The organism is Pseudomonas sp. NFPP07, from assembly GCF_900115645.1.
Lineage (GTDB): Bacteria > Pseudomonadota > Gammaproteobacteria > Pseudomonadales > Pseudomonadaceae > Aquipseudomonas > Aquipseudomonas chlororaphis.
On record NZ_FOXG01000001.1, the window covers coordinates 172073 to 229743 of the forward strand.

The window sequence follows — 57671 nt, forward strand, 5'->3', positions numbered from 1 at the left end:
GCGGTAAGCAGGCTTTCCGTACCCAGTACATTGACTCGGTAGTAGGACAGCGCATCACTGGCAGTCACATGTGCCAAGGCAGCCAAGTGGATGACATGAGTCGGTTGAACCTGCTTGATCCAATCGCACAACCGATCAGTCTCATTAAGGTCAGCTTCCAAGTGATCAAACTCACAAGGTAGTCGCTGCCCTCCCAGGCCGGCAACCTGCCAGCCAGCCTGGGTCAGAGTCTCGGCCAGGTGCCTCCCGGTAAAACCGGAGAGGCCCGTGATCAAGACCCTGCGGTCATTAGTGTGAGACGCCATTACGAGCCCTTCTCAAGTCCGCTTCTACCATCAATTGGCAAAGTTGCTCCAGCGTCGTTTCAGGCTTCCAGCCCAGGCGCTCCTTGGCGAAAGAGGGATCACCGATCAACAATTCCACTTCTGCAGGTCGGTAGAAACGCGGGTTAACTTTGACTCGAGTCACACCTGTCCTACGGTCGACACCAAACTCGCTCTCCCCACTTTCACGCCAGTCAATATCAACACCGACAGCCTTGAAACTCATGGAGACAAAGTCACGAACGGTTTCAGTGCGATTTGTAGCCAGTACAAAAGTTTCCGGAGTATCGATCTGCAACATGCGGTGCATGCCATCTACGTACTCTTTGGCAAAACCCCAATCACGCTTGGCATCCATATTGCCGAGTTCCAGAACTTGCTGAGTACCTATTTCAATATTAGCTACCGCGTCGGTAATTTTTCGAGTAACGAACTCTTTACCTCTCAGTGGGGATTCATGATTAAACAAAATACCGCTGGTAGCGAAGATACCATAAGACTCACGATAGTTTATCGTAGTCCAATGAGCGAACAACTTCGCCACTCCATAAGGGCTCCGAGGATAAAACGGGGTACTTTCGGATTGGGGAACAGCTTGAACCAATCCAAACATCTCAGAAGTCGATGCCTGATAATAACGTATCTTGGGGTTCACGATCCGAATTGCTTCAAGCAAATTAAGCGCACCAACACCAGTAATCTGAGCCGTAGTGATAGGCTGATCAAAAGAAACACCAACAAAACTTTGGGCTGCGAGGTTATACACCTCATCCGGCTTGCAGTTTTCAATCAAACGAATAGTCCCAGCCAGATCGGTCAAGTCAAACTCGACAAGATGCAGGCGATCATGGTTCAGGACACCTAACTCTTCCATCCGCCAGAAGTTTACAGAACTTGTACGCCGATATGCTCCGTATACCTCATAACCTTTTGATAATAGCAACTCAACAAGGTAAGCCCCATCCTGACCAGTAACCCCGGTGACCAGCGCATTCTTCCGCATTTGTACAGCCCCCATTTAAATCTTATACACGACCGTAAGTATCATCAAATCGAACAATATCATCCTCACCCAAGTAACTTCCGGACTGAACCTCGATGATTTCAAGAGGTATCGTGCCCGGATTGGAAAGACGATGAACATGCCCAACAGGAATATAAGTACTCTGGTTTTCGTTCAACTGAAAAACCCGATCCTCACAGGTAACTTCTGCTGTACCAGAAACCACAATCCAGTGCTCTGCGCGATGATAATGTTTCTGCAAGCTCAGCGTTGCCTTTGGCTTGACCAATATCCGCTTCACTTGAAAGCGCGAGCCGGAATCAATGCTGTCGTACCAACCCCAAGGCCGGTGAACGCGACGATGCAGTTTGGTCTCACTCCGCGAGCAGACATTCAATGCTTCGACAATCGCCTTCACGCCCTGACTGCGCTCCTTGTTGGCAACCAAAACAGCATCAGGCGTCTCGACGATCACGATATTGTCGAGACCAACAGCGGTCACCAGACGGTGAGAAGCGTAAACCAGCGTATTGGCGCTGGATTCGACAATCACGTCACCATGAGTTGCATTGTGGCGATCATCCTTCTCGCTTGAGCGCCAAACAGCATCCCATGCCCCAAGATCAGACCAGCCTGCATCCATCGCCAGCATCTTGAGTTGCAACTCAGGGTGTTTCGCACAATGCTCAATCACCGCGTAATCTATCGATTCCGACGGGACAAGAGAGAAGGCATCGGCCTGAGGCCGAATAAATCCATTATCCTGAGTTCTCTCGGCCCAGGCTTTCTCAGTGGCCAGGAAAATATCTTCCCTGAAAATTTTAAGCGCCTTCAACCATACGGATGCTCGCAGAACGAAAATACCACTGTTCCAGAAATAACTACCTTCATCCAGATACTTCTGTGCAGTTTGCAGTCCCGGTTTTTCAACAAAGGCGTCGACTCGCTTAACTTCAGCGGCATCTGTTGAATGAATATAGCCATAGCCTGTTTCAGGGCGATCAGGTTTTATACCCAATATGACAATATCGCCGTCCGCTGCAACTTCAACAGCCTTGCTGATTGACTGGGTGAACATCTGCACATCGAGAATCATTTGATCAGCAGGTGCCACAACCAGAATTGGATCGACTTGTGACAGCTCATCCCGCGCATAGAGAGCAGCCAGTGTGAGTGCGGGTGCCGTATTACGCCCTATAGGCTCGAGAATGATGGAGCTCTTGCTCAGTTTCATCTCCCGAATCTGGTCCAGACACAGGAAACGGTGCTCATCATTGGCGACGATACAAGGTGGCAGCAAATCCGAGCCTGGCGCAGCTATCCCTATCAACCTAGCGATGGCTTGCTGAAATAAGGTTTCGCGACCTGATATAGCTAGAAACTGCTTAGGATAGAGCGTTCTGCTAAGGGGCCACAGGCGCGTCCCGGCGCCTCCGGACATGATTACCGGAAGAATCTTCATACAAACCAGATCCCGCGAGTATCAACTATCTGACGCCCCTCCAGCGCCGACGCTGGGACAGCCTTGAACTGTTTGTGATCTACCAGAAGCAAAAGAACATCCGCCCGACTGAAGGCCTCTTCTATCGCACACAGTTCCACGCCAGGCAATGCCAGGGCTGCCGGCAAAGACTCGATATTGGGTTCGACTGCCAGGACTTTGCCGGAGTGAGAGCCCGCAATATGCTTGGTAATTTCCAACGATGGACTCTCTCGCAGGTCATCGATATCAGGCTTGAATGCCAGACCAAAACAGGCAATAACAACATCTTTCTCGGACTTTTCAGGATTGTGCGAAAGATGCTCAGCCACCGCGGCATCAACTTTTTCAACAACCCAAGATGGTTTGGAATCATTGACCTCACGAGCAGTTTTGATCAGTTTCGCCTGACCTTCGGCCTGACTGACGATGAACCAGGGGTCGACGGCAATACAATGCCCCCCCACGCCGGGACCTGGCTGCAGGATATTAACTCGAGGATGTCGGTTAGCCAGCTTGATGAGTTCCCACACATCTACACCGAACTTATCGCAGATCATAGAAAGCTCATTGGCAAACGCGATATTGACATCACGAAAGCTATTCTCGGTCAACTTGCACATTTCCGCTGTGCGCGCATTGGTAAGAATGCACTCACCTTCTACAAACAGCTTGTAAAGACGGGTAGCGACCTCAGAACACTTAGGTGTCATACCACCAATAACCCGATCATTTTGCACCAACTCACGCAGCACATGGCCAGGCAATACGCGTTCCGGGCAATGAGCAACTCGAATATCCGATGCCTCGCCATGAGTCTGAGGGAAGGTCAGGTCCGGACGCACCTCGGCCAGCCACTGCGCCATCTGCTCGGTTGCCCCTACAGGCGAAGTGGATTCGAGAATAACTAGGTCACCCTTTTTTAGAACAGGCGCAATCGACTTGCTTGCAGACTCGATATAAGAAAGATCTGGAGCATGATCACCCTTGAAGGGAGTAGGTACCGCAATCAAAAAAGCATCTGCAGGTTCTGCACGAGTGCTTGCACGCAAATACCCTTCGGTTACGGCAGCATGAACTACGATATCAAGATCAGGCTCTACGATATGGATCTGCCCACAGTTGATGGTATCTACGGCTTTCTGGTTAACATCAACACCAATAACTTTTATCTTTCGCGAAGCAAACACTGCAGCAGTGGGTAAGCCGATATACCCTAGGCCAATCACGGAAATAGTGGAAAAGCTCATAACGAAACCTTACTTTTTAAAAGTGGCAAGAGTATTAATAATCCGGGCACAGGCATTACCATCACCATAAGGATTATGAGCAAAGCTCATTTCCTGATAAGCATCGCTATCAAGCAAAAGCTCGCGCAGATTGCTGGTAATCTTTTCCTTCTCAGTTCCGACCAATCTGACGGTACCGGCTTCGACGGCCTCCGGGCGCTCAGTAGTATCACGCATAACTAGCACTGGCTTACCCAGGGACGGAGCTTCCTCCTGCACACCGCCGGAGTCCGTCAGAATCAAGTAGGAACGGTTCATCAAATAGACGAAAGGAAGATAATCCAATGGTTCGATGAGATGAATATTATCGATACCAGACAGTAAACGATTAACAGGTTCGCGCACATTAGGATTCAAGTGCACAGGATAAACAATTTCAACATCATCAAACTCACGAGCAATAGAAGCCAGCGACATACAGATTCTTTCAAACCCGTCACCAAAGCTTTCGCGGCGATGCCCCGTCACAAGAATCAAGCGCCGTTCTGTTGAAAGAAACTTGAACTGCTCCGAAAACTGCTGATTCAGCCTAGTGTTAGATCCGAGCTTTTCAACAACATTGAGCAAGGCATCAATAACAGTATTGCCAGTTACATAAACCGACTCCGGAGACACCCCTTCCTGCAACAAATTCTGTTCGGATTTTTGGGTAGGCGCGAAGTGAAGGCGCGCCAAAGCCCCTGTCAACTTCCGATTAGCCTCTTCCGGCCACGGCGAATAAAGATTGCCTGTACGCAGCCCTGCCTCGATATGCGCTACAGGGATTTGATGATAATAAGCTGCGAGGGTTGTTGCGAAAGTAGTTGCTGTATCACCATGCACCAGAATTATATCCGGCTTATAAGTGGCAAATACGCCCTTCATTCCCTGTAGAATACATGTAGTTACATCGGTAAGATCTTGGCCTGGCTTCATGATATTTAGATCGAAGTCCGGCTCAAGCTCGAATAACTCCAGCACTTGATCGAGCATTTCGCGATGCTGACCCGTGACACAGATTTTTGCGTCAAAACGCTCATCCGCACGCAATGCCAAAGCCAGTGGCGCCATTTTTATGGCTTCCGGCCGCGTCCCGAAAACACTCAAGATCTTTAAAGTCATTAGATTACCAATGATTCCATATCATTATTTATTCAGCAGTTCAGCCTGAAGCTTTATTACCGCCACATCATTGCCTGACCTATCGAACCACATAAGATGGGACGATTCCGCACCAATCGCAGACATATCACCGGGCATAATACATTATTCGGATACGCCCAGTGAACGATGCCTCACAAGCAGAGCTTTTCGCAGATACCGACAGAAAGCGCCCAGCGGCTACTATTTAGCCACTACCGATTACCTAATAGCGCCACAAATGCATTCAACACGGAATTTGAAGCGAGCAACCGTCAGCCAAGCCATCCTCCAGCTTCATAATGACCATTATGCCTGAACTGACCGAGCAATTCTGGGCGCCAAGCCAAGTTTTTTATGGTGCTAGAAGCGCCAAAGTGAGGCCTCGAACCGGGCAAATCACTACCGACCTGCCCGTAAAAGAAGAAAATGCCTGAGCCGATAGCCACTGGAAGCCTTTCCGCAAGGCAGCATCGATGCATGAACCGAACTCACGCCAAAGAAACGTCAAGCCCGTCAAGCAAAAAACCTGAGGCAGCCTCAGTAGCCGCTGAACACAGACATCACAGTCGAAAACACAGCCAACTCAGTGACCCACACGCGCCAAAGCTGAAACAATCTTTCTCAGGAGGATACAGCAGACCGACCTCTAGCTATCAAATAAACAACAAGCACCAGCCCGCTACTCCCGACCAAGCCAATCAGCAACCCCAATGCAAGAATCATGGATTTCACCGGCTTTACCGGCGTGTCATATCGAGCAATACCGCCATCCATTCGATAGACAGACACATCTCCAACTTTGACCTCAACCCCTTTATAAAAGTCATACTTACCTTGCAACTCACGCAAACGACTAATAAAGGGGTCATCGGATTTACGCAACTCCATATTTTCAATCTCAGCCTTCAAAGCCTTGGCCCCGCGCATATAAACAGGTTGACCCGCTATATTACCAGCAACCTCGATGGCCGAGTTTCCTGTTATGATCAACGGCTTTTCAAGCCCCAATGCTTCTGCAACTTGTAACGCCTCCTGAAGCCTAACAATAGAGTCCTCCCGCTCTTTCTGGCTAACATTACGCAATGCTGCAATCTGCTGCTCGACGTTTCGCGCCCCCACCTCAGCCTCACGCCTTACGTTGGCCAATAGCTCCTGCTTTGCCAGATCACTGGCACGAGCTACATATTGGTGAACCCACTCTACAGATTGAGCAGGACTTTCACTGCGCACAGTAATGGAATAACGATCAGGAAAATCCTTGCCTGGCAGAGTAATGCTCAACCTTTTGGAAAAGCCTGAATACAATCCATCTTGCGCCCCTTGGCGCTCCTCCTCACTCAAAGAAGGCAGATAGACGTTGTTAAAAAAATCTTGCCGGAGCGACTCAGCCTGAAAATAGGAAATAAATACACCATATACATCTTTAATAGTATAAGGGGTTAACTGAGAATCCTTAGTTCTACCATAGTTAAAATTTTCTATATCTTTCTGAGTTGGAGGCACCACATATCCTTTGGCTTCATACTCAGGTTTACTCAAAAAGGCAAAGGCGGCGGCAAATAGCACCGATAGTAACGTAAAAATCAGTATCCAAGCCTTTTTACCCCAAAGAACCCGAACAAGCTCCTGCAGATCCACCTCTTCATCTTTCTTGCTCACCATCAAGTCGCCCTGCATGCAAATCAACCTTTTAATTAAACACCCCGACTCAAAAATGCACCAACAACCCCATACCAGACACCCAAGAAAATCCCCTCATGCTAGACAGTCTTTGGCACCATAGCCGCACTACAGGCAACTACTATTTTTTTTGCCCACCCTTGAGCACAGCCCTCAACAATGGACCAAAAATCATACCAACCAACAATGAAAATATAATGTAGATAGAAACAGGAAATGCAGAAATAGAGCGCCCCAGAAAGCTCAATACAACAGCCTCCTGGTTCTCCAACACAAAAATGAGAATCGACAAGGCAAAAGCAAAAAAAACAATCGCGAGCAGCACACGCCTCAAAGTACGCATATGATCCCTCCCGCTAAAAACATCACACCTCCTCCTCTTCCTCATTCACCCGATCCCGAAGCTCTTTGCCCGGTTTGAAATGCGGAACGAATTTACCATCCAAACTGACAGACTGGCCTGTCTTCGGATTGCGACCTACGCGCGGTGCACGATAGTGCAGGGAGAAGCTACCAAAGCCCCGAATCTCAATGCGATCTCCGGTTGCCAGGCATTGGGACATTTGCTCAAGCATGGTCTTGATGGCCAGCTCCACATCCTTGGATGAGAGCAGCCCTTGATGGGTGACAATTCGTTCGATCAACTCCGACTTCGTCATATTTTTCCCTTCTTTTTCAAGCAGCTAGATAAGCGCTTCAAAGGTTTTAGCACGGCCGGGCGATTTTGAACAGCCTAAGCATTGACTTATCTTCCCCCTTGCGAAAACACCATAAACGAAGGCATTCAACAGCGCCTAAAACAAAAACTCCGCAGCAATTTGACCTCCCACCACGCCATCCTACTAGCGGCATATGACAAGCATGGTCCGCGTGAGGTAACCCGCAGGATTCCAGCCAAAGGGATAGTCACCCTCCTCGTCCTTGGCATCACTGGACCTGGCGATGACCTTATAGCCACCCCCCTTGCATTCACGCTCGGCACGCTTGTAGCACTTGCCCCATCCACCCCCAAGACCGGAGCAGTCGATCTCGATGCCGCTGACACCACGGACCGCATGAACCTTAGCATTGGTCGTACAGCCCACCAAAACTAGAACCGCAAAAATCACGATGAGATTTTTCATCTACTTCCTTATACGGGCAATCGCCCACCATCACTCAGCTCAAATAAGCCTAGCCCTGAATAGGTTATTGATCCGCTTAAGAAAATAGACACCCGAATGACTCTATTGGTTTCCCTTCCTTGACAGATGCAAGCCAGAACCCAAATCGCAGGCACAAAAAAGGGCGACCGAAGTCGCCCTTTTTCTATGGTCTGACAGAACTTAGTTCTGCTTTTCCATCTGTGCACGCAGCAGGTCGCCCAGAGTGGTAGGACCAGCAGCGATATCCGAAGCAGCTGGCTTGTCGCGCAGGCTCTGGATAGCTTCTTTCTCGTCTTCAACGTCTTTCGACTTGATCGAGAGCTGGATTACACGGCTCTTACGGTCAACGCTGATGATCTTGGCTTCAACTTCTTCGCCTTCTTTCAGGACGTTACGAGCATCTTCGATGCGATCACGGCTGATTTCGGAGGCTTTCAGAGTAGCTTCGATATCGTTGGCCAGGGTGATGATGGCGCCTTTGGCGTCAACTTCTTTTACAACACCCTTAACGATTGCACCCTTGTCGTTCTCTTGAACGTACTCGGAGAATGGATCGCTTTCCAGTTGCTTGATGCCCAGGGAGATGCGCTCACGCTCTGGGTCAACCGACAGGATAACGGTGTCCAGCTCGTCGCCCTTCTTGAAGCGGCGTACGGCTTCTTCGCCCACTTCGTTCCAGGAGATGTCGGACAGGTGAACCAGACCGTCGATGCCACCGTCCAGACCAATGAAGATACCGAAATCGGTGATCGACTTAATGGTGCCGGAGATTTTATCGCCCTTGTTGAACTGGCCAGAGAAATCTTCCCATGGGTTAGATTTGCACTGCTTGATGCCCAGGGAGATACGACGACGCTCTTCGTCGATGTCCAGAACCATAACTTCCACTTCGTCGCCGACTTGTACGACTTTCGAAGGATGGATGTTCTTGTTGGTCCAGTCCATTTCCGAAACGTGCACCAGACCTTCAACGCCTTCTTCCAGCTCAGCGAAGCAGCCGTAGTCGGTCAGGTTGGTTACACGAGCGGTAACGCGAGTGCTTTCTGGGTAACGGGCTTTGATAGCAACCCATGGATCTTCGCCCAGCTGCTTCAGGCCCAGGGAAACACGATTGCGCTCGCGATCGTACTTCAGAACCTTGACATCGATCTCGTCGCCAACGTTGACGATTTCGGAAGGATGCTTGATGCGCTTCCAAGCCATGTCGGTAATGTGCAGCAGGCCATCGACGCCACCCAGATCGACGAATGCGCCGTAATCGGTGAGGTTTTTGACGATACCTTTGACTTGCTGACCTTCCTGCAGGGATTCCAGCAGAGCTTCACGCTCAGCGGAGTTCTCGGCTTCGAGGACGCTACGGCGGGAAACGACAACGTTGTTGCGCTTCTGGTCGAGTTTGATGACTTTAAACTCGAGCTCTTTGCCTTCCAGGTGCGTAGTGTCGCGCACTGGACGGACGTCAACCAGAGAACCTGGCAGGAACGCACGGATGCCGTTAACGTCGACAGTGAAGCCGCCTTTAACCTTACCGTTGATAACGCCCTTGACCACTTCTTCGGCTGCGAAGGCTGCTTCCAGAACGATCCAGCATTCAGCGCGCTTGGCTTTTTCACGGGACAGCTTGGTTTCACCAAAGCCGTCTTCAACCGAATCCAGAGCAACGTGAACTTCATCACCAACATTGATGGACAGTTCGCCAGCATCGTTGTAGAACTGCTCAAGCGGGATCAGCGCTTCAGACTTCAGACCAGCGTGAACGGTTACCCAACGCGCTTGGTAGTCGATGTCGACGATAACACCGGTGATGATGGAGCCTGCCTGAAGGTTCAGGGTTTTTAGGCTTTCTTCAAAGAGTTCCGCAAAGCTTTCGCTCATTTTAATTCCTGTTGATAAGGGCGAAGAATACGCCCATCTGCCACATCCCAGACAATGTGGGTTACGTTCATATAAAAGAAGGACCGCAGGACTATGACTGGTCCCCTGCGCCCCTCCTTGGTCACCCGGTGATATCGCGAATGGCGATTTCGCTCAAGATGCGTTCCAGCACCTGCTCGATGGACAACTCCGTGGAATCCAGCTGTATAGCGTCAACCGCCGGCTTGAGCGGGGCGACTGCTCGCTGGGTGTCGCGCTCATCGCGCGCACGAATCTCATCTAGCAGACTCGACAGACTAACACCATCGACTTTTCCCTTCAACTGCAAGTAGCGACGGCGCGCGCGCTCCTCGGCACTTGCGGTGAGGAATATCTTCAGAGGCGCATCGGGAAATACCACTGTCCCCATGTCGCGCCCATCGGCCACCAGTCCCGGCGGCTCCTGAAAAGCCCGCTGACGCTGCAACAGCGCATCGCGCACGGCCGGCAGCGCCGCAACCTGGGAGGCCCAAGCACCCACCTGCTCGTTGCGCAAATCGTCGGTGACGTCATCACCTTCCAGAATGATGCGTTGCGGATGACCTTCGGTCGCTCCGACGAATTGCACATCCAGATGAGCCGCCAACAGCTTCAGCGACTCCTCATTGGTCAGGTCGACACCATGATTGCGCGCGGCAAAAGCCAGCAAGCGGTACAAGGCACCGGAATCCAGCAGACACCAGCCCAGGCGCTTGGCCAGAATCCCGGCAATGGTGCCCTTGCCCGAGCCGCTTGGCCCATCGATGGTGATGACTGGCGCCTTGATGTTCACGACTGGGCCTCTTGCGCAACACGAATGCCGACTTGTGCACATAGCGCAAGGAAGTTCGGGAAGGACGTGGCAACGTTGGCGCAGTCATGGATGCGGATTGGCGCATTGGCACGCAATGAAGCCACGCTGAAAGCCATGGCGATACGGTGATCGCCATGCCCGTGCACTTCGCCGCCGCCAATCTGGCTGCCATCGATGATGATACCGTCCGGCGTCGGCTCGCACTTGACACCCAGGGCCAGCAAACCATCGGCCATCACCTGGATGCGGTCGGACTCCTTGACCCGCAGCTCTTCGGCGCCACGCAGCACGGTACGCCCTTCGGCACAGGCTGCGGCAACGAACAGCACCGGGAACTCGTCGATCGCCAGCGGGACCAGCTCTTCCGGAATCTCGATCCCCTTGAGCTTCGCCGCGCGAACCCGCAGGTCCGCCACAGGTTCGCCGCCGACCTCACGTTGGTTTTCCAGGCTGATATCAGCCCCCATCAGGCGCAGGATATCGATTACCCCGGTGCGAGTCGGGTTGATACCAACATGCTCGAGCACCAGCTCGGAACCTTCGGCGATGGACGCAGCCACCAGGAAGAAGGCCGCCGAGGAGATATCCGCAGGCACTTCGATATGGGTCGCCTGCAGCTTGCCGCCGGACTCGACCGAGGCCGTGGCGCCGTCGACCACCACCGGGTAACCGAAACCGCGCAGCATGCGCTCGGTGTGATCGCGGGTTGGCGCAGGCTCAGTCACAGTGGTCTTGCCTTCGGCGTACAGGCCAGCCAACAGCAGGCAAGACTTAACCTGGGCACTGGCCATTGGCATGGTGTAAGTCAGCCCCTTGAGCTTGTGGCCACCACGGATGGTCATCGGCGGACGCCCTTCCGCTGCGGTTTCAATGACCGCTCCCATCTCGCGCAGCGGATTGGCTACGCGATTCATCGGACGCTTGGATAGCGACGCGTCGCCTGTCAGCACACTATCGAAACTCTGCGCGGCCAGCAGACCGGACAGCAGGCGCATCGAGGTGCCGGAGTTGCCCAGGTAGATTGGGCCCGGAGCCGGCTTCAAGCCATGCAGGCCGACGCCATGGATGGTCACGCGACCATGGTGCGGACCTTCGATCACCACACCCATGTCACGGAAAGCCTGCAGCGTCGCCAGGGCGTCCTCGCCCTCGAGGAAGCCTTCGACTTCGGTAGTACCTTCAGCCAGGGAGCCGAGCATGATCGAACGGTGAGAAATCGACTTGTCGCCTGGTACACGAATCCGCCCAGTCAGGCGGCCACCAGGATTTGCCAGGAAAATCAGGTTATTGGAGTTCATAGCGTCCACATAGGCCCGACGGGCCAGGATTTTACTGAAATGCTCGCGAGCAACCCGGGCGCGAGTGAATACGCCCAACAACTGGTGCCCATCCCCTGCATCGACCGCGTCGCGCAAGGCGTCGAGGTCATTGCGAAATGTATCGAGTGTGCGCAGGACAGCTTCGCGATTGGCGAGGAAGATGTCGTGCCACATGACCGGATCACTACCGGCGATTCTCGTGAAATCACGGAAACCGCCCGCAGCGTAGCGGAAGATGTCCAGATTTTCACTGCGCTTGGCCAACGAATCGACCAGACCAAACGCCAGCAAGTGCGGCAGATGACTGGTCGCGGCCAGCACCTCATCGTGGCGCTCGACCTGCATATGCTCGACATCCGCCCCCAGTTCCCGCCAGAGTTTATCGACCACCGCCAGCGCTGCCGGGTCGGTCTGATCCAGCGGCGTCAGGATCACTTTGTGGCGGCGGAACAACTGGCCATTGGCGGCTTCCACCCCGCTCTGTTCGGAACCGGCGATCGGATGCCCCGGGACGAAGCGCGGCGGCATGCCACCAAAGGCCTCGGTCGCCGCCCGCACCACATTGCCCTTGGCGCTGCCGACATCGGTCAGGATCGCCTGCCCCAGATCCATGCCAGCCAGAATCGCCAGCAGTTTTTCCATGGCCAGAATCGGCACCGCCAGCTGGATCACGTCAGCGCCCTGGCACGCCAGCGCCAGGTCTTCTTCACAGCGGTCCACCACGCCCAACTCAACGGCCAGCTTGCGCGATTGCGGATCGAGATCGACACCGACCACTTCGCGACATACGCCACTTTCACGCAGGCCCTTGGCAAAGGAACCGCCGATCAGTCCCAGACCGACCACCACCAGGCGACCGATCATGGGCTCCGCAGGTTGCACTGGAATGACATCAACCACGAGCCAGAACCTTGGCCAAAGCCTCGAGGAAACGGGTGTTTTCAGCCGGCAGACCAATGGTCACGCGCAGATGATTCGGCATGCCGTAGTTGGCCACCGGACGCACGATCACCCCTTCACGCAACAAACCCTGGAACACCGGCGCGGCAACCCGCCCGACATCCACCGCGATGAAGTTGCCCCGGGAAGCGATCCAGCTCAGGCCCAGCTCCCGGAAGCCGGCTTCCAGCTGCTGCATGCCCGCCTCGTTCAAGCGACGGCTCTCGGCCAGGTAATCGGTATCCTCCAGCGCCGCACACGCCGCCGCCAGGGCCAGGCTATTGACGTTGAAGGGCTGGCGAACGCGATTGAGCACATCGGCAACGGTCGGAGTCGACAAGCCATAACCCACGCGCAACGCAGCCAGGCCGTAGGCCTTGGAGAAGGTTCGCGAAACCAGCAGGTTCGGATAGGCGGCCAGGAAATCCAGGCCATCCGGCAGGTCGCTGCCTTCGGCGTATTCGATATAAGCCTCGTCCAGCACCACCAGCACATGCGCCGGTACGTCCTGGAGGAAATCGTCCAGCGCCTCGGCGCTGAACCAGGTGCCGGTCGGATTGTTCGGGTTGGCGATAAAGACCACTCGGGTATCGGCATCGATAGCCTGCAGCATGGCCGGCAAGTCATGACCCCAGTCCTTGGCCGGAATCACTCGAGCTTCGGCCCCCACGGCCTGGGTAACGATCGGATAGACCGCAAAGGCGTGTTCGCTGAACACCGCATTCAGGCCAGGCGCCAGATAGGCGCGGGCGACCAGCTCCAGGATGTCGTTGGAACCATTGCCCAGGGTGACCTGCGCCAGCTCGACGCCACAGCGCTCGGCCAACAGGGTCTTGAGCGCAAAACCATTGCCATCCGGATAGCGGGTCAGCTCGGCCAGCTCTTCGCGAATCGCCGCCAGCGCCTTGGGACTGGCGCCCAGCGGGTTTTCGTTACTCGCCAGCTTGACGATTTTCGCCGGATCGATATCCAGCTCGCGTGCCAGTTCGTCCACGGGCTTGCCCGGAACGTAAGGCGAAAGTTGTTGCACGCCCGGCTGTGCCAGAGCGAGGAAGTCGCCACTCATTGTTAAAGCCTCAGAGAACCGCTTTCGGGTAGGAACCCAGCACCTTGAGTGCCACTGCTTCCTGACTGATCTTTTCCAGCACACCCTTGATCAATGGATCGCGATGGTGGCCGACGAAGTCGATAAAGAACACATAGGTCCACTTGCCGCTGCGCGAAGGCCGGGTTTCGATACGCGTCAGATCGATACCGTTGTCATGGAACGGCACCAGCAGCTCATGCAGAGCGCCGGGCTTGTTGCTCATGGAAACGATGATCGAGGTCTTGTCGTCGCCGGTCGGCGGCACTTCCTGGTTGCCGATCATCAGGAAGCGCGTGGAATTGTCCGGGCGATCCTCGATTTTCTCGGCCAGACGGGTCAAGCCATACAGGCTCGCTGCCATATCGCCGGCGATGGCCGCCGAGTTCCACTCGCCCTTGACCCGCTTGGCCGCCTCGGCGTTGCTGGAAACCGCCACCCGCTCGACATTCGGATAATGGGCATCCAGCCACTTGCGGCACTGCGCCAGGGACTGGGCATGGGAGTAGATGCGGCTGATGCTGTCGGTCTTGGTGTTTTCACCGACCAGCAGATGATGGTGGATACGCAGCTCGACCTCGCCGCAGATCACCATGTCGTGCTCCAGGAAACTGTCGAGTGTGTGGTTGACCGCACCCTCGGTGGAGTTTTCCACAGGCACCACGCCAAAGTTCACCGCTCCCGCCGCCACCTCACGGAACACTTCGTCGATCGCCGCCATTGGCTTGCTGATCACCGCGTGACCGAAGTGCTTCATGGCCGCGGCCTGGGTGAAGGTCCCTTCCGGACCGAGGTAAGCCACTTTCAGCGGCTGCTCGAGCGCCAGGCAGGACGACATGATTTCACGGAACAGCCGCGCCATCTCTTCGTTGCCCAACGGCCCCTGATTGCGCTCCATCACCCGCTTGAGCACCTGAGCTTCACGCTCAGGACGATAGAACACCGGCACTTCGCCTTCGGCCAGCGAGGCCATCTTTACTCGCGCGACTTCCTGGGCGCAGCGCGCGCGCTCACTGATCAGCTCCAGGACTTTCTCGTCCAGAGCATCGATGCGCAGGCGAAGCGCCTTGAGTTCTTGCTCAGACATTAGCCGTGTTCCTTCTCGAACTCTGCCATGTAGGCCACCAGCGCATTGACCGCATTGATGTCGACGGCGTTGTAGATGGATGCGCGCATGCCGCCTACCGAACGGTGCCCCTTGAGGTTCAGCAGGCCACGCGCGTCGGCGCCGGCCAGGAACGGCTTGTCCAGACGGTCATCGGCCAGGCGGAACGGCACGTTCATCCACGAACGGTCCGACTTATTGATCGGGTTGCTGTACAGGCCGCTGGCGTCGATGAAGTCGTACAGGGTGCGCTGTTTGACGTCATTGAGCTTGGCGATGGCTTCCACCCCCCCCTGCTCCTTGAGCCACTCGAACACCAGGCCGGACAGGTACCAAGCCAGAGTCGGCGGAGTGTTGTACATCGAGCCGTTATCCGCCGCGACCTTGTAGTCGAGCATGGTCGGGCACAGCGAACGCGCGCGACCCAGCAGGTCCTCGCGAACGATATTGACCAGGATGCCGCTCGGGCCGATGTTTTTCTGCGCGCCGGCATAGATCATGCCGAAACGGGAGATATCCACAGGGCGCGAGAGGATGTCGGAAGACATGTCGGCCACCAGCGGAACGTCGCCGGTTTCCGGGATCCACTGGAACTCCAGGCCGCCGATGGTTTCGTTCGGCGCGTAGTGCACGTAGGCCGCATCTTTCGACAGCTGCCATTCGTTCTGGCCAGGGATGGCGAAGTAATCGTAAGGCTTGGCGGTGGCAGCCACATTGACATGGCCGTAGCGCGAGGCTTCTTCAATGGCTTTCTGCGACCAGATACCGGTGTCGATATAGTCGGCCGTGCCATTTTCCGGCAACAGGTTCAGCGGGATCTGAGCAAATTGCTGGCTGGCGCCGCCTTGCAGAAACAGCACTTTATAGTTCGAGGGGATATTCAGCAGATCACGCAGATCCTGCTCGGCCTTGGTGGCAATGGAGACGAACTCATCGCTGCGATGGCTCATCTCCATGACCGACAGGCCCTTGCCATGCCAATCCAGCAATTCGGCCTGGGCACGCAACAGGACAGCTTCAGGTAGCGCAGCGGGACCTGCGCAGAAGTTATAGGCTCGTTTGCTCACATCCACTCTCGCTATGCATTCACGGTAGCGGACAGAGCAAACACTCTGCCCTGCTACGATTTATTTAGTCTTGCGACTCTTCTTCGCCCGCGGCGTCAGCCTGCTGGCCTTCGACGGCATCATCCGAGTCGGTCGCCGCATCCAGCACGACGCCCTCGAGCACCTCGCCATCCTCGTCTTCCAATTCGTCGCCTTCGACTTCGGACGGCTCCTGAACCCGTTCCAGGCCTACCAGCGTTTCGTCGCTGGCCAGCTTGATCAAGGTCACGCCCTGGGTGTTACGGCCCAGGCTGGACACTTCATCGACCCGGGTGCGCACCAGGGTGCCCTGGTCGGAAATCAGCATGATTTCCTCGCCGTCGAGCACCTGGACCGCGCCAACCAGGCGGCCGTTACGCTCGTTGCTGACCATGGCGATAACGCCTTGACCGCCACGCTTGTACTCAGGGAACTCGGTGATCGCCGTGCGCTTGCCATAACCACGCGCCGAAGCGGTGAGGATCTGGCTGCCTTCTTCCGGGATCAGCATGGAGATCAGCTTCTGCCCTTCCGGCAGACGCATGCCGCGCACACCACGGGCAGTACGGCCCATGGCACGAACGTCGGACTCCTTGAAGCGAGTCACCTTGCCGCCATCGGAGAACAGCATGACTTCGCGTTCGCCATCGGTGATCGCGGCGGAAATCAGCACATCGCCCTCGTCCAGTTCCAGCGCGATCAGACCAACGCTGCGCTGACGGCTGAAGGATTCCAGCGGGGTCTTCTTCACGGTGCCGTTAGCGGTCGCCATGAAGATGTAGTGACCCTCGGTGTATTCCTCGACCGGCAGCATGGTGGTGATGTATTCACCGTCATCCAGCGGCAGCAGGTTGACCAGCGGACGACCGCGGGCGGCACGGGACGCCTCGGGGATTTCATAGGTTTTCAGCCAGTAGACCTTGCCCTTGCTGGAGAACAGCAACAGCGTGGTGTGACTGTTGGCCACCAGCAGGTGAGCGATGTAGTCCTCATCCTTGACGCCGGTTGCCGACTTGCCTTTGCCGCCACGACGCTGGGCCTGGTACGCGGCCAGCGGCTGGGTCTTGGCATAGCCGCCGTGGGAAATGGTCACGACACGCTCTTCTTCCGGGATCATGTCGCCCAGGGTCAGGTCGAGACGGGCATCGAGGATCTCGGTGCGACGCACATCGCCGTATTCGGCGCGAATCACTTCCAGCTCTTCGCGGATCACTTCCATCAGGCGCGTGGCGCTGTTGAGGATGCGGATCAGCTCGCCGATCTGGTTGAGGATCTCCTGGTACTCGGCCAGCAGTTTTTCATGCTCGAGGCCGGTCAGGCGGTGCAGACGCAATTCCAGAATGGCTTGTGCCTGCTCTGGCGACAGGAAGTACTTGCCGTCGCGCAGACCGTATTGCGGATCGAGGTTCTCCGGACGGCAGGAATCCGCGCCGGCACGCTCGACCATGGTCATCACCGCGCTGGACTCCCAAGGCGTGCTGATCAGCGCTTCCTTGGCTTCCGACGGGGTCGGCGAGGCCTTGATCAGGGCGATGACCGGGTCGATGTTCGACAGGGCAACGGCCTGGCCTTCGAGAATGTGACCACGTTCACGAGCCTTGCGCAGTTCGAATACGGTACGGCGGGTCACCACTTCACGGCGGTGACGCACGAAGGCTTCCAGCAGGTCCTTCAGGTTGAGGATCCGCGGACGACCGTCGATCAGCGCAACGATGTTGATACCGAACACGCTCTGCAGCTGGGTCTGGGCGTAGAGGTTGTTGAGGATCACCTCCGGCACTTCGCCACGGCGCAGCTCGATCACCACGCGCATACCGTCCTTGTCGGACTCGTCGCGCAGCTCGGTGATGCCTTCGAGCTTCTTCTCCTTGACCAGCTCGGCGATCTTCTCGATCAGACGCGCCTTGTTCAGCTGGTAAGGCAGCTCGGTGATGACGATCTGCTGGCGGCCGCCGACCTTGTCGATGTCCTCGATGATCGAGCGGGCACGCATGTAAATGCGCCCGCGACCGGTACGGTAGGCTTCGATGATGCCTTCACGACCGTTGATGATCGCCGCGGTCGGGAAGTCCGGGCCCGGGATGTGCTGCATCAGCTCATCGACGGTCAGCTCCGGGTTGTCGATCAGGGCCAGGCAACCGTCGATGACTTCGCCGAGGTTGTGCGGCGGAATGTTGGTCGCCATGCCCACGGCAATACCGCTGGAACCGTTGACCAGCAGGTTGGGGATCTTGGTCGGCATGACCGCGGGGATCAGTTCGGTGCCGTCGTAGTTCGGCACCCAGTCCACGGTTTCCTTGTGCAGGTCGGCCAGCAGCTCGTGCGCCAGCTTGGTCATGCGCACTTCGGTGTATCGCATGGCCGCCGCGTTGTCGCCGTCGACCGAACCGAAGTTACCCTGGCCGTCTACCAGCAGGTAGCGCAGGGAGAATGGCTGGGCCATACGAACGATGGTGTCGTACACCGCGGTATCACCGTGCGGGTGATACTTACCGATCACGTCACCGACAACACGGGCAGATTTCTTGTACGGCTTGTTCCAGTCGTTACCGAGCTCGCTCATCGCGTACAGCACACGCCGGTGCACGGGCTTCAAGCCATCGCGCGCATCAGGCAGTGCCCGCCCGACGATTACGCTCATCGCGTAGTCGAGATAGGACTGTTTCAGCTCGTCTTCGATATTGACCGGGAGGATTTCTTTGGCCAGTTCGCCCATGAGAAGCCTGATTCCTTTTTCTGGTGAAACTTCGTCACATCCATATGGGACGAACGAAGCTCGCCGCTGCAGGCCTAGTGCCATGCACCGACTTACGACAAATCAACAAGTTATGCCATGGATTTGCGCAGTGAAGGCGGTCACTTCGGACCACCTTGGAAACCGCCGGATGTTATCACAATCGCCGCCACGCACCTATCCCCCTGATGCGCATGGAGCATAGTTAGTTGACCGGTGACAGGCTGATAAGAGACGAGAGAAGCTCAGAGGCTGAATTCGCGCGTAAATGCGGATTTTTTCCCGGACTGACGACCACCCCACGGCAGCCGTCAGCGAAACCTTTTGCAAAACGATCTCAGTGCAAGCGCTTGCGGCACATCAATTGGGCCATTTTCGCGGTGTCGGGACGCTCGACTATGCCTTTCTCGGTGACGATGGCGTCGATCAGGTCCGCCGGGGTGACGTCGAATACCGGGTTGTAGGCCTCCACATCCGCCCCTACCCGCTTACCGCCGACCTCGAGCAGCTCCTTGCCATCACGCTCCTCGATCGGAATGTCTTCGCCACTGGCCAGGGCCATGTCGATGGTCGAACTCGGTGCGACCACCATGAAACGCACGCCGTGGTGCATTGCATTGACCGCCAGCTGATAGGTGCCGATCTTGTTCGCCACATCGCCATTGGCGGTAATGCGGTCGGCGCCAACGATCACCCAGGTCACGCCCTTGGTTTTCATGATGTGCGCGGCAGCGGAGTCGGCATTCAGGGTCACCGGGATGCCTTCGTTGGCCAGCTCCCAGGCAGTCAGCCGCGAGCCTTGCAGCCAGGGACGGGTTTCATTGGCATACACCCGCTCGACCATACCTTCGATAAAGGCCCCGCGAATCACCCCCAGGGCCGTTCCGAAGCCGCCAGTCGCCAGGGCGCCGGTGTTGCAGTGGGTCAGGATGGCCTGGGCATTGCCCTGATGCCGGCGAATCAGGTCGACACCCAGCTGGGCCATGGTCAGGTTGGCTTCGCGGTCGCTTTCATGAATGGCCAGGGCTTCCGCCTCCAGCACCGCCAGCGGGTCGACGTGGCCCTTGAGGCGCTCCAGGCGTTCACGCATGCGGTTCAGCGCCCAGAACAGATTGACCGCGGTCGGGCGCGAATCGGCGAGCAGAGCGAAGTCTTCTTCCATCGCCGCCTGCCAGTCACCGCCGGCGGCAAAACGCGCGCGCGCCGCCAGGACCACGCCATACGCGGCACTGATACCGATCGCCGGCGCGCCACGCACTACCATTTCGCGAATGGCCTGTGCGACGCCGGCTGCACTGGTGTAGGCGATCCAGTTTTCTTCGAAGGGCAAAATACGCTGATCGAGCAGATACAGGGCGTCATCCCGCCAATCGATGGCCTTCACCTTCTCCGCTGCCAACAGTCGATCGCGCATCCCTCACCCCGCACTCATGAACAAAAGCGGCCGATTATAGCGAGCCCCCGGCGAAGACGCTCGGGTATACTTCGCCATCCTCCACAAACGCCCTGGAACCGATCTTCGATGCCGAACCCTGTCGTTGCGCTCGACCTACTCCTGTTGCCGACCTGGCTGGTGCCTGTTGAACCGGCCGGCGTGGTGCTCAAGGAGCACGGCCTGGGTATCCGCGACGGCCGCATCGTGTTCATCGGCCCGCGCACCGCGGCCTTGAAGCTGCAGGCGGCCGAGGTCCGCGAGTTGCCGGGCATGCTGCTCAGCCCTGGCCTGATCAACGCCCACGGCCACGCGGCGATGACCCTGTTCCGCGGCCTGGCCGACGATCTGCCATTGATGACCTGGCTGGAGAACCACATCTGGCCCGCCGAAGCCAAATGGGTCGATGAAGCCTTCGTCCGCGACGGTACCGACCTGGCCATCGCCGAACAGCTCAAAGGCGGCATCAGCTGCTTTTCCGACATGTACTTCTTTCCGAAGGTTGCCAGCGAGCGCGTGCACAACAGCGGCATTCGGGCGCAGATCGCCATTCCGGTCCTCGACTTTCCGATTCCGGGCGCCCACAGCGCCGACGAGGCCATCCGCCAGGGCGTCGAGCTGTTCAGCGATCTCAAGCATCATCCGCGCATCAAGATCACCTTCGGCCCCCACGCGCCCTACACGGTCGGCGACGAAAACCTGGAGAAGATCCGGATCATTGCCGAAGAACTCGATGCCTCCATTCATATGCATGTCCATGAAACCGCCTTCGAGGTGGAACAGGCCGTCGCCCGGCACGGCGAGCGGCCCCTGGCCCGCCTGGCGCGACTGGGACTGCTCGGGCCGCGCTTCCAGGCCGTACACATGACCCAAATCAGCGATGACGACCTGGCTTTGCTGGTAGAAACCAATAGCAATGTCATTCATTGCCCGGAGTCGAACCTGAAACTGGCCAGCGGCTTCTGCCCGGTGGAACGGCTGTGGCAGGCTGGCGTCAATGTCGCGGTAGGCACCGACGGGGCCGCCAGCAACAACGACCTGGACCTGCTCGGCGAAATCCGCACCGCCGCACTGCTGGCCAAGGCCGTGGCAGGCTCGGCCACCGCCCTGAATGCCCACCAGGCGCTGCGCATGGCCACCCTCAACGGCGCGCGGGCCCTGGGCCTGGAGAGCGAGATCGGCTCGCTGGAACTCGGCAAGGCCGCGGACCTGGTGGCCTTCGACCTGTCCGGCCTGGCGCAGCAACCGATCTATGACCCGGTTTCGCAGCTTATATATGCCACCGGCCGCGATTGCGTGAAACACCTTTGGGTCGCCGGCAAGCAATTGCTCGACGACCGGCGCCTGACGCGCCTGGACGAACAACAGCTGCACGCCACGGCGACAGCCTGGGGCCGGCGTATCAGCGGCCATACCGAATAGCAGGAACCCTCGAGCCCTGGCTCGAGACCGACAGCCAGAATTTTCCAGATTCAGAGGATTACCCATGAGTAACGTCGACCACGCCGAAATCGCCAAATTCGAAGCCCTCGCCCATCGCTGGTGGGACCGCGAGAGCGAATTCAAACCGCTGCACGATATCAACCCACTGCGGGTCAATTGGATTGACGAACGCGTCAACCTGGCCGGCAAGAAAGTCCTCGACGTCGGTTGCGGCGGCGGCATCCTCAGCGAAGCCATGGCCCAGCGCGGCGCCACGGTAACCGGCATCGACATGGGCGAGGCCCCGCTGGCAGTGGCACAGCTGCATCAACTGGAGTCAGGGGTGAACGTCGAATACCGGCAGATCACCGCCGAAGCCCTGGCCGAGGAAATGCCCGAGCAGTTCGACGTCGTCACCTGCCTGGAAATGCTCGAGCACGTACCAGACCCGTCCTCGGTGATCCGAGCGTGCTTTCGCATGGTCAAGCCCGGCGGCCAGGTGTTCTTCTCCACCATCAATCGCAATCCGAAGGCCTATCTGTTCGCCATCATCGGCGCCGAATACATCATGAAGCTGCTGCCGCGCGGCACCCATGACTTCAAGAAATTCATCCGGCCTTCCGAACTGGGCGCCTGGAGCCGTGACGCCGGCCTGACCGTCAAGGACATCATCGGCCTGACCTACAACCCGCTGACCAAGCACTACAAGCTGGCCGCCGACGTCGACGTCAACTACATGATCCAGACCCTGCGGGAGGAATAAGCCCATGCGTATCAGAGCAGTTCTCTTCGACATGGACGGCACCCTGCTCGACACTGCGCCGGACTTCATCGCCATCTGCCAGGCCATGCGCGCCGACCGAGGCCTGGCGCCAATCGCGGACAAACATATCCGTGACGAAATCTCCGGTGGCGCCCGGGCGATGGTGGCCGTGACCTTCTCGATGGACCCGGAATCTCCGGGTTTCGAGGAGCTGCGCCTGGAGTTTCTGGAGCGCTACCTCAAGCATTGCGCAGTGCACAGCAAGCTGTTCGAGGGTATGGCCGAGCTGCTGGCCGATATCGAGAAGGCCAATCTGCTCTGGGGCGTGGTCACCAACAAGCCGGTGCGCTTTGCCGAGCCAATCATGCAGCAGTTGGGCCTGGCGGAACGTTCCGCCCTGCTGATCTGCCCGGATCACGTAAAGAACAGCAAACCCGATCCGGAACCATTGATCCTGGCGTGCAAGATGCTCGACCTCGACCCGGCCAGCGTACTGTTCGTCGGCGACGACCTGCGCGACATCGAATCGGGCCGCGATGCAGGCACCAGGACCGCCGCCGTGACCTACGGTTACATCCATCCGGACGACAATCCCAAGCACTGGGGCGCCGACGTGGTGGTCGACCATCCGCTGGAACTGCGCCAGGTCCTGGACCAGGCGCTGTGCAGCTGCTGACCGGCCCAGGCTTTCGCTTCTGATTTCCCGAGGTTTTTATGTTTGATTATTCCGCCCGCCCCGAACTGCTCAAGGATCGGGTCATTCTGGTTACCGGCGCCGGCCGCGGCATCGGCGCCGCTGCCGCCAAGACCTTCGCCGCCCACGGCGCCACCGTATTGCTGCTGGGCAAGACCGAAGCCAACCTGACCCAGGTTTATGACGAGATCGAAGCCGCCGGCCATCCTCAGCCGGTGGTGATTCCGTTCAACCTGGAAACCGCCCTGCCGCACCAGTACGACGAGCTGGCCGCCATGGTCGAAGCCGAGTTCGGTCACCTCGATGGCCTGCTGCACAATGCCTCGATCATTGGTCCGCGCACGCCGCTGGAACAGCTGTCGGGCGAGAACTTCATGCGGGTGATGCAAGTCAACGTCAACGCCATGTTCATGCTGACCAGTACCCTGCTGCCGCTGCTCAAGCTGTCCCAGGACGCCTCGGTGGTGTTCACCTCCAGCAGCGTTGGCCGCAAGGGCCGTGCCTACTGGGGTGCCTATGGCGTTTCGAAGTTCGCCACCGAAGGCCTGATGCAAACCCTGGCCGACGAAGTCGACGGTGTCGCACCGGTGCGCGCCAACAGTGTCAATCCGGGCGCCACCCGCACCAGCATGCGCGCCCAGGCCTATCCAGGGGAAAACCCGAGCAACAACCCGGCCCCCGAGGAGATCATGCCGGTCTACCTGTACCTCATGGGTCCGGACAGTACCGGGATCAACGGCCAGGCATTCGACGCCCAGTAATCCGTTCTTTGGCCGCGGCGGAATACCGTCGTGGCACTCCTTTCCTGGCAGTCTTCCACCCTGTCATCGCCAGACAAATGCCACCCTGCGCCACACCAAGCCTTGGCACTGTCAGCCAACCCGCTGAATTCAAAAGCATTTTACTCGGATGAAGCGAATGGCATGACTTTCGCTCTCATCTCCCTCAAATAGGCAGTGTATTGGCGAAACTCAGCGACGATCGAGTCGGGGCTTATAACGGCCCGTAAAGCGGATTAGACTGTGATCGCTTGTCCTACGGGACTGATGGAACAGTATGACGTGCAGCCATGAGCCGCTCTCACCCAGCCAGCAAGACTGCATTACGTGCCCAGGGGCTCACGCCATATGAAAATACCGACCCAGACCAACGCAATTGACTTCGATAGCGCCAAATTGCAACGCCTGGGCTTTGGCCAGCAGTCACCACTCCTGCAACGCCCGGTCAGCCTTATCCAGTTGCGCCAGCAACTGAGCCTGCAATTACAGACCAGCCTGGAACCGCAACGCATTCTCGGCCTGTTCTTCCGCGAAACCCAACGCCTTGTGCCCCTGGATGCCCTGGTTTACCAGCACAAGCCCAGCGACCTGCGCCTGGAATTCGGCCAGCGCGGCCACCACTCCATCAGCTACAGCCTGAGCCATGAAGGCGAGACCATGGGCGAGCTGGTATTTCGGCGCAATCAGCGTTTCAGCGACCAGGAACAGGGCCATCTGGAGTCCCTGCTGTCCACCCTGCTTTATCCGATGCGCAACGCCCTGCTCTATCGGGCCGCGACCCGTAGCGCCCTGCGCGACCCTTTGACCGATACCGGCAACCGGATCGCCATGGACCAGACGCTGCAACGGGAAATCGAAATGGCCCGCCGCCACCTGCACCCACTGTCGCTGCTGATGCTGGATATCGATCACTTCAAGAGAATCAACGACAGCCACGGCCACAGCGCCGGCGATGAAGTGCTCAAGGCTGTTGCCGCGGCCATCAAGGCGCAGTTGCGCAACGTCGACATGGTGTTTCGTTTTGGCGGTGAGGAGTTCCTGATCCTGCTGTCCAATACCGGCCGCGATGCCGCCGCCATGGTGGGAGAACGGCTGCGCCAGGCGGCCCAGGCCAAGGACTACTGGGCGGATGGCAAGTTGATCGAGCTGACGGTCAGCCTGGGTTGCTCGACCCTGCTGCCGGGGGAATCAGCCGAGAGCCTGCTGCGCCGTGCGGACAGCGCGTTGTATGTGGCCAAGCGCGAAGGCCGCAACCGCCTGGCAATGGCCGGCTGAGAGAATGGCTGGGGCCCCGCCTCCATCGGAGGCCGCCATTCAACCTTCGACCAGCGCCATCCGCTCACGGGCCGCCGGGGTCTTTTCCTGTTGCATGCAACGCTCCAGGAACAGGTACATGTAGTCATAACTCTTGCAGATCGCCTGGCGCAGCTCGCCCTGCAAGGCTTTGCTCGGCTTCATGCCAGCCAGGGTACAGATGATTTCCAGCGCCTCCCAAGGATGCGCATCGTCGTACTGGGCATGCATTTTCAGCCACTTCATCGCCCGCTTGCGCTCTTCTTCGGGAAAGGCCGCCGCATACACGCCGGAGGAGCAGACCAGCGCCGACCACTCCCCCGTGGCCCCCTCGATTGCATAGTTGGTCGCAGCGATCGCCACGATCAATGAGTCGGCGGAGCTGGTGTGCCAACACCAATGACTCAGGGCGTGCAGCTCCGGTGGGACTTGCTGCGCCTGCAGATCTTCCAGGCTCACGCCATGGGCGCGGCTCCAGTTCACCCAGTAATCGGCATGATTGAGCTCGACCCGGATATTGCGCATCAGCCAGCGCCGCGCCATGTCTTCCCCGGGGTGACGGGCGAAGCGGGTCTTGGTCAGGTTCTGTGCCATGTATAGGGCGAATTGCTCGACAACCGGCCAGCCGCCGATCAGGTACTGGCGCATGGTTTTGTTACTGAGCTTGTTGTCGCGCATGCGCTGGTACAGTTCGTGGTCGACCACGCGGCGCTTGCTCTCGCTGCAATTCTGGATCAGCTGCTGGGCCCAGGCCGGATAGCTTGCAGCGTCCATGAGCGGACCGGTTCTGTTGAATGCGTCGATCACTGTCGGGGCTCCTTTTGATGGTGATGGTACGGATCAGCGAGAGATTCAACGGAACGTGCCAGGAGCCTTGAATAACAGAGGCTGTGGTCGCGAAGGCCGGCACTGCAGACTGTCGCAGGTGAAGAGTTGCGGGCGCTCGATCAGGTAGCCCTGAGCGTAATCCACGCCAATCTCCAACAATGCCTGCTCAATCTGCGGTGTTTCGACAAACTCGGCAATCGTACGCTTGCCCATCACATGACCGATATGGTTGATCACCTCGACCATCGCGCGATTGATCGGGTCGTCCAGCATATCCTTTACAAAACTTCCATCGATCTTGAGGAAGTCTACAGGCAAATGTTTGAGATAAGCGAATGACGACATTCCCGCACAAAAGTCATCCAACGAAAAGTGACAGCCCAAGCCCTTGAGCTCGTTGATAAATCGAATCGCACTACCGAGATTGGAGATAGCGCTGGTCTCGGTGATTTCAAAACAAATCAGGTCCGGTGGCACACCGTGGACGATGAACTGCTCGCGCAGGAAGTCCAGGAAAGCCTCGTCACCGATGGTCGCGCCCGACAGATTGATCGCACACATCGCCAGGGGCCCTTCGCGCTCCTCGCGGATGCATTCGGCGATGATCTTGAACACATTCTCCACCACCCAACGGTCCAGGGAGGTCATCAGACCGTAACGCTCGGCGGCCGGGATAAAGCTGTCGGGCAGGATCATCCGCCCGGCCTCGTCGTGCAGGCGCAGCAGAATCTCGATGTGCCCGCCGAGCCGGTCCACATGACCCAGGGCGGCTATTTCCTGGGCATAAAGACAGAAGCGGTTTTCCTCCAGGGCCATGTGCAGGCGCTGTACCCAGGCCATTTCACCGAACCGCAGGGACAGCTCCGAGTCGTCCGCGTGATAGACCTGGACCCGGTTGCGCCCTTTCTCCTTGGCCATGTAGCACGCCATGTCCGCTGCCCGCAGTGATGCTTCGAGGGTGGTCGGGGTTTGCGCCACATGCACCAGGCCAATGCTGACCGTGGTGACGAAGGGCCGGCCTTTCCAGACAAAATGCAGGTTCTGCACCGTCTGGCGCAGGCCTTCGGCGATCTTTTCCGCCGCTTCCGGCGAGCAGTTCTCCAGCAGGATGCCGAACTCATCGCCCCCCAGGCGCGCCAGGGTATCGCCCTCGCGCAGGCCCGACTGGAGCAAGGCGCAGATATGCCGAAGCAACTCGTCCCCTGCCGCATGGCCGCAGGTATCGTTGACCAGCTTGAACTGGTCCAGATCGAGGAACATCAGGGCGTGCCGCCCCGGTTGCCGGCTCAGGCTGTGCAATGCCTGCTCCAGGCGGTATTCGAACTCGCGACGGTTCGCCAGGCCGGTCAAGGCGTCGTGGGTCGCCTGCCAGGACAGATTGGCGATGTACTGGCGCTCCTGGGTCATGTCGTGCAGCACCAGCACCGTACCGCTGACCTTGCCGGCATTCTGGATCGGCGCGCCGACCAGGGTCACCGACACCGTGCTGCCATCCAGGCGCTGGATCAGCTTCGAGTGCTCGCTGCCACCACTGAGCTGACCGCTGAGAATGTGCTCGATCAGGGTGAAGCCATCGGCCTGGGCATTTTCATCCAGCAGGTTGAACAAGGCCGCCAGCGGCAGTCCCACCGCCTGTTCAGCCTTCCAGTGGGTCATTTCCTCGGCGGCCGGGTTCATGTAGGCGATGGCGCCGTCCACGTCGGTAGTGATGACACCGTCGCCAATGGATTGCAGGGTGATCTGCGCCCGTTCCTTTTCCAACTGCAGGGCGCTGGCGAATTCATGACGCTGGGCCAGCAGCTTATGGGTGCGCAGCAAGGCCAGGACAATCAGCCCCAGCGCGGTGGCCAGGTTGGTGATCAGCAACAGCCGCAGGATGACCCGCGAACCCTCGCCTAGAGCATCGCTAAAGGCCTTGGCAGCGGGCGTCACGCCATCGTTGATGGCGAAAATCTGGTTCTTCCAGCGCTGGATATCGGCTTCGGAGGCCTGGTTGCTGGTAATGCTGCGGTGCATTTCATGGGCTACGCTGTCGAGCTGCACCAGATAACTGTCGCCCACGGTCCACAGGTCGATGGCTTTTTCCAGGTAGCTGAAATGGCGGAAGTTCAGGTACAGCCAGATCACGCTGTCGCTGTCGTCAGGGTGGTTGCCCCCCTTGAGAATCCCCGCCCGCGCGGCATTCAGGTCGGGCGGTTGCTGATCCAGCGCGACCCGCAGCTCATGCCCGCCCTGAGGCACGGCAATAGCATTCTGGTACTTCAGAAAGATCGATTCGTCGCGGCTGTCGGCGTAGAGATTGAGGTAGTAGATGGCGTCCTTCTGGCCCTTGGACCAAAGACTCTCCCCGGCAACGTAAACACGTACCGCCGAAAGGACATATAAGCTGAGGCCACCCAACAGCGCTTGAAACAACACCACCGCAATAAATGGCCAGACGATGCCCAATAACCGTGGCGTTCCGAGAGTCCGCTTTTGCTTCATGAGGTCCCTTGCATAAGCACTGCCAGATGAACACCCGAGAAAATACCGCTCCTGACAGCACAGACTAGGCTAATTTCCGCCGCCTCGAACGCACAGGCCATGACGTTCAAGCACGATGCCAGTCGAGACGCGACAGGGCCGCGTCCCAGGAGGGTCATTTCCACCAGAGAATTCAAGCACTAAGCACAGAAAACCGGATAAAACTCAAGGTCGCTGGACTTGCTGCAAATGCCCGTAAAGCTTGGCGTAAAGGCCGCCGTCGGCAATTAGCTGCTGATGGTCGCCATCTTCGGCAATCTGCCCGCCATCGAACACCAGAACCCGATCCGCCTGTTTTACCGCGGACAGGCGGTGAGCAATGATCAGCGTGGTCCGGCCGTGGAGGAAACGCGTCAGCGCCTGGTGCAGGTTGTACTCGGTGGCGGCGTCCAGCGCGGAGGTGGCTTCGTCGAGGATCACCACCTTGGGTTCGGCCAGGACCATCCGCGCGATTGCCAGGCGCTGGCGCTGCCCGCCAGACAGACGCACGCCGGAACGGCCAACCACACTGTCCAGGCCGTTGGCCAGGGCGCGGACCGTCGAGTCCAGCTGGGCAATTTCCAACGCCCGCCAACAGGCTTCGTCGCTGCGCTCGCGGCCCATGGTCAGGTTGGCGCGGATGCTGTCGTTGAACAGCGCCGGATGCTGCAACACCACCGCCACGTTTTCCCGCAGGGTTTCCAGGCCGATTTCCTGCTGGGTCTTGCCGCCAAAACGAATCACGCCCGCCTGCGGTGTGTAGAGCCCCAGCAACAGCTGCACCAGGGTACTTTTGCCGCCGCCGCTGGCGCCGACGATCGCCACCTTCTCCCCCGGCTCGATCGACAGGTTCATTTGGTCCAGCACCAGTTCGTCGCCGTAACCGAAACTCAGGCCGCTGACTTCGATACCCACGGTCTCGCGCCCCTGGAACGGGTCGACACCGCCGGCATACTGCGGCTCGTCGGCCCGCGACAGCAGCTCGTTGATACGCGACAACGCGCCACCGGCGGCATAGTAGGCGTACTGCAGGTTCAGCAGTTGTTCCACCGGGCCGATCATGAACCACAGGTAGCTGAATACGGCCAGCATCTGGCCGATGGACAGATCGGAAAACAGCACGGTGAGCATGGCCGCCGCACGGAAGATATCGATACCGAACTGGAACAGCAGCCCGCTGGCGCGATTGGAGGCATCGCTCTTCCATTGCGAAGCCACCGCGTAGTCCCGCACATCCTGGGCACGCCGACCAAGACGGCCGAGGAAAAAGCCCTGGCGGTTGCCCGCGCGGACTTCCTGGATCGCATCCAGGGTTTCGGTCAGGGCCTGGGTGAAACGCGAGGTGCTGTCGTTCTCGAGCTTTTTCAGGTGCTTGACCCGCTTGCCCAACTGCACCGTGGCGTAGATCACCAGGGGATTGAACAACAGGATCAGCAGCGCCAGTTGCCAATGCATCCACATCAGGATGCCCGCGGTGCCCACCAGCGTGAGCATGGCCACCAGAAAACGGCTGAGGGTTTCGCCGACAAACTTGTCGAGGGTGTCGAGGTCGGTGACCAGGTGAGTCGTCACCGTACCGCTGCCCAGGCTTTCATATTCGCCCAGGGAAATGCGCTTGAGGCGCTCGATCAGCCGCAGGCGGATGCGATAGACAATGTCCTTGGCCAACCCGGCAAACAACCGGGCCTGCAGCACGTTGAACAGCAGCGCCGAGCAACGCAGCATCAGGGTGATCAGCAACATCAGGCCGATGTAGCCGGCGGCGCTCTGCCAGCCCGCGGGCAAGGCGTGGTTCATCACCTTCAGCGCGGCATCGCCATGCCCCAGCAGCACTTCGTCCACCAACAGCGGCAGCAGCAACGGGATAGGCACGCTGCACAGCGTCGCCAGGACGGCCACGCCATTGGCGATCCACAGGGCTTTTTTATGCTGCAGTGCCAGCCGGCGGACTTGCGCCCAGCTCAGGCGATCGACGGGTTCCGGCGCTTGTGGATCACGCACAGGCGGCACGCTCCAGCCAGCGGCCGAGCAGTGGAGACAGCTCACTCAGGGGCTGGTAGCCATTGGTCAACAAGGCCAGCTGGCCATTGCGCTCGGCCAGCATCGTCGGGAAACCCGCGATCCCCAGGTCCTGGACCCAGGTGAAATCGGCGGCGGTCGCGGCATGCTGCTCGGCGCGATCGAACGCCTCGGCGAACTCGATGCGCGGTACGCCCGCTTCCTCGGCCAGTTCCACCAGAACGCTGGCGCGAGTGACATCCCGGCCTTCGACGTAAAAAGCCCGCTGGATCAGCCGCAAAAGTTTCCAGGCGCAATCCGGCGCCAGGCTGCGCGCCGTGACGATGGCGCGGCACGCAGGCTCGGTGTCATAGACAAAACCGTCGGGCAAGGCGCTCTCGAACTTGAACGGCTGGCCGGTGGCCTCGGTGACCGCCTGCCAGTGCTCGAGGATATAGCGGCGGGTGGTCGGCTCCAGTGCCGAGCCACTGCCGGTCCGCAGGCCGCCCACCACCAGATGCAACTCGACGCCCGCGGCCCGCGCCTGCTCGACCAGGGCCTCGGCCACTGGAGCGAAGCCCCAGCACCACGAACACATCGGGTCCATCACATAGAGCAGGCGGGCAGACATGGCTCAGGCCTCGGAAGAAGATTGCTTGTAGTTGTAACCGATCGGATGCGGCATGTTGCGAGCCTTGGCCAGTTCAATCTGCTTCTGCCGGTCGATGGCGCTGCGGCGGGTTTTCTCGCTCAGCGTGTCCCAGCAGTGCGGGCAACTGATACCCGGCACATAGTGCTCGCTGGCGCGATCCTCGACGCTTACCGGCGTGCGGCAGGCATGACATTGATCGTAGTCGCCTTCGCTGAGGTCGTGACGCACGGTCACCCGATTATCGAAGACGAAGCAGTCGCCCTGCCATTTACTCTCTTGCTGCGGCACCTCTTCGAGGTACTTGAGGATGCCGCCCTTGAGGTGGAAGACCTCGCCGAAGCCTTCGCTGAGCATGTAGCTCGAAGCTTTCTCGCAACGAATGCCGCCGGTGCAGAACATCGCGACTTTCTTGTGCTTGCTCGGGTCGAAGTTGGCTTTGATGTAGTCGGGGAATTCGCGAAAACTGGTGGTCTTCGGGTCGATGGCGCCTTCGAAGGTGCCGATCGAAACCTCGTAGTCGTTACGGGTGTCGATCAGCAGCACTTCCGGATCGCTGATCAGCGCGTTCCAGTCCTGCGGTTCGACATAGGTACCGACCTTCTTGTTCGGGTCGACGCCGGGCACGCCCAGGGTCACGATCTCTTTCTTGAGCTTGACCTTGGTGCGGTAGAACGGCTGCTCGTCGCAGTACGATTCCTTGTGATCGATGTCGACCATGCGCGGGTCGTTCTTGAGCCAGGCCAGCAGCCCGTCGATGCCTTCGCGGCTGCCGGAAACGGTGCCGTTGATGCCTTCTTCGGCGATCAGCAGGGTGCCCTTGATGCCGTTGTCGAGCATCGCGTTGAGCAGCGGTTCGCGCAGGGAAACATAATCTTCGAGGGTGACGAACTTATACAGTGCCGCCACGACAATAGGTTGTGTCATGGGTAATTCTCCAGGTGGCTACCCTCGTAAAGGGTGAACCGGATGCAAAAAAAACGCGCCGACTGAGCGGCGCGTTGCGGATTCTAGCAAAAAACCTGTGGTTAATGCTTGCTGCCGCCAGCGCAGGTCGGCGAGGCCGGGGCCACGCCAATCTTCGCCCATTCCTCTGGCGTGTAGGTATGCAGCGCCAACGCATGAAACTGGCCCATCAGCTCGCCCAGGGTCGCGTAGACCTTCTGGTGACGCTTGACGCTGTTGAGCCCGGCAAACTGCTCGCTGACCAGCACGGCCTTGAAGTGGGTCTCCAGGCCGCGGCTGTGCATGTGGCTTTCATCCAGCACCTGCAAATGTTCAGGCTGCAATGCGCCCAGTGCCGATTCGATACGTTGTTGCATGGTCATTCCTGGCTCCGCTTACTTCTTCTTCGCCGGTGCGGCCTTAGGCTCGAGTTCGGCGGTCATGTCGGCCAGCAGCTTGTTGACTACCGGTACCGCGCTTTCCAGCTTGGCCTGGGTCATCTGGGCCGATTGCTGGGTCAGCTGCGGCATTTTTTCCAGGACTTTCTTGCCCAGCGGCGACTGGTAGAACGCCACCAGGTCCTTGAGCTCGGATTCGCTGAAGTTGCTGGTGTAGAGCTTGACCATGTCCGGCTTCAGCTTGTTCCAGCCGATGGCCTGGTCCAGGGCGGCGTTGGCCTTGGCCTGGTAGGTTTCCAGCACGGCTTTTTTCGACTCTGGGGCTTTGGTCTGTTCAAAACGCTGAGCGAACATTTGCTGCACTTGCATGTACACCGGAGTGCCCAGCTTGTCAGCGTGCGCCAGGGTCAGGAAAGCTTCGGCACTGGCGTTGTGGCTGGCGGTATCGGCAAGCACCTGGCCGCTGGCGCAAACCAGAGCAACCGCGGTACAGATGGCACGAAGACGAGTCATCGAGTTTCCTTTTCTAGCAGGCGAGGTATAACCCCAAGGGCGACCATTCTGCGCCTAAAAAACTCTGTCGCTCAACCCCAAGCCTTGTGGTGCCTGCATTTGCTCGACCAAATGACACAAAAGGCGCTTTATGGAACCCAGGCGGTGGATCACGGCCTAAACTGCGCAATCAGACCTACAGGAGTGAGCACGATGAGTCGAATCGAAACCGACAGCCTTGGCCAGGTTGAAGTCCCGGACGAAGCCTATTGGGGCGCCCAGACCCAGCGTTCGCTGATCAACTTCGCCATCGGCAACGAGCGCATGCCGCTGTCGGTCCTGCATGCCCTGGCGTTGATCAAGAAGGCCGCGGCCCGGGTCAACGACCGCAACGGCGATCTGCCGGCCGACATCGCCCGCCTGATCGAACAGGCCGCCGACGAGGTGCTGGATGGCCAGCATGACGACCAGTTCCCACTGGTGGTCTGGCAGACCGGCAGCGGCACCCAGAGCAACATGAACGTCAACGAGGTGATCGCCGGTCGCGCCAACGAACTGGCCGGCAACCCGCGCGGCGGCAAGAGCCCGGTGCACCCCAACGACCATGTGAATCGCTCGCAAAGCTCCAACGACTGCTTCCCCACGGCAATGCACATCGCCGCGGCCCAGGCGGTGCAGCAGCATCTGTTGCCCTCGATCGCCGAACTGTCCGGTGGCCTGGCCGAACTCGCGGCACGGCATATGAAGCTGGTGAAAACCGGGCGCACCCACATGATGGATGCCACGCCCATCACCTTCGGCCAGGAGCTGTCGGCCTTCATCGCCCAACTGGACTACGCCGAGCGCGCCATTCGCGCGGCCCTGCCGGCGGTCTGTGAGCTGGCCCAGGGCGGTACCGCCGTCGGCACCGGGCTGAACTCGCCCCATGGTTTCGGCGAGGCGATCGCCGCCGAGCTGGCGGCCTTGTCCGGCCTGCCGTTTGTCACCGCGCCGAACAAGTTCGCCGCCCTTGCCGGCCACGAACCCCTGACCACCCTCTCCGGCGCCCTGAAGACCCTGGCGGTGTGCCTGATGAAAATCGCCAACGACCTGCGCCTGCTGGGCTCCGGACCACGGGCCGGGCTGGCCGAGGTCAGGCTGCCGGCCAACGAACCGGGCAGCTCGATCATGCCGGGCAAGGTCAACCCGACCCAGTGCGAAGCCCTGTCGATGCTGGCCTGCCAGGTGATGGGCAACGACGTGGCCATCGGCTTCGCCGCCAGCCAGGGCCACCTGCAACTGAACGTGTTCAAGCCGGTGATCATCCACAACCTGCTGCAATCGGTGCGCCTGCTCGCCGACGGCTGCAGCAACTTCCAGCAGCACTGCATCGCCGGCCTGGAGCCCGACCCGGTGCAGATGGCCGACCATCTGGAACGCGGGCTGATGCTGGTCACCGCACTCAACACCCATATCGGCTACGACAAGTCCGCCGAGATCGCCAAGAAGGCCTATGCCGAGAACCGCACCTTGCGTGAAGCGGCCCTGGAGTTGGGTTACCTGACGGACGAAGAGTTCGATGCCTGGGTGCGTCCGGAAAACATGCTGGAGGCTGGCAAGCAGGGCTGATCGCCAGCTGCAAATCAGCCTCGCTCCTGCTTCCGTAGGAGCGAGGCTTGCCCGCGATCGACGATAACGCGCCCTAGCTCTGCGGCACTTCCATACGTCCCCGCCGCGCCTTGAGCCCGGCCATCAGCGAAGGCCCCAGGGCCGTCAAGGCCGACCCCAGCACCACCAGCACCGCCCCGCCATACCCCAGGCCGTTGATCTGTTCGGCATGCACATATTCGGGCCACAACCAGGCCGCCACCGCCACTGCAGCGAAGGTCACCAAGGGCGTGATCGCCAGCGTGGCGCTGACCCGCGACGCTTCCCAATGGGCCAGCGCTTCGGCGAAGGCACCGTAGGCGATCAGGGTATTCAGGCAGCAGGCCAGCAACAGCCAGCCTTGCAGCGGACTCAATTCAAGCGCTTCGAGAGGATGGGCCCACGGCGTGAGCAACAGCGCGCAGAACAGGTAGATCACCATCATCACCTGCAAGGAATTCCACACCGTCAGCAATTGCTTCTGGCCCAGGGCGTAGAAGGTCCAGACCGCCGAGGCGGCGAGCACCGTCAGCACCCCGGCGGTGTAGTTGCTCAAGGACGTCAGCAGCTCGGTCAGGCGCTGATTGAAAAACAGCCCGAAACCGATCAGCAGCACCGCCAGGCCAATCCCCTGCCCCAGGCTGAAACGCTCCTTGAACACAAACAGGCTGGCGATCAGCAGCAGGATCGGCCCCATCTGCACCACCAGTTGCGCGGTGCCGGGGCTCAACAGGTTCAGCCCCATCAGGTACAGCACGTAGTTGCCCACCAGCCCGCAGACCGCCATCAGCACCAGCCAGCCGCCGCGCGGCCCGAGTACCCGCCAGCTGGGCAAACGCTTGACCGCCGCCAGGTAGACCAGCAGGAAACCACCGGACACCAACAGGCGAAACCAGGTCACGGTCACCGGGTCCATCACCAGCAACACTTGCTTGAGCTTGATCGGCAGGATGCCCCACAGCAGCGCCGTCAGCAGTGCGAGGAACAAGCCGTAGACCCAGCGACCGGACGAGATGTGCATGCAACCCCCAAAAGCCTGATGGAGAGAGCCCGCATTCTAGGCCCGGAGCTGTGACTTACACAGAGACAGTTGGAGGGGGAACGTAAACAGGACTGTGCAGGTCGCAAAAACATCGCGGGCAAGTCTCGCACCTGCAGAAACACCACCGTCCTGTAGGCGCGAGGCTTGCCCGCGATAGGTTCGTAAGGCAGACAGATCCGCCCCCGCCTGACGGGCTTAGCGCACCGCTTCGAACAACCCGGTCGCGCCCATGCCACCGCCGACGCACATGGTGACGATGCCGTAGCGCAGGTTGCGCCGTTGCAGTTCCCGCACCAGATGGCCGACCTGGCGCGAACCGGTCATGCCGAACGGGTGGCCGATGGAGATCGAGCCGCCGTTGACGTTGTACCTGGCGTTGTCGATCTGCAGCCGGTTGCGGCTGTACAGGCATTGCGACGCGAAGGCCTCGTTCAACTCCCAGAGGTCGATGTCGTCCACTTGCAGACCCTTGGCCTTGAGTAGCTTGGGTACCGAGAACACCGGACCGATGCCCATTTCGTCCGGCTCGCAACCGGCCACGGTGAAGCCGCGGAAGAACGCCTTGGGCTTGAGCCCCAGCGCCAGGGCCCGCTCCAGGCTCATGACCAGGGTCATGGAGGCGCCATCGGACAGTTGCGAGGAGTTGCCCGCAGTCACCGAGCCGTCTTCGGCGAACACCGGTTTCAAACCGGCCAGGCTTTCCAGGGTGGTGTCCGGGCGGTTGCAATCATCGCGATCGACCACGCCGTCGAGAATCTGCACCTGGCCGCTGTTCTTGTCCTCGACCCGGTACTTCACTGCCATCGCCACAATCTCGTCGTCGAACAGCCCGGCCGCCTGGGCCGCCGCGGTGCGCTGCTGGCTTTGCAGGGCATACAGGTCCTGCTCCTCGCGGCTCACGTTGTAACGCCGGGCCACCACCTCGGCGGTCTGGCCCATGGGGAAATAGATGCCCGGCACCTGTTCCTTGAGCAGCGGGTTGATCAGGTTGTCGGTGTTGACGCTTTTCATCGTCAGGCTGATGGACTCGACCCCGCCGGCGACAATGATCTCACTGCAACCGGAAGCGATCTGGTTGGCGGCGATGGCGATCGCCTGCAGGCCGGACGAACAGAAACGGTTGAGGGTCATGCCCGCAGTACCGGTGCCCAGGCGCGACAGCACCGCGACGTTGCGCCCGATGTTGTAGCCCTGGGCGCCTTCGTTGGAACCGGCGCCGACGATGCAGTCCTCGACGCTGGCCGGGTCGATACCGTTGCGGCTCAGCAGCGCATTGACGCAATGAGCGGCCATGTCATCCGGACGGGTCTGGTTGAACTTGCCGCGAAAGGACTTGGCCAGGCCGGTCCGCACGCTATCGACGATCACCACTTCACGCATGGCATACCTCATTGTTGTTGTCGGTTGTGAGTGGCTCGAGCATAGATCCAGCCCTTGCCCGGCCGCGACGATCATTCATCCGGCGTATGCAAAACCATCGCGGCGCGGGGTTCGTGCCCGGCCCCTGCTCACAACCCGCGGCGGTTATTTCTTGCCCTTCTTGCCTTTCCTGTCCTTTTTCTCGGACTTGTCGAATGCCTCTTCCAGTGCGCGGTTGAGGGTGCGCAGCACCTTGACCCGGGCCCAGCGCTTGTCGTTGGCCTCCACCAGGGTCCAGGCCGCGACCTCGGTGCTGGTGCGGTCGACCATGTCGCCGACGGCGGCCCGATAGGCGTCCCATTTGTCGCGGTTGCGCCAGTCGTCCTCAGTGATCTTGAAACGCTTGAACGGAATCTCTTCACGGGCCTGGAAACGCTCCAGCTGGGTCTGCTTGTCGATCGCCAGCCAGAACTTGACCACGATCACCCCGGCGTCCTCGAGCTGCTCCTCGAAGTCGTTGATCTCGCCATAGGCGCGCAACCAGTCCGCCGGGCTGCAAAAGCCCTCGACCCGTTCCACCAGCACCCGGCCATACCAGGAACGGTCGAACACGGTGAACTTGCCCCGCGCCGGAATATGCCGCCAGAAGCGCCACAGATACGGCTGGGCCCGCTCGTCCTCGGTCGGCGCGGCAATCGGCACGATGCTGTACTGGCGCGGGTCCAGCGCCGCCGCTACCCGGCGAATCGCCCCGCCCTTGCCGGCCGCGTCGTTGCCCTCGAAAACCGCCACCAACGCGTGCTTGCGCATGCGCTTGTCGCGCAGCAGGCCGGCCAGACGCGCCTGCTCGGTAATCAGTTGCTCTTCATAGTCGTCCTTGTCCAGGCGCTGGCTCATGTCCAGGCTGTCGAGCAGGGTCAGCTTGTCGACCGCCTCGCCCAGCGGCGCTACATGGGACTCGACTTCGAGCATCGGCCGGTTGAGCGCGCTCTGCAGGCCCTCGAGGAGAATCTTGCCCACCGCCAGGCTGCGGTAATGCGGGTCCACGCCTTCGATCACATGCCAGGGCGCGTAGTCGCGGCTGGTGCGGCGCAACACGCGCTCGCCATATTTGACGAACTTGTCGTAGGTCTCCGACTGCTGCCAATCCAGCGGGCTGATGCGCCAGCTGTGCAGCGGGTCGTCCTGCAAGGACTTGAGGCGGGCCTTCATCTGTTTCTTGGACAGGTGGAACCAGAACTTGAAGATCAGCGCGCCTTCGTCGCAGAGCATCTTTTCCAGACGCTCGGCGCCGGCGATGGCCTGGTCGAAACGGCCGTCCTTGAACAGCTCGTGCACCCGCCCCTGGAGCATCTGGCTGTACCAGTTGCCGAAAAACACCCCCATGCGGCCCTTGGCCGGGAGCATCCGCCAGTAGCGCCAGGCCGGTGGCCGCGCCAGCTCTTCGTCGGTCTGCTGGTCGAAGGTGCGGACCTCGATCAGGCGTGGGTCCATCCACTCGTTGAGCAGTTTCACCGTCTCGCCCTTGCCGGCGCCTTCGATGCCGTTGATCAATACGATCACCGGAAAACGGGCTTTCTGCTTCAGCTCGAACTGGGCTTCCAGCAGGGCTTCACGCAGGGCCGGGACTTCGGCGTCAAAGGTTTTTTTGTCGATGGCGTGACCGATTTCGGCTGATTCGAACATGAGCGACTCCCTGGCAAGATGGAGCAAGACTAGCGGATCGACACATGATTTGTCGGCATCGAACTGGCCGGCCATTGCCCTGGATCATTACCCCCTGTGTCGATCGGCTAGAATGGCCGCCTTGCCGTTATCGAGCCGAACATGACCGCTGAACTGCCTCGCCCCCAGCCCCATGCCCAGTCCCACGCCCAGCTCGACTGGGACGACCAGGGCCGCCCGCGTTCGCGGGTCTTCGACGATGTGTACTTCTCCACCGAGTCGGGCCTGGACGAAACCCGCCATGTGTTTCTCGAACAGAACCGCCTGCGCGAGCGTTTTGCCGCGTTGCCGCCCAGTGGCCGCTTCGTCATCGGCGAAACCGGCTTCGGCACCGGCCTGAATTTCCTCTGCGCCTGGCAGTTGTTCGAGCAACAGGCCGACCCCAGCGCACGCCTGCATTTCGTCAGCGTGGAAAAGTACCCGCTGACGCCAGCCGACCTGCAGCGCGCCCTGGCCCTGTGGCCGGAACTGGGGCCGCTGGCCGAGCGTCTGTTGCGCGCCTATGTCGCGGTGCACCAGGGCTTTCAGCGCCTGGTGCTGGACGAGGGCCGGGTCACCCTGACCCTGCTGGTCGGCGATGCCCTGGAGCAATTGCCACAACTCGACGGGCAGATCGACGCCTGGTTCCTCGACGGTTTCGCCCCGGCGAAAAACCCCGAGATGTGGACCGCCGAGCTGTTCGCCGAACTGGCGCGCCTGGCCGCCCCGGGTTCGAGCATCAGCACCTTCACCAGCACCGGCTGGGTGCGCCGCCTGCTGAATGCGGCGGGCTTCAAGATGAAGCGCACCCCGGGCATCGGCCACAAGTGGGAAGTGCTGCGCGGCGAGTTTCTCGGCTGGCCCGAAGGCACGCCGCTGCCTGCCGCCAGCAAGCCCTGGTTCGCCCGCCCCACGCAACAGATCCAGGATAAACACGCCCTGGTGATCGGCGCCGGCCTGGCCGGTTGCGCCAGCGCCGCCAGCCTCGCCGCGCGGGGCTGGCGGGTCAGCCTGCTGGAGCGCCACGGGCAAATGGCCCAGGAGGCCTCGGGCAATCCCCAGGGCGTGCTGTACCTGAAACTCTCGGCCCACGGCACCGCCCTGTCGCAGATGATCCTCAGCGGTTTCGGCTACACCCGGCGCCTGCTCGAACAGCTGCAACGGGGCGTCGACTGGGACAGCTGCGGCGTGCTGCAACTGGCCTTCAACGCCAAGGAAGCCGAGCGCCAGGCGCAGTTGGCGGCAGCCTTCCCGGCGGACCTGTTGCATCAGCTGGACCAACCCCAGGCCCAGGCCCAGGCCGGCGTCGGCCTGGCCCACGGCGGGCTGTTCTACCCGGAAGGTGGCTGGGTGCATCCGCCGGCCCTGTGCCAGTGGCAAGCCGCGCATCCGCGGATTCGCCTGCTGCCCCACCACGATGTAGTGGAATTGCGCCGGGGCGATGGCCAGTGGCAAGCCTGGGACGGTGAGCGGCTGCTGGCCAGTGCCGAAGTGGTGATCCTCGCCGGCGCCGCCGAGATCAAGCGCTTTGCGGCCAGCGCCGAATTGCCGCTCAAGCGCATCCGCGGGCAGATCACCCGCCTGCCGCAGACCGCGCGCAGCCAGAGCCTGGCCACCGTGGTGTGCGCCGAAGGTTATATCGCCCCCGCGCGCCTGGGCGAACACACCCTGGGTGCCAGTTTCGATTTCAAGAGCCAAGACCTGACACCCACCGCCGCCGAGCATGCGGGCAACCTGCAGATGCTCGAAGAGATCTCCCTGGACCTGATGGAACGCCTGGAAGCCGACCGGCTGCAAGCGCAAACCCTCGAAGGACGGGCCGCCTTCCGTTGCACCAGCCCGGACTATCTGCCGATCGTCGGTCCCCTGGCGGACCAGGCGGCATTCGCCGAGGTCTACGCGGTGCTGGGCAAGGACGCGCGCCAGGTTCCGGACCTGCCCTGCCCCTGGCTGGACGGCCTGTATATCAACAGCGGCCACGGCTCGCGCGGCTTGATCACCGCGCCGCTGTCCGGCGAGTTGCTGGCCGCCTGGCTGGACAACGAACCACTGCCCCTGCCGCGCAGCGTGGCCGAAGCCTGTCACCCCAATCGCTTTGCCTTGCGTCGGTTGATTCGCGGCAAGCCATGAAATAAAGCCGCGATGCCAGCCGCCCTGGCATCGCTTGGCCATCTCCCGCAAACGCCCACGGGCCCTGCCCGCACGACAAAACTCCAGGCAGATCAAGGCCTTTGCCCCAGCCGGCAACGCACTTGCGCCCCGCCGCTTATAACCCATCGGTCTAAAACTCCAGGGGATCACCTGGGTCAGTTTCCGGGTACCTGCCATTTCTGGCCGGTAGCGATTGACCCTCCCCAACGGAAAAACCGGTAAGGACTTATGTGCGGATTAGCTGGAGAACTACGTTTTGATCATCAACCCGCCGACCTGGCAGCGGTTGAACGAATTACCCACCACCTCGCCCCTCGCGGCCCCGACGCCTGGGGTTTCCATAGCCAGGGCCCGATAGCCCTGGGCCATCGGCGCCTGAAAATCATGGACCTGTCGGACGGCTCGGCCCAGCCGATGATCGACAACCAGCTGGGCCTGTCCCTGGCCTTCAACGGCGCGATCTACAACTTCCCCGAACTGCGCGCCGAGCTGGAAAGCCTGGGCTACGCCTTTTATTCCGGCGGCGACACCGAGGTGCTGCTCAAGGGCTATCACGCCTGGGGCGCCGAGCTGCTGCCGCGGCTCAACGGCATGTTCGCCTTCGCCATCTGGGAGCGGGACGCCAAGCGCCTGTTCATCGCCCGCGACCGCCTGGGCGTCAAGCCGCTGTACCTGTCGCGCACCGGCCAGCGCCTGCGTTTCGCCTCGGCCTTGCCGGCGCTGCTCAAGGGCGGCGACATCAACCCGCTGCTCGATCCGGTGGCGCTCAACCATTACCTGAACTTTCACGCCGTGGTGCCGGCGCCGCGCACCCTGCTGGCGGGCATCGAGAAACTGCCGCCGGCCACCTGGATGCGCATCGAAGCCGACGGCCGCACCGAGCAGCGAACCTGGTGGACCCTGCCCTACGGCCCGCGCGCCGATGAAACCGGGCTGACCCTGGAAGACTGGCGCGACCGGGTACTCGACAGCACTCGCGAAGCCGTGGCGATCCGCCAACGGGCGGCGGTGGATGTCGGCGTGCTGCTGTCCGGCGGCGTCGATTCGAGCCTGCTGGTCGGCCTGCTGCGGGAAGTCGGTGTGGATAACCTGTCGACCTTCTCCATCGGCTTCCAGGATGCCGGCGGCGAACGCGGCAACGAGTTCCAGTATTCGGACCTGATCGCCCGGCACTACGGCACCGATCACCATCAGTTGCGCATCGACGAGCGCGAGATCATCGAACAGCTGCCGGCGGCGTTCCGCGCCATGAGCGAACCCATGGTCAGCCACGACTGCATCGCCTTCTACCTGCTGTCGCGGGAAGTCGCCAAGCACTGCAAGGTGGTGCAGAGCGGCCAGGGCGCCGACGAACTGTTCGCCGGTTATCACTGGTACCCGCAGGTGGAGGGCGCCAGCGATCCCTACGCGGCCTACCGCGAGGCGTTCTTCGACCGCAGCTACGACGATTACGCGGCCACCGTGCAGCCGCAGTGGCTGACCGCCAACGACGCCGCCGGTGATTTCGTACGCGAGCATTTCGCCCAGCCCGGCGCCGCCGAGCCTGTGGATAAAGCCCTGCGCCTGGACAGCACGGTGATGCTGGTCGACGACCCGGTCAAGCGTGTGGATAACATGACCATGGCCTGGGGCCTGGAGGCGCGCACGCCGTTCCTCGACTACCGGCTGGTGGAGCTGTCGGCGCGGGTGCCGGCCCGGTTCAAGCTGCCCGATGGCGGCAAGCAGGTACTCAAGGAAGCCGCGCGGCTGGTGATCCCCAGCGCGGTGATCGACCGCAAGAAAGGCTATTTCCCGGTGCCCGGCCTCAAGCACCTGCAGGGCGCCACCCTGGACTGGGTACGTGAACTGCTGCTCGACCCGAGCCAGGACCGCGGCCTGTTCAACCCGGCGATGCTCGACCGCCTGCTGACCGATCCACAAGGCCAGCTGACGCCGTTGCGCGGCTCCAAGCTGTGGCAACTGGCGGCGCTGAACCTGTGGCTCAGCGAACAAGGAATCTGACCATGAAACCCCACGCCACGGCTTACAGCCAACGCTTGCTGCGCGGTCAGGCGCCCTCCTACGAGCGTCTGCAGGCGCGTTTCGCCGAAGACCGCAGCGCCCTCGGCACCGACCCGATTGCCGTGCATTGCGGCTGGGGCCGACTGCTGATCGGCCATACCTTTCCCGACCCGACGAGCCTGGCCGAAGAGCTGCTCAACGAACACCCCGGCGAACGCGACATCGCCCTGTATGTCGCCGCCCCCCAGCAGATCCTCGGCCTGGAACCGACCCAATTGTTCCTCGACCCGTCGGACACCCTGCGCCTGTGGTTCAGCGACTACCGCCAGGCCACCCGGGTGTTTCGCGGCTTCCGCATCCGTCGGGCGCAGAGCGCGGCGGACTGGCAGGCCATCAACCAGCTGTACCTGGCCCGCAACATGCTGCCGGTCGACCCGGGCCTGCTGACCCCGCGCCATGCCGGCGGGCCGGTGTACTGGCTGGCCGAAGACGAAGACAACGGCGCGGTGATCGGCAGCGTCATGGGCCTGGACCACCAGAAGGCCTTCCACGATCCGGAGCACGGCAGCAGCCTGTGGTGCCTGGCGGTGGACCCGCATTGCACCCGCCCGGGGGTCGGCGAAGTGCTGGTCCGGCACCTGATCGAACACTTCATGAGCCGGGGCCTGAGCTACCTCGACCTGTCGGTGCTGCACGACAATCGCCAGGCCAAGTGCCTGTACGCCAAGCTGGGTTTCCGCACCCTGTCGACCTTCGCCATTAAGCGCAAGAACGGCATCAACCAACCGCTGTTCCTCGGCCCCGGGCCCGAGGCGCAGTTCAACCCTTACGCGCGGATCATCGTCGAGGAAGCCCATCGCCGCGGCATCGACGTGCAGGTCGACGACGCCGAAGCCGGGATGTTCACCCTCAGCCATGGCGGTCGCCGGGTGCGTTGCCGCGAATCCCTCAGCGACCTGACCAGCGCCATCAGCATGAGCCTGTGCCAGGACAAGAGCCTGACTCACAAGGTACTGAAACAGGCCGGGCTGAACCTGCCGGCGCAACAACTCGCGGGCAACGCCGACGACAACCTGGCGTTTCTCGACGAGCATGAACGGGTGGTGGTCAAGCCACTCGACGGGGAACAAGGCCAAGGTGTGGCCGTGGATCTGCGCACCATCGAAGAAGTGCAACAGGCGATCGACAACGCCCGGCGGTTCGACAGCCGGGTGTTGCTCGAGAGCTTCCACGAGGGCCTGGACCTGCGCATCCTGGTGATCGGCTTCGAGGTGGTCGCCGCGGCCATTCGCCGGCCGGCCGAGGTGATCGGCGACGGCCAGCACTCCATCGGCGAGCTGATCGAAGCGCAAAGCCGGCGTCGCCAGGCCGCCACCGGCGGCGAAAGCAAGATCCCCCTGGACCACGAAACCCAGCGCACCCTGCAGGCCACCGGGCACAGCTACGACAGCATCCTGGCGGCCGGCGAACGGCTGTTCGTGCGGCGCACCGCCAATCTGCATACCGGCGGCACCCTGGAGGATGTCACCGCGATTCTCCATCCGGAACTGCTGGACGCGACGATCCGCGCGGCGCGGGCGCTGGATATCCCGATGGTCGGCCTCGACCTGATGGTGCCGGCGGCGGACCAGCCGCAGTACGTGTTCATCGAGGCCAACGAGCGCGCCGGCCTGGCCAACCATGAACCGCAGCCGACGGCCGAGCGCTTTGTCGACCTGTTGTTTCCCCACAGCCAGCCGGCGGTCTGAAAGCCCCGTGCTGACCGTCGCGGCCTTATCGCGGGCAAGCCTCGCTCCTACAGAAACGCACTGTGGGAGCGAGCGCCCGACGCCTTGTTCATCGAAACCATCGATGGCCTTTTCATCATCAGGAGTTTCCATGACCCGATCGATTCCCGAACCGGACCTCAACTACCTGCAGAAAGTCCTCCTGGAAATGCTCGCCATTCCCAGCCCCACCGGCTTCACCGACACCATCGTGCGTTACGTGGCCGAGCGCCTGGAAGAACTGGGCATTCCCTTCGAACTGACCCGCCGCGGCACCATTCGCGCCACCCTCAAGGGCCAGAAGAACAGCCCGGACCGCGCCGTCTCGGCGCACCTGGACACCATCGGCGCCAGCGTGCGTGCGGTGAAAGACAACGGCCGCCTGACCCTGGCCCCGGTCGGCTGCTGGTCCAGCCGTTTCGCCGAGGGCAGCCGGGTCAGCCTGTTCACCGACAACGGCGTATTGCGTGGCAGCGTGTTGCCGCTGATGGCCTCCGGGCACGCCTTCAACACCGCGGTGGACGAGATGCCCATTAGTTGGGACCACATCGAATTGCGCCTGGATGCCTACTGCACCACCCGTGCCGACTGCGAGTCGCTGGGCATCGGCGTCGGCGATTTCGTCGCGTTCGATCCCTTGCCGGAGTTCACCGAAAGCGGCCATATCAGCGCTCGCCACCTCGACGACAAGGCCGGGGTCGCCGCGTTGCTGGCCGCGCTCAAAGCCATAGTCGACAGCGGTGAGCCGCTGATGATCGACTGCCATCCACTGTTCACCATCACCGAAGAGACCGGCAGCGGCGCGGCGGCGGCCCTGCCCTGGGACGTCAGCGAGTTCGTCGGCATCGACATCGCCCCGGTCGCCCCCGGCCAGCACTCCAGCGAGCACGCGGTGAGCGTGGCCATGCAGGACTCCGGCGGGCCTTACGACTATCACCTGTCGCGCCACCTGCTGCGCCTGGCCACGGAACACGAACTGCCGGTGCGCCGCGACCTGTTCCGCTACTACTTCAGCGATGCCCATTCGGCGGTCACCGCCGGCCACGATATCCGTACCGCCCTGCTGGCCTTCGGTTGCGACGCCACCCACGGCTACGAGCGCACCCATATCGACAGCCTGGCAGCCCTCAGCCGCCTGCTGGGCGCCTACATTCTCAGCCCGCCGGTGTTCGCCAGCGACGCGCAGCCGGCCCAGGGTTCCCTGGACCGTTTCAGCCATCAGCTGGAACACGACACACAAATGGAAAGCGACACCCGGGTGCCGTCGGTGGACAGCCTGGTGGGGCAAAAGCCCTGAGGTGAAAAGCCCCGCTTCCACTGTAGGAGCGAGCTTGCTCGCGATGAGCGCAAAGCGCTGAACTCTCGCCCCACACGTACTCACAGGTAAATACGCAGGGCCCTCAAGGCGAGCGCTGCGCGCTCATCGCGAGCAAGCTCGCTCCTACAGATGATCGGCATTACGGCCCCGCGCGAGGTTTGCCTAGCCGCGCGGGGCCCGGCGCAGTAGGATCCGGGATTGTTTGCCGGAGGCCCGTATGCTGATTCCCCATGACCAACTAGAAGTCGACACCCTGACCCGCCTGATCGAAGACTTCGTCACCCGCGACGGCACCGACAATGGCGACGACACCCCGCTGGAAACCCGGGTCCTGCGCGTGCGCCAGGCGCTGACCAAGGGCCAGGCGGTGATCGTCTTCGACCCGGAAAGCGAGCAGTGCCAGTTGATGCTCAAGCACGATGTGCCCAAGGAATTGTTCGACTGATTCCCGGCCGGGACCGGGCGCCATCGCGGCGCCCGGCCAGTTCCTAACCGTTGGTAAAGCGCGGCCCGAACAGGATGATGCTCGCGCCGATCACGCACAGCGCCACCCCCAGCCAGTCCGAACTCAGCGGCCGCACCCGCTCCACCATGCCCAGCCAGCCGATCGAGGCGATGATGTAGATCCCGCCGTACGCCGCGTAGGCGCGGCCGGCGTAGTTCGCTTCGATCTTGGTCAGCAACAGGGCGAAGAGCATCAGGCTCGCCAGCGCCGGGACCATCCACCAGGCGCTTTTGCCCTGGCGCAGCCACATCCAGAAGGCGTAGCAGCCGGCGATCTCGAACAGCGCGGCGAGGAAGAACCACAGGTAATTGAGCATGCAAGGTCTCGTCAGGGATGCCAGATGCTGGCAACCCTAACGACGCGCCGGGGCAGGAGCAAGCTCAGCTGGCGTTTTGCTTGGTCTTGGCGCGCATCTTGTCGGCCATGAGGGTCATTTCGTCGTACAGCAGCTGCGGGTTCTTCTGTTTCAGGGCCCAGGCCATGCGCCCCTGTTCGTGGGGCAGGATCATGAATTCGCCGGCGGCGACCCGGGTGTAGATGTAGTCGGCGATATCCGCCGCACTGATCGGCGAGCTTTCCAGCAGCTTGCCGACCTGGGCTTTCATCGCCGGAGTCGGGCCGCGGAACGAATCCAGCAGGTTGGTCTGGAAGAACGACGGGCATACGACGTGCACGCCGATTTCCTGCTGGGCCAGTTCGATCAGCAGGCTTTCGGACAGGGCCACCACGCCGGCCTTGGCCACGTTGTAGTTGCTCATCGCCGGGCCCTGCATCAAGGCCGCCATCGAGGCGATGTTGATAATCCGGCCCTTGCTCTTTTCCAGCAGCGGCAGGAACGCCTTGCAGCCCTTGACCACGCCCATCAGGTTGATCGCGATCTGCCAGTCCCAGTCCTCCAGGGACAATTCGCTGAAGAAGCCGCCGGAGGCCACGCCGGCGTTATTGACGATCACATCGATGCCGCCGAGCTTGACTTCGCAAGCCTGGGCGAAGGCCGTCAACTGGCTATAGTCACGCACGTCGCAACGTTGCACGAAGCCATCGCCGCCGGCTTCGCGCACGAGCCTGAGGGTTTCCTGCAGGCCGGGTTCGCTGACATCCGACAACGCCAACTGCCAGCCTTCGCGCGCCCAGCGCAGAGCGATTTCGCGACCCAGGCCGGATCCGGCGCCAGTGATCATCATGCGATTTTGCATAGGAGTTGCCTTGTTGTTCCGGGAAAGATGAGGCGAGTGTAGCGAAGGATTTTGTGCCGCCCACGCACCATCAGATTGCTGAATGCCCCAGGCAAACCGGGGCCTCGGTGCGACTTCCCGCGGTGTTGCACGTTCAACTCGATGGCCACCGGCAGCCGGTACGAAAGGAAATAGGCCTGCGTGCAAAAAGCATTAAAAAAACTTGGAATCATCCTTCAAGGCACAGAGTCCGAATGATTAAGCGGTACGGATTAATTGCCTTCGAATCCAGCCGCGCCTTCGATCCTCCAATAAGGAAAACGACATGGGCACAATCCTGATCATTATTCTGATTCTTCTGCTGATCGGTGGTCTTCCAGTGTTCCCGCACTCCAGAAGCTGGGGTTATGGCCCGTCCGGGATCATCGGTGTGGTCCTGGTGGTGTTGCTGATTCTCGTGTTACTGGGCCGGATATAGGCATCGGTCGTTCACACTCGGTACTGTTCAACCGTCGAAAAAAAAGAGGCCCTAGGGCCTCTTTTTCATTAGCGCAATGAATCAGTCCGGCGTGCCGTGCACCACGCCCGCGGTGTTATCCAACAGGCTCTTGGTGGCGGTTTGCAGGAAAGCTTCCAGCTTGTGCTTCAACTCGGCGGTACGCGGTGCGTCCGGCACCACTTCGGCATGCGGATTGGCACCCAGTTCGTACTGGTAGATCTTCGGCGGCATTTCCTTCTCGCGCGGCAGTACCAGGATCTGGTCGGCGGTGACGATGGCGGTGGTCTGTTCGCTGCCCGACGGCTTGATCACGCCAAAGCCGGTGTCGCCTTCCGGCAGGTTGAGCAGGTCGCGGCCCCAGCACTGGTGACGCACTTCGCCACCGAGGCGGCCCATGATGGTCGGCACGATATCGACCTGGGTGCCCACGGTGTGGTTGCGCTGACCGAATTTTTCCTGGATGCCCGGAGCGATCATCAGCATCGGCACGTTGAAGCGGCCCAGGTCCATTTCGGTGATCTGGCGCTCGTTGCCGAAACCATGGTCACCCACGATCACGAACAGCGTCTCCTTGAAGTACGGCTCCTTGCGCGCCTTCTCGAAGAACTGGCCCAGGGCCCAGTCGGAATAACGCATGGCGGTCAGGTGTTCGTTCAGGCTGCCACGGTCGGTCACCTTCGCCACCGGCAGTGGCGTCGGCAAGGCGTACGGGGTGTGGTTGGACAGGGTCTGCAGCAGCGCATAGAACGGCTTGCCGTTTTCCCGCGCCTTCAACTCTTCCAGGCCACGGTTGAACATGTCCTGGTCGGACACGCCCCAGGTCGGATCGGAAAACACCGGATCGACGAAGTCGTTGCGACCGACGAAGTTGGTCATGCCCTGGTTGCTGAAGAAGCCCGACTGGTTGTCCCAGGCGAAATCGCCGTTGTAGACATACACGTCGTCATACTTGCGGGCGCTCAGCACCTGCGGCAGGCCGGACAGCTTGTGGCTGCCTTCCGGGGTCTGCATCAGGTATTCGAAACCCGGCAGGTTGGGGAAGCAGGCCATGGTGGCGAACATACCCTGGTGGGTATGGGTGCCGTTGGAGAAGAAGCGGTCGAACAGCAGGCCTTCCTTGGACAGTTGGTCCAGGTACGGGGTGATATTGCCTGGAGCGCCCAGGGCACCCACCGAGTGACCGGCCATGCTTTCCATCAGGATCACGACCACGTTCTTGATCGGCAGGGTCTTGTCGGCCGGTGGCGTGTAGTCACGGCGCACCGCGGCGATATCGGCATCCACCAGCTTGTCGTCCGGCATCACCAGCAGGTCGCGCACCACTTGCTGCGCCTCGGGCTGCGGCAGGGTGGCTTTCCAGATATTGCTGCGGTCCTCGCCCATCCGGCTCTTGGCCGCCTCGACCAGCGACAGCGTGCCGTTGAGGCCCAGCTGGTTGGCGAAGTTCGATTCGGTGGTGTAGACGTCACCCCAGCGCAGTGGCGGGCCCTGGCGCAGGGTGCCGCGAGCGGCGACCACGCAGACCAGCAGGCAGACCACGAAGACGCCGATACGGGCGTACCACGGGGCGACCTGCCGGGTGCCGATGCTGCCGCCGCTGAACGGGCCACGCGGCCGGGTCGCGCGGTCGGCGCCCTTGAACGCCAGGCTCAGCAGCCAGGTGCCGACCGCCCAGGCCAGCAGGTAGCGCACCACCGGGAAGCCGTACCAGAGCATGCTCATCACGGTTTTCGGGTCTTCCTTCACATACTGGAAGACCAGGCCGTTGAGGCGCTGGTGGAACTCGCGGTAGAAGTCCATCTCCATCAGGCCGAGGAACAGCGCGATGCTCGAAACGATGGTCAGCCAGAAGCGGAAGAAACCGCGAGCCGCCATGGCCCGGGCACTGAACAGCGCCAGCAGCAGCGGGATGCTGAGGTAGACCACCAGGCGCACGTCGAAGCGCAGGCCGTTGGCGAAGGCTTCAAGGAAGGTCGAGGCCGGTGTGTCGAGGATCATCTCGCGGTTGTAGACCAGCAGCGCCACGCGCAGCAAAGACAGCATGACCATCATGGCCAGCGCGCAGAGCAGCGTATAAGCCAGATGCGATTTGACGGTCGGTTGCAGCAGGCGACTCGAGGCTCGCTGCTGACTCAGGACGTCCGGGTTTGCCATATCGTTTTAGGACCCAATGGAAGTTGAAGTTGCGAAAAGAATGCAGCTGCGCTTTGCCCTCTTGTAGCCATTCAGGGCTGGGGGGATGGCGCGGTGCGCAAATGTTGCACGATCAGCAGCGGCATTGCCATTGATTACTGGCAGGCGCCCTCCCCTGGCCGGCAATGGTCCAGAGCCAGGGATCGCAATCGGAGATCGCACGGGAGCAGCGGAAAAACAGCGCTGGCGAATTGTCATGGAGACTTTGTGAAAATTTCGTGCAGCGCATATTTGGTCACATAAAAAAGGGCCTGGCGGCCCCTTTTGAACCCCACGCCAGCCTTCAGAGCCGTACGTTGCCGCGCGGCCCGGCAATCGCCCAGATGATCAGGCCCAGCACCGGCAACAGGATGATCAGCAACACCCAGAGGATTTTCATCCCGGTTTCGGCACTGCTTTTAAGCACATTGATGATCGCCCAGATGTCCAGCGCGAGGATGATCAGTCCAACCAGCGTATTAAAAGTGGAACCCATGGTGTCGCTCCTAAATGAGGGCTTGCCCACTTAGGATAGTCGGCCGGCAGCGGGGTTCCTTTTTATTGCCTGCGCGGTCGGCCTGTGGCCCGCGGCTCAGACGTGAACCGCGACCTTGAGCGCTTCCAGGGACGGCGCGGCGGCAATGCCGGCTTCGGCGCACAGCTCCAGCACCCGCGGCACGTCGTTGCCGTAGACCAGCACCACTTGCAGCTCGTCGTCCAGCAACTGGCTGAAGTTCATCAGCACGTAACCGCCGTTTTCCGGGTTCATGCTGCCCATCTGGATCTGGATGCGGTTGAGCGCGGTCAGGGCCTCGGTCTTGGCCAGTTGCTTGGGCTTGATATTGAACGCCACGCCCGGGCCGAAAGACGCGACGATCTGCGCGAACAGGTCCATGTAGGTGTCGGCCTGGAACAGCACGGTGTCCGGCAGGCTGCCGACCACCACCCATTCGCCCAGCGGGATCGGGAAGCTGTCGTCGTAGTTGATGTCCGGATTGGCGGCCAGGAAGGCCTGGGGATCGGCGTAGGCCTGGGCTGCCTCGTCGGCGATCCGCAGGATTTCTTCTTCGCCCATGCAGCCGGAGCTGATTTTAGTGATGAGTTCGGCGAGGACGTTTTTCATGGGCGAATCCTGTTACGGGTCAATGGCGGGCGCGCAGGATAGCCTAAACCCGCCCCGCGAACCTACCGCCGCGACCCAGGCATGGCCTTGGCCCGACGGTATGCGCCGTTCAGCTCAGCCCAGCAACTTCTGCAATTGCGCGGTGGTGTCGACGGCGCCCATGGTCTTCGCCGCGTCCAGTGCGCTCACGCCGTTGGCGTCGGTGGCCCGTGGGTTGGCGCCCTGGCCGATGAGGTAGTCGACGATTTCCGTGCGGTTGAACATCGCCGCCATCATCAGCGCGGTACGCCCGTCGAAGGACGAGCCTTCCACCTCGGCACCGCCTTCCACCAGCGCCTTGACCACCGCCAGGTCGCCCTTGAAGGCCGCGCCGGCGATCGGGCTCTGGCCGTTGTCGTTACGGATCTCGGGGTCGGCCTTGTGCTTGAGCAGCACCTGCACCGCGTCCACATGCCCGTAGTAGCTGGCCAGCATCAGCAGGGTGTCGCCCTTGTGATTGCGCAGGTTGACCGGCAGACCGCTGCTCGCCAGCTTGTCGAGCATCTGGGCGTCGCCTTGACGTGCGACGTTGAAGACCTGCTCGGTGAACTCGGCGGCTTCTTCTGCGGTCATCTGGCGGCTTTTGTCTGACATCGGGAACTCCACTTTCGGCCAATCGGAAAGCCGCTAGTGTCCCCAAGCGGCTCCTGCCCTGTCATCCCTTTTTTCTCAAGAGCGGCCATAGCCAGAATCAATAACGGTGCCGACCGGCACAAATATCCGCCAGGACCGCCTCCGTCACCCGGACATAGGTCGCCGAACCCGGCAACCAGGCGTACACCGGATCGCCGCCGGTTTTCGACGGGTCGAAGGCTTCTTCCTTGAGCCGGGTCTTCTGGTATTTGAAGGTACCGGTGGTCTCCATCTTCACCTTGACTCGCAGGAACAGCGGCACCGCGTAGCCCGGCAGATGCTCGCGGGCGAACTGCAACAGCTCGGTGAAATCCAGGGTCGCCAGGGACTCGGCCGGGGTGATCGCCGCCATCCCGGCACGACCGTTGGTGTTGTGCACCTCCACGCCATAGGCCACCGCCTCGGCAACCTGCGGATGGCGCAGGAGGATATTCTCCACCTCGGTGGTGGAGACGTTTTCGCCCTTCCAGCGATAGGTATCGCCCAGGCGATCGATGAACTGCGCATGGCCAAAACCGATATCGCGCAGCAGGTCGCCGGTATTGAAGTAACGGTCGCCCTTCTCGAACACGTCGGTGAGGATCACCTTCAGGTTCTTTTCCGGCTCGGTATAGCCGTCCAGCGGCGCCTTGTCGTCGATCTTCGCCAGCAGCAGGCCCTGCCCACCCTTGGCGACCTTCTGCATGAAGCCAGAACCGTTGCGGATCGGCGCGCAGGTGTCGTGGGCATATTCCACCAGCGCCCAGGGCGCCAGGGAAAAACCCACGGTGTTGTCGAAGTTGAGCACGTTGGTAAAGCCGATATTGCCGTCGCTGGCGGCATACAGCTCACAGATGTGCTCGACGCCGAAACGCTGCTTGAACGGCCCCCACACGCCGGGGCGCAGGCCATTGCCGACCATCTTCACCACGCGGTTGTCACGGTCGTGCTCGCTGGCAGGCTGGTCAACCAGGTAACGGCACAGCTCGCCCACGTAACCAATGGTGGTCGCCTTGAACCGGCGGGCGTCTTCCCAGAAACGGCTGGCGCTGAACTTGCGGCGAATGGCGAAGCCCGAGGCGCCGCTGATGGCCGAGCCCCAGCACACGCACAACCCGGTGGCGTGATACAGCGGCAAGGTGCAGTACAGGATGTCGGCCGGCTGCATGTCGAGGGCGATCATGCCGAAGCTGGCCGAGCTGCGCATCCAGCGGCCGTGCTTGAAAATGCCGGCCTTGGGCAGCCCGGTGGTGCCGGAGGTGTAGATATAGAAGCACGGATCGTCGAGGTAGATCCGCGCGGTACTTGGGGGGTTGGACGACTCGCTGGCGGCGCTGGCGGTCATCAGGTCGATGCAACCGGCAGGCGTTGGCCCGGGCGCCACCTCCGGATCGGCGACGAACCAGGTGCGCGCCTCGTCGATGGCGACCTGATCGCGAATCGCCGAGTAGGCATCCAGCAGTTCGCCGCCGACGATCATCGCCACCGGCTTCACCAGGTTCACGCTGTGCACCAGCACACTGCCGGTCTGCGCGGTATTGAGCATGGCGCAGATGCCGCCGAGCTTGGCCACCGCCAGCACGCTTACCAGCAACTCGGGACGGTTCTCGACGAAGATCGCCACCACGTCGCCCTTGCCGATGCCCTGGCTCGCCAGGTAATGGGCGATCCGGTTGGCCCACTGGTTGGCCTGTGCATAACTCAACACCCGGTCGCCGTACAGCAGCGCCGGGCCGTCGGGGTTGCGTTGGGTGGCCTGCTCGAAGGTCCAGCCCAGCCCGCAGGGTTGATCGGCGCGCTTGACGTTGGCTATCTGCATGCCCTTGATGACCCGCGGCAACGCTCGGGCGATGGAGGGCAACTTCCGTAGCATCATGCCCCAGGTGATCATGTCGTGCTGATGAGTGCTCATGACGGCTCCTGTTCGACGCAAAAGGATCCTGCACGGGGCCAGGCCGGGCAGGCGGACAAGGGTCGATGGGGCTATTCAGCTGGGGGCCGAGGGCGGGCCGCCACGGCAAACAGGGGAGAAACAGCGGGCGTGCTATTGGCAGTAACGCAGAGCGTGGCGTTCATGATGACGTCCTATTTTCTTATTATCAGGCGCTCATGATCCAAGGGATCACGACGCATGACTGTCCATGTCGGTGAAACGTCTGATTGACCTGTACAGCCCGGAACATCAGGGTTTGGGCTTGTGCAAAGAGTCTGCGCCAAGCCTGTCGCTGGCAAAAAAATACGTCAGCGCTTCTTGGCCTGTACATGGAGTTTTTGCAAAGTTTTGTATCTCCTCCGCGCCGCCAGGTGCCTCGCGCTTGAGGGCCGGGCTTGCCGGTTGAATCTTTTGCGTGAACCGGCAGTCACAGCGTTACGCCGCAGCCCTTGCCCAGGCCCGCAATCTCGCAAAATGCAGGATGCACGATGGCCATTCATGCAAATTGCACGGACACGCAAACGACGTATTTTTATAACAACATGATTTATAACGATTTTTATAAAAAATTGAGGCTGGCACAATCGCTGCACCTATCACTCCAGGTTTGCCATTCAAGAACCAATGGAGCTGATAGACATGAGCCTGATCCAAGAAAAATTCGCTTCCCTGTTCTCCAACTACGAAGTGACCACTCAGCCACGGCCCGATGGCGGCATCCTGCTGACGCTGCGTAACAGCGAAGGTAAACAGCTCAAGCGCTCGATCTCCTATGCGCAGTTGCATGCGGGCGATCAGTTGTCGTGGGTGATCAGCGCGTTGCGTCGCGACCTGGCCGAACAGGCCAGCGAATTGCCACAGATTTCCCTGCTGCAAAGCCAGAACCGTTTTGCCCTGCCGTCGTATCACTCGCTTTAAATCCGCACCGCTGCGGATTCGCGGTGATCACCGGCAGCTGGATAACAGATAACCCCAATCAGGCCGTGCCAGCCTTGCGCTGACACGGCCTGATTGCTTTTCAGAAACCCTGCGGATCGATATCGGCGAAGCTCGCTACATTCGCATGCCCCGCCAATACCCCGCCTTCGCGCACCAGGCCGCAGGTGGCCAGGCCGGCGGACCGGGCCGCATCCAGCTCCTGGACGATATCGGACAGAAAGAGAATCTGCCCGGGCGCACAGCCGATGGCCTGGGTAATGCGCTGGTAAGACTGCACTTCCCGTTTCGGCCCCGAGGTGGTGTCGAAAAAACCGCTGAACAGCGGCGCCAGGTCCCCGGCAGTGGAGCAACCGAAAATCAGCTTCTGCGCCTGGATCGAGCCCGACGAATAGACATACAGCCGATAGCCGGCCTGGTGCCAGCGCTGCAACGCCGCCACCGCATCCGGGTAGACATGGCCCTTGAGCTGCCCGGCCCTATACCCCTGCTCCCAGACCATGCCTTGCAAGGCCTTGAGTGGCGTGGTCTTGCGATCCTCCGCGATCCAGCCCAGGAGGATCTCGATCACCCGCTCGACGTCCGCCGCCGGCTCGCCGCTTGCCTCGCGCACCGCCTGCAACTGCTCGGCAACGTCGGCCCGGCTGGCGTGCTTGCGCACGAAGTCCGGCAGGTGCCGCGCCGCGTAGGGGAACAGCACCTCGAAGACAAAACTCACCGCGCTGGTGGTGCCTTCGATGTCAGTGAGAATGGCCTTGATCGGCATCCGCTCAATCCTCCAGAAGCGGGAACTGGCTGGCGATATCGGAACCGGTGAAGTTGGCGACCCAACCTTGCGGGTTGTTGAACATGCGGATCGCCACCAGGTACGGGTTCTCGCCCATGTCGAACCAGTGCGCGGTACCGGCCGGCACCGAAAGCAGGTCGTTCTTCTCGCAGAGCACGGCATACACGTAGTCGCCGATGTGCAGATTGAACAGACCGCGGCCGGCGACGAAAAAGCGCACCTCGTCCTCGGCATGCCGGTGTTCGTCGAGGAACTTGGCGCGCAGCTCGGCCTTCTGCGGGTGATCGCCATTGAGGCTGATCACATCGACGGTGATGTAGCCGCGCTCGGTCATCAGGCGGTCGATCTGTTCCTGATAGGCGCCTATCACTTCTTCCTGGCTGGCGCCCGGCTGGATCCTGGTGGCGGCTTGCCAGCGATCGAAACGCACGCCCTGCTCGGCCAGGGTCGCGGCGATATCGTCGAAATGGGTCAGCACCTTGTTCGGCAGGTCCGGGCTGGATACGTGGTAAACGGACAGGCTGCTCATCTTGGCAATTCCTCGTTATCGGCAGTGCCTTGCGGATTTTTCCAGGCCGGTCAGGCAGTGCATATCATCAGGCGCTGGCTGCTTCAGTCGAAGCAAGCCTTAACGGTTTAACAGGGCGCGAGTCTGCAACTCGCACTCGAACAGAAACTCGAAGGCCTCGATCTGGCGCTGCGCATCACTCATGCGCGCGCCCCAGGTGTAGAGGCCATGACCGCGAATCAGGTAGCCGACGCAATCGGCATGGGCGTCGAGCCAGGGCTGGATCTTGGTCGCCAGCCGGGCGATGTCCTGGTCGTTGTCGAAAATCGGCACACGCACCCGCGACTTGTGGCTGGCAATGCCGGCAAAGGCCTTTTGCAACTCGTAACCCTCGAACTCGATGAAGTCCTCGGCGGTCAGGCGTGACAGCACCGTGGCATTCACCGAGTGGGTATGCAACACGGCGCCGATCTGCGGGTTCCAGCGGTACAGCTGGGTGTGCAGCAGGGTTTCGGCCGAGGGCTTTTTGCCCGGTTCCAGGCTGTTGCCCGACAAGTCGGTGGCCAGCACGTCATCCAGGCCCAACTGGCCTTTGTGCTTGCCCGAAACCGTGAGCAATAGCGCGCTCGGCGACAGGCGCGTGGAATAGTTGCTGCTGGTGGCCGGGGACCAGCCGCGGGCATACAGAAAGCGTCCGACCTCGATGATGTCCTGTGCCAGCTGTTCGCGGGTAAGGCTCATGGCCTCTCCTCTTGCATACGTGTGGCAATGATAACGGCTGCCGCCAGCGCTGCGAGGCTTGCAATACTAAAGGTCAATGTCGCGCCCAGGGCGTTCCAGCTGTAGCCGGAATACAGCGCGCCCAATGCGCCGCCGGTGCCGGCCAGGGCCGCGTACAGGGCCTGGCCCTGGCCTTGCTGGCGGTCGCCGAAGCTGCGTTGCACGAAATGAATGGCCGCGGCATGAAAGCTGCCGAAGGTCGCGGCATGCAGCACCTGGGCAAACAACAATACCCACAGGTGTTCGGCAAAGGCGCCCAGCAGCAACCAGCGCAGGGCCGTCAGCAGGAAACTCGCCAGCAGCACCCGGCGTACCGAAAACCGCGAGAGAATCCAGCTCATCGCCAGGAACATCAAGACTTCGGCGACCACCCCCAGCGCCCACAACAGGCCGATCAAGCCGCGGCTGTAGCCCAGGTGTTCCAG

51 protein-coding genes (2 of these 51 running past the window's edge) are annotated in these 57671 nt (G+C 60.7%); 13 read left to right on the forward strand and 38 right to left on the reverse strand.

The window, feature by feature from the left end; translation table 11 throughout:
• From BM019_RS00775 to mtnA, 17 genes are all read right to left on the reverse strand, one after another.
• Nucleotides 1–275 carry the beginning of a GDP-mannose 4,6-dehydratase gene (locus BM019_RS00775; RefSeq protein WP_239691035.1) on the reverse strand. The gene continues 616 nt to the left of window position 1, outside the view, so only the first 275 of its 891 coding nucleotides appear in the window; it begins with the start codon at nucleotides 273–275; its stop codon lies beyond the left edge, outside the window.
• A gap of 13 nt (nucleotides 276–288) precedes the next feature.
• Nucleotides 289–1326: a GDP-mannose 4,6-dehydratase gene (gene gmd / locus BM019_RS00780; RefSeq protein ID WP_081232285.1), complete on the reverse strand. Its 1038-nt coding sequence runs from the start codon at nucleotides 1324–1326 to the stop codon at nucleotides 289–291.
• A gap of 22 nt (nucleotides 1327–1348) precedes the next feature.
• Nucleotides 1349–2788, reverse strand: coding sequence for a mannose-1-phosphate guanylyltransferase/mannose-6-phosphate isomerase (locus tag BM019_RS00785; RefSeq protein ID WP_092417390.1), 1440 nt, complete (start codon nucleotides 2786–2788; stop codon nucleotides 1349–1351).
• Entirely contained in the window at nucleotides 2785–4056 is a 1272-nt protein-coding gene (gene wecC, locus BM019_RS00790; protein ID WP_092417391.1) for a UDP-N-acetyl-D-mannosamine dehydrogenase, read from the reverse strand. The genes BM019_RS00785 and wecC overlap by 4 nt, the downstream gene beginning before the upstream one ends.
• Before the next feature lie 9 nt (nucleotides 4057–4065).
• Nucleotides 4066–5196: a non-hydrolyzing UDP-N-acetylglucosamine 2-epimerase gene (wecB, locus tag BM019_RS00795; protein WP_092417392.1), complete on the reverse strand. Its 1131-nt coding sequence runs from the start codon at nucleotides 5194–5196 to the stop codon at nucleotides 4066–4068.
• Between the two features lie 642 nt (nucleotides 5197–5838).
• Nucleotides 5839–6894, reverse strand: coding sequence for an LPS O-antigen chain length determinant protein WzzB (locus BM019_RS00800; RefSeq protein ID WP_062825053.1), 1056 nt, complete (start codon nucleotides 6892–6894; stop codon nucleotides 5839–5841).
• Between the two features lie 124 nt (nucleotides 6895–7018).
• Entirely contained in the window at nucleotides 7019–7240 is a 222-nt protein-coding gene (locus tag BM019_RS00805) for a hypothetical protein (protein WP_009045005.1), read from the reverse strand.
• Between the two features lie 22 nt (nucleotides 7241–7262).
• Nucleotides 7263–7556 carry an integration host factor subunit beta gene (ihfB, locus tag BM019_RS00810; protein WP_008042113.1) on the reverse strand — a complete coding sequence of 98 codons (294 nt, stop codon included), beginning with the start codon at nucleotides 7554–7556 and terminating at the stop codon, nucleotides 7263–7265.
• 183 nt (nucleotides 7557–7739) lie between these two features.
• Nucleotides 7740–8021, reverse strand: coding sequence for a hypothetical protein (locus BM019_RS00815; RefSeq protein ID WP_092417393.1), 282 nt, complete (start codon nucleotides 8019–8021; stop codon nucleotides 7740–7742).
• 201 nt (nucleotides 8022–8222) lie between these two features.
• Entirely contained in the window at nucleotides 8223–9917 is a 1695-nt protein-coding gene (gene rpsA / locus BM019_RS00820) for a 30S ribosomal protein S1 (RefSeq protein WP_007931318.1), read from the reverse strand.
• Nucleotides 9918–10038: 121 nt separating this feature from the next.
• Nucleotides 10039–10728, reverse strand: coding sequence for a (d)CMP kinase (cmk, locus tag BM019_RS00825; protein WP_009045007.1), 690 nt, complete (start codon nucleotides 10726–10728; stop codon nucleotides 10039–10041).
• A complete protein-coding gene (locus BM019_RS00830) occupies nucleotides 10725–12932 on the reverse strand; it encodes a bifunctional prephenate dehydrogenase/3-phosphoshikimate 1-carboxyvinyltransferase (protein WP_092417394.1) in 2208 nt (735 codons plus the stop codon). Before BM019_RS00830 ends, cmk begins: the two co-directional genes overlap by 4 nt.
• A 28-nt stretch (nucleotides 12933–12960) precedes the next feature.
• Nucleotides 12961–14073 (reverse strand): histidinol-phosphate transaminase, encoded by a 1113-nt coding sequence (hisC, locus tag BM019_RS00835; RefSeq protein ID WP_092417395.1) that lies wholly within the window; start codon nucleotides 14071–14073, stop codon nucleotides 12961–12963.
• A 10-nt stretch (nucleotides 14074–14083) separates the two neighbouring features.
• Nucleotides 14084–15178, reverse strand: coding sequence for a prephenate dehydratase (gene pheA / locus BM019_RS00840; protein ID WP_009045010.1), 1095 nt, complete (start codon nucleotides 15176–15178; stop codon nucleotides 14084–14086).
• A complete protein-coding gene (gene serC, locus BM019_RS00845) occupies nucleotides 15178–16263 on the reverse strand; it encodes a 3-phosphoserine/phosphohydroxythreonine transaminase (RefSeq protein ID WP_029527103.1) in 1086 nt (361 codons plus the stop codon). Before serC ends, pheA begins: the two co-directional genes overlap by 1 nt.
• A 64-nt stretch (nucleotides 16264–16327) precedes the next feature.
• Nucleotides 16328–18997, reverse strand: coding sequence for a DNA gyrase subunit A (gene gyrA, locus BM019_RS00850; RefSeq protein WP_009045012.1), 2670 nt, complete (start codon nucleotides 18995–18997; stop codon nucleotides 16328–16330).
• A gap of 355 nt (nucleotides 18998–19352) precedes the next feature.
• Entirely contained in the window at nucleotides 19353–20429 is a 1077-nt protein-coding gene (gene mtnA / locus BM019_RS00855) for an S-methyl-5-thioribose-1-phosphate isomerase (protein ID WP_092417396.1), read from the reverse strand.
• A 108-nt stretch (nucleotides 20430–20537) separates the two neighbouring features.
• Between mtnA and BM019_RS00860 the strand changes: the two genes are divergently transcribed.
• The 5 genes from BM019_RS00860 to BM019_RS00880 all read left to right on the forward strand — a co-directional run bounded on the left by BM019_RS00860 (nucleotide 20538) and on the right by BM019_RS00880 (nucleotide 25380).
• Complete coding sequence (locus BM019_RS00860; RefSeq protein WP_092417397.1) at nucleotides 20538–21869, forward strand: TRZ/ATZ family hydrolase; 1332 nt, start codon at nucleotides 20538–20540, stop codon at nucleotides 21867–21869.
• Between the two features lie 64 nt (nucleotides 21870–21933).
• A complete protein-coding gene (ubiG, locus tag BM019_RS00865; protein WP_007932212.1) occupies nucleotides 21934–22632 on the forward strand; it encodes a bifunctional 2-polyprenyl-6-hydroxyphenol methylase/3-demethylubiquinol 3-O-methyltransferase UbiG in 699 nt (232 codons plus the stop codon).
• Nucleotides 22633–22636: 4 nt separating this feature from the next.
• A complete protein-coding gene (gene mupP, locus BM019_RS00870; RefSeq protein WP_092417398.1) occupies nucleotides 22637–23308 on the forward strand; it encodes an N-acetylmuramic acid 6-phosphate phosphatase MupP in 672 nt (223 codons plus the stop codon).
• A 38-nt stretch (nucleotides 23309–23346) separates the two neighbouring features.
• The gene (locus BM019_RS00875; RefSeq protein WP_007932214.1) at nucleotides 23347–24087 is read left to right on the forward strand and encodes a YciK family oxidoreductase; all 741 of its coding nucleotides are present in this window, start codon (nucleotides 23347–23349) and stop codon (nucleotides 24085–24087) included.
• A 366-nt stretch (nucleotides 24088–24453) separates the two neighbouring features.
• The gene (locus BM019_RS00880) at nucleotides 24454–25380 is read left to right on the forward strand and encodes a GGDEF domain-containing protein (RefSeq protein WP_092417399.1); all 927 of its coding nucleotides are present in this window, start codon (nucleotides 24454–24456) and stop codon (nucleotides 25378–25380) included.
• A gap of 39 nt (nucleotides 25381–25419) precedes the next feature.
• On the opposite strand, the gene BM019_RS00885 is transcribed toward BM019_RS00880, so the two are convergent.
• From BM019_RS00885 to BM019_RS00915, 7 genes are all read right to left on the reverse strand, one after another.
• Nucleotides 25420–26205 carry an iron-containing redox enzyme family protein gene (locus BM019_RS00885; protein ID WP_092417400.1) on the reverse strand — a complete coding sequence of 262 codons (786 nt, stop codon included), beginning with the start codon at nucleotides 26203–26205 and terminating at the stop codon, nucleotides 25420–25422.
• Nucleotides 26206–26250: 45 nt separating this feature from the next.
• Complete coding sequence (locus BM019_RS00890) at nucleotides 26251–28710, reverse strand: EAL domain-containing protein (protein WP_085531781.1); 2460 nt, start codon at nucleotides 28708–28710, stop codon at nucleotides 26251–26253.
• Between the two features lie 204 nt (nucleotides 28711–28914).
• Nucleotides 28915–30729 (reverse strand): ABC transporter ATP-binding protein, encoded by a 1815-nt coding sequence (locus tag BM019_RS00895; protein ID WP_009045020.1) that lies wholly within the window; start codon nucleotides 30727–30729, stop codon nucleotides 28915–28917.
• Nucleotides 30722–31324, reverse strand: coding sequence for a DsbA family protein (locus BM019_RS00900; protein WP_175510574.1), 603 nt, complete (start codon nucleotides 31322–31324; stop codon nucleotides 30722–30724). The genes BM019_RS00895 and BM019_RS00900 overlap by 8 nt, the downstream gene beginning before the upstream one ends.
• A 36-nt stretch (nucleotides 31325–31360) precedes the next feature.
• The gene (locus tag BM019_RS00905; RefSeq protein WP_038577054.1) at nucleotides 31361–32302 is read right to left on the reverse strand and encodes an oxygen-dependent tRNA uridine(34) hydroxylase TrhO; all 942 of its coding nucleotides are present in this window, start codon (nucleotides 32300–32302) and stop codon (nucleotides 31361–31363) included.
• A gap of 101 nt (nucleotides 32303–32403) precedes the next feature.
• Nucleotides 32404–32703: a BolA family protein gene (locus tag BM019_RS00910; protein ID WP_007932228.1), complete on the reverse strand. Its 300-nt coding sequence runs from the start codon at nucleotides 32701–32703 to the stop codon at nucleotides 32404–32406.
• 12 nt (nucleotides 32704–32715) lie between these two features.
• Nucleotides 32716–33231, reverse strand: coding sequence for a DUF2059 domain-containing protein (locus BM019_RS00915; RefSeq protein WP_009045024.1), 516 nt, complete (start codon nucleotides 33229–33231; stop codon nucleotides 32716–32718).
• A gap of 192 nt (nucleotides 33232–33423) precedes the next feature.
• Between BM019_RS00915 and BM019_RS00920 the strand changes: the two genes are divergently transcribed.
• A complete protein-coding gene (locus BM019_RS00920; RefSeq protein ID WP_009045025.1) occupies nucleotides 33424–34818 on the forward strand; it encodes a class II fumarate hydratase in 1395 nt (464 codons plus the stop codon).
• 73 nt (nucleotides 34819–34891) lie between these two features.
• Here the strand turns inward: BM019_RS00920 and BM019_RS00925 are convergent, their stop codons facing one another.
• The 3 genes from BM019_RS00925 to pap form a co-directional block, all read right to left on the reverse strand.
• On the reverse strand, nucleotides 34892–35857 hold the full coding sequence (locus BM019_RS00925; RefSeq protein ID WP_092417402.1) for a DMT family transporter: 966 nt from the start codon (nucleotides 35855–35857) through the stop codon (nucleotides 34892–34894).
• A gap of 216 nt (nucleotides 35858–36073) precedes the next feature.
• Complete coding sequence (locus BM019_RS00930; protein WP_092417403.1) at nucleotides 36074–37258, reverse strand: thiolase family protein; 1185 nt, start codon at nucleotides 37256–37258, stop codon at nucleotides 36074–36076.
• 144 nt (nucleotides 37259–37402) lie between these two features.
• Nucleotides 37403–38923 (reverse strand): polyphosphate:AMP phosphotransferase, encoded by a 1521-nt coding sequence (gene pap / locus BM019_RS00935; RefSeq protein WP_092417404.1) that lies wholly within the window; start codon nucleotides 38921–38923, stop codon nucleotides 37403–37405.
• Nucleotides 38924–39064: 141 nt separating this feature from the next.
• Between pap and mnmC the strand changes: the two genes are divergently transcribed.
• The 5 genes from mnmC (at nucleotide 39065) to BM019_RS00960 (ending at nucleotide 46622) form a co-directional block, all read left to right on the forward strand.
• Nucleotides 39065–41071, forward strand: coding sequence for a bifunctional tRNA (5-methylaminomethyl-2-thiouridine)(34)-methyltransferase MnmC2/FAD-dependent 5-carboxymethylaminomethyl-2-thiouridine(34) oxidoreductase MnmC1 (gene mnmC, locus BM019_RS00940; RefSeq protein ID WP_092417405.1), 2007 nt, complete (start codon nucleotides 39065–39067; stop codon nucleotides 41069–41071).
• Nucleotides 41072–41320: 249 nt separating this feature from the next.
• Nucleotides 41321–43093 carry an N-acetylglutaminylglutamine amidotransferase gene (locus BM019_RS00945; RefSeq protein WP_092417406.1) on the forward strand — a complete coding sequence of 591 codons (1773 nt, stop codon included), beginning with the start codon at nucleotides 41321–41323 and terminating at the stop codon, nucleotides 43091–43093.
• Nucleotides 43094–43095: 2 nt separating this feature from the next.
• Entirely contained in the window at nucleotides 43096–44841 is a 1746-nt protein-coding gene (gene ngg, locus BM019_RS00950) for an N-acetylglutaminylglutamine synthetase (RefSeq protein ID WP_092417407.1), read from the forward strand.
• A 130-nt stretch (nucleotides 44842–44971) separates the two neighbouring features.
• Complete coding sequence (locus BM019_RS00955; protein WP_062825034.1) at nucleotides 44972–46156, forward strand: osmoprotectant NAGGN system M42 family peptidase; 1185 nt, start codon at nucleotides 44972–44974, stop codon at nucleotides 46154–46156.
• A gap of 238 nt (nucleotides 46157–46394) precedes the next feature.
• The gene (locus BM019_RS00960) at nucleotides 46395–46622 is read left to right on the forward strand and encodes a YheU family protein (protein WP_092417408.1); all 228 of its coding nucleotides are present in this window, start codon (nucleotides 46395–46397) and stop codon (nucleotides 46620–46622) included.
• Between the two features lie 43 nt (nucleotides 46623–46665).
• Here the strand turns inward: BM019_RS00960 and BM019_RS00965 are convergent, their stop codons facing one another.
• Together BM019_RS00965 and BM019_RS00970 are read right to left on the reverse strand one after the other, a co-directional pair.
• Nucleotides 46666–46998 (reverse strand): YnfA family protein, encoded by a 333-nt coding sequence (locus BM019_RS00965; protein WP_092417409.1) that lies wholly within the window; start codon nucleotides 46996–46998, stop codon nucleotides 46666–46668.
• A 64-nt stretch (nucleotides 46999–47062) separates the two neighbouring features.
• On the reverse strand, nucleotides 47063–47878 hold the full coding sequence (locus BM019_RS00970) for an SDR family oxidoreductase (RefSeq protein WP_062825032.1): 816 nt from the start codon (nucleotides 47876–47878) through the stop codon (nucleotides 47063–47065).
• 304 nt (nucleotides 47879–48182) lie between these two features.
• Between BM019_RS00970 and BM019_RS00975 the strand changes: the two genes are divergently transcribed.
• Entirely contained in the window at nucleotides 48183–48335 is a 153-nt protein-coding gene (locus BM019_RS00975) for a DUF3309 family protein (protein WP_009045034.1), read from the forward strand.
• An 81-nt stretch (nucleotides 48336–48416) separates the two neighbouring features.
• Here the strand turns inward: BM019_RS00975 and BM019_RS00980 are convergent, their stop codons facing one another.
• The 5 genes from BM019_RS00980 to BM019_RS01000 form a co-directional block, all read right to left on the reverse strand.
• On the reverse strand, nucleotides 48417–50510 hold the full coding sequence (locus tag BM019_RS00980; RefSeq protein WP_092417410.1) for an LTA synthase family protein: 2094 nt from the start codon (nucleotides 50508–50510) through the stop codon (nucleotides 48417–48419).
• A gap of 322 nt (nucleotides 50511–50832) precedes the next feature.
• A complete protein-coding gene (locus BM019_RS00985; protein WP_007932252.1) occupies nucleotides 50833–51024 on the reverse strand; it encodes a PLDc N-terminal domain-containing protein in 192 nt (63 codons plus the stop codon).
• Nucleotides 51025–51120: 96 nt separating this feature from the next.
• The gene (locus BM019_RS00990) at nucleotides 51121–51651 is read right to left on the reverse strand and encodes a hypothetical protein (RefSeq protein WP_062825031.1); all 531 of its coding nucleotides are present in this window, start codon (nucleotides 51649–51651) and stop codon (nucleotides 51121–51123) included.
• Between the two features lie 114 nt (nucleotides 51652–51765).
• Nucleotides 51766–52284: an ankyrin repeat domain-containing protein gene (locus BM019_RS00995; protein WP_009050192.1), complete on the reverse strand. Its 519-nt coding sequence runs from the start codon at nucleotides 52282–52284 to the stop codon at nucleotides 51766–51768.
• A 97-nt stretch (nucleotides 52285–52381) separates the two neighbouring features.
• Complete coding sequence (locus BM019_RS01000) at nucleotides 52382–54214, reverse strand: long-chain-acyl-CoA synthetase (protein ID WP_092417411.1); 1833 nt, start codon at nucleotides 54212–54214, stop codon at nucleotides 52382–52384.
• Nucleotides 54215–54874: 660 nt separating this feature from the next.
• Here BM019_RS01000 and BM019_RS01005 point away from each other — a divergent pair.
• Nucleotides 54875–55153 (forward strand): DUF3509 domain-containing protein, encoded by a 279-nt coding sequence (locus tag BM019_RS01005; RefSeq protein WP_009045039.1) that lies wholly within the window; start codon nucleotides 54875–54877, stop codon nucleotides 55151–55153.
• A 100-nt stretch (nucleotides 55154–55253) separates the two neighbouring features.
• On the opposite strand, the gene mtnC is transcribed toward BM019_RS01005, so the two are convergent.
• The 4 genes from mtnC to BM019_RS01025 all read right to left on the reverse strand — a co-directional run.
• Complete coding sequence (gene mtnC / locus BM019_RS01010) at nucleotides 55254–55937, reverse strand: acireductone synthase (protein ID WP_092417412.1); 684 nt, start codon at nucleotides 55935–55937, stop codon at nucleotides 55254–55256.
• Between the two features lie 4 nt (nucleotides 55938–55941).
• A complete protein-coding gene (locus tag BM019_RS01015; protein WP_092417413.1) occupies nucleotides 55942–56487 on the reverse strand; it encodes a 1,2-dihydroxy-3-keto-5-methylthiopentene dioxygenase in 546 nt (181 codons plus the stop codon).
• A gap of 99 nt (nucleotides 56488–56586) precedes the next feature.
• Nucleotides 56587–57207, reverse strand: coding sequence for a methylthioribulose 1-phosphate dehydratase (locus tag BM019_RS01020; protein ID WP_092417414.1), 621 nt, complete (start codon nucleotides 57205–57207; stop codon nucleotides 56587–56589).
• Nucleotides 57204–57671: the 3' end of an MFS transporter gene (locus BM019_RS01025; RefSeq protein ID WP_092417415.1), read on the reverse strand. It continues 681 nt past the right edge of the window; only the last 468 of its 1149 coding nucleotides appear in the window; its start codon lies beyond the right edge, outside the window; it ends in the stop codon at nucleotides 57204–57206. The genes BM019_RS01020 and BM019_RS01025 overlap by 4 nt, the downstream gene beginning before the upstream one ends.

What these genes read in the sequence shown, in the direction of transcription:
- pap (WP_092417404.1), bottom strand. Translation starts at nt 38,923, where the DNA reads ATGTTCGAATCAGCCGAAATCGGTCACGCCATCGACAAAAAAACCTTT.
- BM019_RS00915 (WP_009045024.1), bottom strand. Translation starts at nt 33,231, where the DNA reads ATGACTCGTCTTCGTGCCATCTGTACCGCGGTTGCTCTGGTTTGCGCC.
- wecB (WP_092417392.1), bottom strand. Translation starts at nt 5,196, where the DNA reads ATGACTTTAAAGATCTTGAGTGTTTTCGGGACGCGGCCGGAAGCCATA.
- BM019_RS01020 (WP_092417414.1), bottom strand. Translation starts at nt 57,207, where the DNA reads ATGAGCCTTACCCGCGAACAGCTGGCACAGGACATCATCGAGGTCGGA.
- BM019_RS01000 (WP_092417411.1), bottom strand. Translation starts at nt 54,214, where the DNA reads ATGAGCACTCATCAGCACGACATGATCACCTGGGGCATGATGCTACGG.
- BM019_RS00970 (WP_062825032.1), bottom strand. Translation starts at nt 47,878, where the DNA reads ATGCAAAATCGCATGATGATCACTGGCGCCGGATCCGGCCTGGGTCGC.
- gmd (WP_081232285.1), bottom strand. Translation starts at nt 1,326, where the DNA reads ATGCGGAAGAATGCGCTGGTCACCGGGGTTACTGGTCAGGATGGGGCT.
- mtnC (WP_092417412.1), bottom strand. Translation starts at nt 55,937, where the DNA reads ATGCCGATCAAGGCCATTCTCACTGACATCGAAGGCACCACCAGCGCG.
- BM019_RS00910 (WP_007932228.1), bottom strand. Translation starts at nt 32,703, where the DNA reads ATGACCATGCAACAACGTATCGAATCGGCACTGGGCGCATTGCAGCCT.
- BM019_RS00800 (WP_062825053.1), bottom strand. Translation starts at nt 6,894, where the DNA reads ATGCAGGGCGACTTGATGGTGAGCAAGAAAGATGAAGAGGTGGATCTG.
- BM019_RS01015 (WP_092417413.1), bottom strand. Translation starts at nt 56,487, where the DNA reads ATGAGCAGCCTGTCCGTTTACCACGTATCCAGCCCGGACCTGCCGAAC.
- BM019_RS00975 (WP_009045034.1), top strand. Translation starts at nt 48,183, where the DNA reads ATGGGCACAATCCTGATCATTATTCTGATTCTTCTGCTGATCGGTGGT.
- BM019_RS00925 (WP_092417402.1), bottom strand. Translation starts at nt 35,857, where the DNA reads ATGCACATCTCGTCCGGTCGCTGGGTCTACGGCTTGTTCCTCGCACTG.
- BM019_RS00905 (WP_038577054.1), bottom strand. Translation starts at nt 32,302, where the DNA reads ATGACACAACCTATTGTCGTGGCGGCACTGTATAAGTTCGTCACCCTC.
- BM019_RS00805 (WP_009045005.1), bottom strand. Translation starts at nt 7,240, where the DNA reads ATGCGTACTTTGAGGCGTGTGCTGCTCGCGATTGTTTTTTTTGCTTTT.
- wecC (WP_092417391.1), bottom strand. Translation starts at nt 4,056, where the DNA reads ATGAGCTTTTCCACTATTTCCGTGATTGGCCTAGGGTATATCGGCTTA.
- BM019_RS00965 (WP_092417409.1), bottom strand. Translation starts at nt 46,998, where the DNA reads ATGCTCAATTACCTGTGGTTCTTCCTCGCCGCGCTGTTCGAGATCGCC.
- BM019_RS00955 (WP_062825034.1), top strand. Translation starts at nt 44,972, where the DNA reads ATGACCCGATCGATTCCCGAACCGGACCTCAACTACCTGCAGAAAGTC.
- BM019_RS01005 (WP_009045039.1), top strand. Translation starts at nt 54,875, where the DNA reads ATGAGCCTGATCCAAGAAAAATTCGCTTCCCTGTTCTCCAACTACGAA.
- BM019_RS00785 (WP_092417390.1), bottom strand. Translation starts at nt 2,788, where the DNA reads ATGAAGATTCTTCCGGTAATCATGTCCGGAGGCGCCGGGACGCGCCTG.
- hisC (WP_092417395.1), bottom strand. Translation starts at nt 14,073, where the DNA reads ATGAGTGGCGACTTCCTCGCTCTGGCACAGCCGGGCGTGCAACAACTT.
- ubiG (WP_007932212.1), top strand. Translation starts at nt 21,934, where the DNA reads ATGAGTAACGTCGACCACGCCGAAATCGCCAAATTCGAAGCCCTCGCC.
- BM019_RS00890 (WP_085531781.1), bottom strand. Translation starts at nt 28,710, where the DNA reads ATGAAGCAAAAGCGGACTCTCGGAACGCCACGGTTATTGGGCATCGTC.
- rpsA (WP_007931318.1), bottom strand. Translation starts at nt 9,917, where the DNA reads ATGAGCGAAAGCTTTGCGGAACTCTTTGAAGAAAGCCTAAAAACCCTG.
- BM019_RS00875 (WP_007932214.1), top strand. Translation starts at nt 23,347, where the DNA reads ATGTTTGATTATTCCGCCCGCCCCGAACTGCTCAAGGATCGGGTCATT.
- BM019_RS00980 (WP_092417410.1), bottom strand. Translation starts at nt 50,510, where the DNA reads ATGGCAAACCCGGACGTCCTGAGTCAGCAGCGAGCCTCGAGTCGCCTG.
- mupP (WP_092417398.1), top strand. Translation starts at nt 22,637, where the DNA reads ATGCGTATCAGAGCAGTTCTCTTCGACATGGACGGCACCCTGCTCGAC.
- BM019_RS00995 (WP_009050192.1), bottom strand. Translation starts at nt 52,284, where the DNA reads ATGTCAGACAAAAGCCGCCAGATGACCGCAGAAGAAGCCGCCGAGTTC.
- BM019_RS00960 (WP_092417408.1), top strand. Translation starts at nt 46,395, where the DNA reads ATGCTGATTCCCCATGACCAACTAGAAGTCGACACCCTGACCCGCCTG.
- BM019_RS00990 (WP_062825031.1), bottom strand. Translation starts at nt 51,651, where the DNA reads ATGAAAAACGTCCTCGCCGAACTCATCACTAAAATCAGCTCCGGCTGC.
- gyrA (WP_009045012.1), bottom strand. Translation starts at nt 18,997, where the DNA reads ATGGGCGAACTGGCCAAAGAAATCCTCCCGGTCAATATCGAAGACGAG.
- BM019_RS00815 (WP_092417393.1), bottom strand. Translation starts at nt 8,021, where the DNA reads ATGAAAAATCTCATCGTGATTTTTGCGGTTCTAGTTTTGGTGGGCTGT.
- BM019_RS00945 (WP_092417406.1), top strand. Translation starts at nt 41,321, where the DNA reads ATGTGCGGATTAGCTGGAGAACTACGTTTTGATCATCAACCCGCCGAC.
- BM019_RS00900 (WP_175510574.1), bottom strand. Translation starts at nt 31,324, where the DNA reads ATGTGTTCGTGGTGCTGGGGCTTCGCTCCAGTGGCCGAGGCCCTGGTC.
- BM019_RS00930 (WP_092417403.1), bottom strand. Translation starts at nt 37,258, where the DNA reads ATGCGTGAAGTGGTGATCGTCGATAGCGTGCGGACCGGCCTGGCCAAG.
- ihfB (WP_008042113.1), bottom strand. Translation starts at nt 7,556, where the DNA reads ATGACGAAGTCGGAGTTGATCGAACGAATTGTCACCCATCAAGGGCTG.
- BM019_RS00985 (WP_007932252.1), bottom strand. Translation starts at nt 51,024, where the DNA reads ATGGGTTCCACTTTTAATACGCTGGTTGGACTGATCATCCTCGCGCTG.
- BM019_RS00880 (WP_092417399.1), top strand. Translation starts at nt 24,454, where the DNA reads ATGAAAATACCGACCCAGACCAACGCAATTGACTTCGATAGCGCCAAA.
- BM019_RS00830 (WP_092417394.1), bottom strand. Translation starts at nt 12,932, where the DNA reads ATGATCGGTCGCCTGGTGGTGGTCGGTCTGGGACTGATCGGCGGTTCC.
- mnmC (WP_092417405.1), top strand. Translation starts at nt 39,065, where the DNA reads ATGACCGCTGAACTGCCTCGCCCCCAGCCCCATGCCCAGTCCCACGCC.
- ngg (WP_092417407.1), top strand. Translation starts at nt 43,096, where the DNA reads ATGAAACCCCACGCCACGGCTTACAGCCAACGCTTGCTGCGCGGTCAG.
- pheA (WP_009045010.1), bottom strand. Translation starts at nt 15,178, where the DNA reads ATGTCTGAGCAAGAACTCAAGGCGCTTCGCCTGCGCATCGATGCTCTG.
- mtnA (WP_092417396.1), bottom strand. Translation starts at nt 20,429, where the DNA reads ATGCGCGATCGACTGTTGGCAGCGGAGAAGGTGAAGGCCATCGATTGG.
- BM019_RS00860 (WP_092417397.1), top strand. Translation starts at nt 20,538, where the DNA reads ATGCCGAACCCTGTCGTTGCGCTCGACCTACTCCTGTTGCCGACCTGG.
- BM019_RS00920 (WP_009045025.1), top strand. Translation starts at nt 33,424, where the DNA reads ATGAGTCGAATCGAAACCGACAGCCTTGGCCAGGTTGAAGTCCCGGAC.